The organism is Sphingopyxis sp. PET50 (assembly GCF_025244705.1).
GTDB lineage: Bacteria > Pseudomonadota > Alphaproteobacteria > Sphingomonadales > Sphingomonadaceae > Sphingopyxis.
Genome location: NZ_CP104207.1, coordinates 564,901 through 620,813, shown reverse-complemented (window position 1 = coordinate 620,813; position 55,913 = coordinate 564,901). Strand labels below are relative to the sequence as shown.

Annotated in this window: 50 protein-coding genes and 13 pseudogenes (2 of these 63 only partly in view); 21 read left to right on the top strand and 42 right to left on the bottom strand. The window is 67.7% G+C overall.

Translation table 11 applies throughout. The features are described from left to right. The 19 genes and pseudogenes from murC to N0A20_RS03145 form a co-directional block, all read right to left on the bottom strand. A pseudogene (gene murC, locus N0A20_RS03235) lies at nt 1-58 on the bottom strand (UDP-N-acetylmuramate--L-alanine ligase) (its annotated part extends 1,363 nt beyond the left edge of the window); the annotation flags it as partial. Beyond that, entirely contained in the window at nt 58-1,239 is a 1,182-nt protein-coding gene (murG, locus tag N0A20_RS03230) for an undecaprenyldiphospho-muramoylpentapeptide beta-N-acetylglucosaminyltransferase (RefSeq protein WP_260582586.1), read from the bottom strand. The pseudogene murC and the gene murG, both read right to left, overlap by 1 nt. After that, nucleotides 1,236-2,474, bottom strand: coding sequence for an FtsW/RodA/SpoVE family cell cycle protein (locus N0A20_RS03225; protein WP_260582585.1), 1,239 nt, complete (start codon nt 2,472-2,474; stop codon nt 1,236-1,238). The genes murG and N0A20_RS03225 overlap by 4 nt, the downstream gene beginning before the upstream one ends. Beyond that, nucleotides 2,471-3,776 (bottom strand): annotated as a pseudogene (murD, locus tag N0A20_RS03220) (UDP-N-acetylmuramoyl-L-alanine--D-glutamate ligase). Before murD ends, N0A20_RS03225 begins: the two are co-directional and overlap by 4 nt. Next, nucleotides 3,773-4,843, bottom strand: coding sequence for a phospho-N-acetylmuramoyl-pentapeptide-transferase (mraY, locus tag N0A20_RS03215; protein ID WP_260582584.1), 1,071 nt, complete (start codon nt 4,841-4,843; stop codon nt 3,773-3,775). Before mraY ends, murD begins: the two are co-directional and overlap by 4 nt. Then, nucleotides 4,843-6,220, bottom strand: a pseudogene (gene murF / locus N0A20_RS03210) (UDP-N-acetylmuramoyl-tripeptide--D-alanyl-D-alanine ligase). The gene mraY and the pseudogene murF overlap by 1 nt, the downstream one beginning before the upstream one ends. Beyond that, nucleotides 6,217-7,659 carry a UDP-N-acetylmuramoyl-L-alanyl-D-glutamate--2,6-diaminopimelate ligase gene (locus tag N0A20_RS03205; protein WP_260582583.1) on the bottom strand — a complete coding sequence of 481 codons (1,443 nt, stop codon included), beginning with the start codon at nt 7,657-7,659 and terminating at the stop codon, nt 6,217-6,219. The pseudogene murF and the gene N0A20_RS03205 overlap by 4 nt, the downstream one beginning before the upstream one ends. Then, entirely contained in the window at nt 7,659-9,350 is a 1,692-nt protein-coding gene (locus N0A20_RS03200) for a peptidoglycan D,D-transpeptidase FtsI family protein (protein WP_260582581.1), read from the bottom strand. Before N0A20_RS03200 ends, N0A20_RS03205 begins: the two co-directional genes overlap by 1 nt. Then, entirely contained in the window at nt 9,347-9,988 is a 642-nt protein-coding gene (locus N0A20_RS03195; RefSeq protein ID WP_260582580.1) for a hypothetical protein, read from the bottom strand. The genes N0A20_RS03200 and N0A20_RS03195 overlap by 4 nt, the downstream gene beginning before the upstream one ends. Next, nucleotides 9,982-10,962 (bottom strand): annotated as a pseudogene (gene rsmH / locus N0A20_RS03190) (16S rRNA (cytosine(1402)-N(4))-methyltransferase RsmH). Before rsmH ends, N0A20_RS03195 begins: the two are co-directional and overlap by 7 nt. Nucleotides 10,963-11,073: 111 nt before the next feature. Continuing rightward, nucleotides 11,074-11,496 (bottom strand): MraZ N-terminal domain-containing protein, encoded by a 423-nt coding sequence (locus tag N0A20_RS03185; RefSeq protein ID WP_260582579.1) that lies wholly within the window; start codon nt 11,494-11,496, stop codon nt 11,074-11,076. A 279-nt stretch (nt 11,497-11,775) separates the two neighbouring features. Continuing rightward, on the bottom strand, nt 11,776-12,573 hold the full coding sequence (locus tag N0A20_RS03180) for a hypothetical protein (protein ID WP_260582578.1): 798 nt from the start codon (nt 12,571-12,573) through the stop codon (nt 11,776-11,778). Further along, nucleotides 12,549-12,947 carry a hypothetical protein gene (locus N0A20_RS03175; protein WP_260582577.1) on the bottom strand — a complete coding sequence of 133 codons (399 nt, stop codon included), beginning with the start codon at nt 12,945-12,947 and terminating at the stop codon, nt 12,549-12,551. Before N0A20_RS03175 ends, N0A20_RS03180 begins: the two co-directional genes overlap by 25 nt. Then, complete coding sequence (locus tag N0A20_RS03170) at nt 12,944-13,279, bottom strand: hypothetical protein (RefSeq protein WP_260582572.1); 336 nt, start codon at nt 13,277-13,279, stop codon at nt 12,944-12,946. Before N0A20_RS03170 ends, N0A20_RS03175 begins: the two co-directional genes overlap by 4 nt. 51 nt (nt 13,280-13,330) lie before the next feature. Continuing rightward, nucleotides 13,331-14,302 carry a cysteine synthase A gene (locus N0A20_RS03165; RefSeq protein ID WP_260582571.1) on the bottom strand — a complete coding sequence of 324 codons (972 nt, stop codon included), beginning with the start codon at nt 14,300-14,302 and terminating at the stop codon, nt 13,331-13,333. Between the two features lie 314 nt (nt 14,303-14,616). Continuing rightward, a pseudogene (fabG, locus tag N0A20_RS03160) lies at nt 14,617-15,361 on the bottom strand (3-oxoacyl-[acyl-carrier-protein] reductase). A gap of 5 nt (nt 15,362-15,366) precedes the next feature. Then, nucleotides 15,367-15,831 carry a GxxExxY protein gene (locus N0A20_RS03155; RefSeq protein WP_260582570.1) on the bottom strand — a complete coding sequence of 155 codons (465 nt, stop codon included), beginning with the start codon at nt 15,829-15,831 and terminating at the stop codon, nt 15,367-15,369. Between the two features lie 36 nt (nt 15,832-15,867). Continuing rightward, a pseudogene (gene fabD, locus N0A20_RS03150) lies at nt 15,868-16,807 on the bottom strand (ACP S-malonyltransferase). A gap of 124 nt (nt 16,808-16,931) precedes the next feature. Then, a complete protein-coding gene (locus tag N0A20_RS03145; protein WP_260582569.1) occupies nt 16,932-17,759 on the bottom strand; it encodes an LD-carboxypeptidase in 828 nt (275 codons plus the stop codon). Between the two features lie 154 nt (nt 17,760-17,913). Between N0A20_RS03145 and N0A20_RS03140 the strand changes: the two genes are divergently transcribed. From N0A20_RS03140 to rplI, 4 genes are all read left to right on the top strand, one after another. Further along, on the top strand, nt 17,914-19,293 hold the full coding sequence (locus tag N0A20_RS03140) for a Mur ligase family protein (RefSeq protein WP_260582568.1): 1,380 nt from the start codon (nt 17,914-17,916) through the stop codon (nt 19,291-19,293). Between the two features lie 347 nt (nt 19,294-19,640). After that, complete coding sequence (gene rpsF / locus N0A20_RS03135) at nt 19,641-20,006, top strand: 30S ribosomal protein S6 (protein ID WP_260582566.1); 366 nt, start codon at nt 19,641-19,643, stop codon at nt 20,004-20,006. A gap of 11 nt (nt 20,007-20,017) precedes the next feature. Continuing rightward, on the top strand, nt 20,018-20,242 hold the full coding sequence (gene rpsR / locus N0A20_RS03130; protein ID WP_037554562.1) for a 30S ribosomal protein S18: 225 nt from the start codon (nt 20,018-20,020) through the stop codon (nt 20,240-20,242). Nucleotides 20,243-20,255: 13 nt separating this feature from the next. Beyond that, nucleotides 20,256-20,885, top strand: a complete 630-nt coding sequence (rplI, locus tag N0A20_RS03125) for a 50S ribosomal protein L9 (protein ID WP_260582565.1) — start codon at nt 20,256-20,258, stop codon at nt 20,883-20,885. Between the two features lie 112 nt (nt 20,886-20,997). On the opposite strand, the gene N0A20_RS03120 is transcribed toward rplI, so the two are convergent. Further along, on the bottom strand, nt 20,998-21,465 hold the full coding sequence (locus N0A20_RS03120; RefSeq protein ID WP_260582563.1) for a DUF1465 family protein: 468 nt from the start codon (nt 21,463-21,465) through the stop codon (nt 20,998-21,000). A 120-nt stretch (nt 21,466-21,585) separates the two neighbouring features. Continuing rightward, nucleotides 21,586-21,783, bottom strand: coding sequence for a YdcH family protein (locus N0A20_RS03115; protein WP_260582562.1), 198 nt, complete (start codon nt 21,781-21,783; stop codon nt 21,586-21,588). Between the two features lie 138 nt (nt 21,784-21,921). Between N0A20_RS03115 and N0A20_RS03110 the strand changes: the two genes are divergently transcribed. Then, entirely contained in the window at nt 21,922-22,080 is a 159-nt protein-coding gene (locus N0A20_RS03110; RefSeq protein ID WP_260582561.1) for a DUF465 domain-containing protein, read from the top strand. A 79-nt stretch (nt 22,081-22,159) separates the two neighbouring features. On the opposite strand, the gene N0A20_RS03105 is transcribed toward N0A20_RS03110, so the two are convergent. The 4 genes from N0A20_RS03105 to N0A20_RS03090 form a co-directional block, all read right to left on the bottom strand. Then, entirely contained in the window at nt 22,160-22,543 is a 384-nt protein-coding gene (locus N0A20_RS03105; RefSeq protein ID WP_260582560.1) for a PilZ domain-containing protein, read from the bottom strand. Nucleotides 22,544-22,668: 125 nt separating this feature from the next. After that, nucleotides 22,669-23,130, bottom strand: a complete 462-nt coding sequence (dksA, locus tag N0A20_RS03100) for an RNA polymerase-binding protein DksA (protein ID WP_260582558.1) — start codon at nt 23,128-23,130, stop codon at nt 22,669-22,671. Nucleotides 23,131-23,487: 357 nt separating this feature from the next. Further along, nucleotides 23,488-23,814, bottom strand: coding sequence for a hypothetical protein (locus tag N0A20_RS03095; RefSeq protein WP_260582556.1), 327 nt, complete (start codon nt 23,812-23,814; stop codon nt 23,488-23,490). A gap of 27 nt (nt 23,815-23,841) precedes the next feature. Further along, nucleotides 23,842-24,870, bottom strand: a complete 1,029-nt coding sequence (locus N0A20_RS03090) for a hypothetical protein (RefSeq protein WP_260582555.1) — start codon at nt 24,868-24,870, stop codon at nt 23,842-23,844. 350 nt (nt 24,871-25,220) lie between these two features. Here N0A20_RS03090 and serS point away from each other — a divergent pair, with 350 nt between their 5' ends. The 3 genes and pseudogenes from serS to surE all read left to right on the top strand — a co-directional run bounded on the left by serS (nt 25,221) and on the right by surE (nt 27,366). Next, on the top strand, nt 25,221-26,495 hold the full coding sequence (serS, locus tag N0A20_RS03085; RefSeq protein WP_260582554.1) for a serine--tRNA ligase: 1,275 nt from the start codon (nt 25,221-25,223) through the stop codon (nt 26,493-26,495). Between the two features lie 107 nt (nt 26,496-26,602). Further along, nucleotides 26,603-26,731: a 5'/3'-nucleotidase SurE gene (locus N0A20_RS20485; RefSeq protein ID WP_409574720.1), complete on the top strand. Its 129-nt coding sequence runs from the start codon at nt 26,603-26,605 to the stop codon at nt 26,729-26,731. A 25-nt stretch (nt 26,732-26,756) separates the two neighbouring features. Continuing rightward, nucleotides 26,757-27,366, top strand: a pseudogene (surE, locus tag N0A20_RS03080) (5'/3'-nucleotidase SurE). A 76-nt stretch (nt 27,367-27,442) separates the two neighbouring features. Here the strand turns inward: surE and N0A20_RS03075 are convergent. The 3 genes from N0A20_RS03075 to N0A20_RS03065 form a co-directional block, all read right to left on the bottom strand. After that, nucleotides 27,443-27,625 (bottom strand): DUF3008 family protein, encoded by a 183-nt coding sequence (locus N0A20_RS03075; protein ID WP_260582552.1) that lies wholly within the window; start codon nt 27,623-27,625, stop codon nt 27,443-27,445. Between the two features lie 26 nt (nt 27,626-27,651). Further along, on the bottom strand, nt 27,652-28,479 hold the full coding sequence (locus N0A20_RS03070; RefSeq protein ID WP_260583808.1) for an SDR family oxidoreductase: 828 nt from the start codon (nt 28,477-28,479) through the stop codon (nt 27,652-27,654). Nucleotides 28,480-28,598: 119 nt separating this feature from the next. Next, on the bottom strand, nt 28,599-29,435 hold the full coding sequence (locus N0A20_RS03065) for a DUF3298 and DUF4163 domain-containing protein (protein WP_260582551.1): 837 nt from the start codon (nt 29,433-29,435) through the stop codon (nt 28,599-28,601). A gap of 54 nt (nt 29,436-29,489) precedes the next feature. On the opposite strand from N0A20_RS03065, the pseudogene N0A20_RS03060 reads away from it, so the two are divergent. From N0A20_RS03060 to argC, 3 genes and pseudogenes are all read left to right on the top strand, one after another. Next, nucleotides 29,490-30,903, top strand: a pseudogene (locus N0A20_RS03060) (leucyl aminopeptidase family protein). Nucleotides 30,904-30,978: 75 nt separating this feature from the next. Then, nucleotides 30,979-31,920: a C40 family peptidase gene (locus N0A20_RS03055; RefSeq protein WP_260582550.1), complete on the top strand. Its 942-nt coding sequence runs from the start codon at nt 30,979-30,981 to the stop codon at nt 31,918-31,920. Nucleotides 31,921-31,924: 4 nt separating this feature from the next. Beyond that, nucleotides 31,925-32,845, top strand: a complete 921-nt coding sequence (gene argC, locus N0A20_RS03050) for an N-acetyl-gamma-glutamyl-phosphate reductase (protein WP_260582549.1) — start codon at nt 31,925-31,927, stop codon at nt 32,843-32,845. 4 nt (nt 32,846-32,849) lie between these two features. On the opposite strand, the gene N0A20_RS03045 is transcribed toward argC, so the two are convergent. Further along, nucleotides 32,850-33,065 carry a hypothetical protein gene (locus N0A20_RS03045; RefSeq protein ID WP_260582548.1) on the bottom strand — a complete coding sequence of 72 codons (216 nt, stop codon included), beginning with the start codon at nt 33,063-33,065 and terminating at the stop codon, nt 32,850-32,852. A gap of 169 nt (nt 33,066-33,234) precedes the next feature. Here N0A20_RS03045 and N0A20_RS03040 point away from each other — a divergent pair. After that, nucleotides 33,235-34,576, top strand: a pseudogene (locus N0A20_RS03040) (PQQ-dependent sugar dehydrogenase). 108 nt (nt 34,577-34,684) lie between these two features. On the opposite strand, the gene dnaN reads toward N0A20_RS03040, so the two are convergent. Further along, a complete protein-coding gene (gene dnaN, locus N0A20_RS03035; protein ID WP_260582547.1) occupies nt 34,685-35,800 on the bottom strand; it encodes a DNA polymerase III subunit beta in 1,116 nt (371 codons plus the stop codon). 172 nt (nt 35,801-35,972) lie between these two features. Between dnaN and N0A20_RS03030 the strand changes: the two genes are divergently transcribed. Further along, nucleotides 35,973-36,470 carry a hypothetical protein gene (locus N0A20_RS03030; RefSeq protein WP_260582545.1) on the top strand — a complete coding sequence of 166 codons (498 nt, stop codon included), beginning with the start codon at nt 35,973-35,975 and terminating at the stop codon, nt 36,468-36,470. 384 nt (nt 36,471-36,854) lie between these two features. Here the strand turns inward: N0A20_RS03030 and N0A20_RS03025 are convergent, their stop codons facing one another. Next, a complete protein-coding gene (locus N0A20_RS03025; RefSeq protein WP_260582544.1) occupies nt 36,855-37,802 on the bottom strand; it encodes a LysR family transcriptional regulator in 948 nt (315 codons plus the stop codon). An 88-nt stretch (nt 37,803-37,890) separates the two neighbouring features. Here N0A20_RS03025 and N0A20_RS03020 point away from each other — a divergent pair, with 88 nt between their 5' ends. Continuing rightward, nucleotides 37,891-38,250, top strand: a complete 360-nt coding sequence (locus N0A20_RS03020) for a UrcA family protein (protein ID WP_260582542.1) — start codon at nt 37,891-37,893, stop codon at nt 38,248-38,250. 148 nt (nt 38,251-38,398) lie between these two features. Here the strand turns inward: N0A20_RS03020 and N0A20_RS03015 are convergent, their stop codons facing one another. Further along, nucleotides 38,399-38,803: a winged helix-turn-helix transcriptional regulator gene (locus N0A20_RS03015; protein ID WP_260582541.1), complete on the bottom strand. Its 405-nt coding sequence runs from the start codon at nt 38,801-38,803 to the stop codon at nt 38,399-38,401. 114 nt (nt 38,804-38,917) lie between these two features. On the opposite strand from N0A20_RS03015, the gene N0A20_RS03010 reads away from it, so the two are divergent. From N0A20_RS03010 to rlmN, 3 genes are all read left to right on the top strand, one after another. Next, nucleotides 38,918-39,661 (top strand): SDR family oxidoreductase, encoded by a 744-nt coding sequence (locus tag N0A20_RS03010; protein WP_260582539.1) that lies wholly within the window; start codon nt 38,918-38,920, stop codon nt 39,659-39,661. Between the two features lie 293 nt (nt 39,662-39,954). Continuing rightward, on the top strand, nt 39,955-40,359 hold the full coding sequence (locus N0A20_RS03005) for a hypothetical protein (protein ID WP_260582538.1): 405 nt from the start codon (nt 39,955-39,957) through the stop codon (nt 40,357-40,359). Between the two features lie 114 nt (nt 40,360-40,473). Beyond that, nucleotides 40,474-41,724: a 23S rRNA (adenine(2503)-C(2))-methyltransferase RlmN gene (gene rlmN / locus N0A20_RS03000; protein WP_260582537.1), complete on the top strand. Its 1,251-nt coding sequence runs from the start codon at nt 40,474-40,476 to the stop codon at nt 41,722-41,724. A 3-nt stretch (nt 41,725-41,727) separates the two neighbouring features. On the opposite strand, the gene N0A20_RS02995 is transcribed toward rlmN, so the two are convergent. The 3 genes and pseudogenes from N0A20_RS02995 to N0A20_RS02990 form a co-directional block, all read right to left on the bottom strand. Beyond that, nucleotides 41,728-43,053, bottom strand: a complete 1,326-nt coding sequence (locus N0A20_RS02995) for a tetratricopeptide repeat protein (RefSeq protein WP_260582536.1) — start codon at nt 43,051-43,053, stop codon at nt 41,728-41,730. Between the two features lie 142 nt (nt 43,054-43,195). After that, a pseudogene (locus N0A20_RS20480) lies at nt 43,196-43,579 on the bottom strand (caspase family protein); the annotation flags it as partial. Between the two features lie 6 nt (nt 43,580-43,585). Beyond that, nucleotides 43,586-43,969 (bottom strand): hypothetical protein, encoded by a 384-nt coding sequence (locus N0A20_RS02990; protein WP_260582535.1) that lies wholly within the window; start codon nt 43,967-43,969, stop codon nt 43,586-43,588. A gap of 211 nt (nt 43,970-44,180) precedes the next feature. On the opposite strand from N0A20_RS02990, the gene N0A20_RS02985 reads away from it, so the two are divergent. After that, on the top strand, nt 44,181-44,639 hold the full coding sequence (locus N0A20_RS02985; RefSeq protein ID WP_260582534.1) for an outer membrane protein: 459 nt from the start codon (nt 44,181-44,183) through the stop codon (nt 44,637-44,639). 372 nt (nt 44,640-45,011) lie between these two features. Here N0A20_RS02985 and trxB read toward each other — a convergent pair whose 3' ends face one another. Then, nucleotides 45,012-45,977 (bottom strand): thioredoxin-disulfide reductase, encoded by a 966-nt coding sequence (gene trxB / locus N0A20_RS02980; protein ID WP_260582533.1) that lies wholly within the window; start codon nt 45,975-45,977, stop codon nt 45,012-45,014. A gap of 216 nt (nt 45,978-46,193) precedes the next feature. Between trxB and N0A20_RS02975 the strand changes: the two genes are divergently transcribed. Further along, nucleotides 46,194-46,817: a class I SAM-dependent methyltransferase gene (locus N0A20_RS02975; RefSeq protein ID WP_260582532.1), complete on the top strand. Its 624-nt coding sequence runs from the start codon at nt 46,194-46,196 to the stop codon at nt 46,815-46,817. Between the two features lie 315 nt (nt 46,818-47,132). Here the strand turns inward: N0A20_RS02975 and N0A20_RS02970 are convergent. The 5 genes and pseudogenes from N0A20_RS02970 to N0A20_RS02950 form a co-directional block, all read right to left on the bottom strand. Beyond that, nucleotides 47,133-47,837, bottom strand: a pseudogene (locus tag N0A20_RS02970) (rhodanese-related sulfurtransferase); the annotation flags it as partial. Nucleotides 47,838-48,077: 240 nt separating this feature from the next. Beyond that, nucleotides 48,078-48,941 (bottom strand): GMC oxidoreductase, encoded by an 864-nt coding sequence (locus tag N0A20_RS02965; protein ID WP_260583806.1) that lies wholly within the window; start codon nt 48,939-48,941, stop codon nt 48,078-48,080. Next, entirely contained in the window at nt 48,857-50,101 is a 1,245-nt protein-coding gene (locus tag N0A20_RS02960) for a GMC family oxidoreductase N-terminal domain-containing protein (RefSeq protein WP_260582531.1), read from the bottom strand. Before N0A20_RS02960 ends, N0A20_RS02965 begins: the two co-directional genes overlap by 85 nt. 281 nt (nt 50,102-50,382) lie before the next feature. Beyond that, on the bottom strand, nt 50,383-52,476 hold the full coding sequence (locus tag N0A20_RS02955) for a malate synthase G (protein ID WP_260582530.1): 2,094 nt from the start codon (nt 52,474-52,476) through the stop codon (nt 50,383-50,385). A gap of 138 nt (nt 52,477-52,614) precedes the next feature. Continuing rightward, a pseudogene (locus N0A20_RS02950) lies at nt 52,615-53,665 on the bottom strand (NAD(P)-dependent alcohol dehydrogenase). A gap of 155 nt (nt 53,666-53,820) precedes the next feature. Between N0A20_RS02950 and N0A20_RS02945 the strand changes: the two are divergent. Both N0A20_RS02945 and N0A20_RS02940 read left to right on the top strand, forming a co-directional pair. Further along, entirely contained in the window at nt 53,821-54,762 is a 942-nt protein-coding gene (locus N0A20_RS02945) for a LysR family transcriptional regulator (protein ID WP_260582529.1), read from the top strand. Next, nucleotides 54,759-55,432 (top strand): annotated as a pseudogene (locus N0A20_RS02940) (spermidine synthase). Before N0A20_RS02945 ends, N0A20_RS02940 begins: the two are co-directional and overlap by 4 nt. A 138-nt stretch (nt 55,433-55,570) precedes the next feature. Here the strand turns inward: N0A20_RS02940 and N0A20_RS02935 are convergent. Then, a protein-coding gene (locus N0A20_RS02935; protein ID WP_312846594.1) for an efflux transporter outer membrane subunit crosses the window boundary here: on the bottom strand, nt 55,571-55,913 show its 3' portion. 629 nt of this gene lie beyond the right edge of the window; 343 of the gene's 972 nt are visible here — the last part of the coding sequence; the start codon falls outside the window, past its right edge; the stop codon is at nt 55,571-55,573.

The window sequence follows — 55,913 nt, the reverse complement described above, 5'->3', positions numbered from 1 at the left end:
CGATGCCGCCGATGCCGATGAAGTGGATGATGCCGATATCGGTCGCGACGCCGCGCATCATTTGTCTCCCGAACGGGTGGCGGCGACGCTGCCCGCGACGGCGGCACGCGACGGGGCGCCGACGCGGATGACGTCCATCATCGGCGGCGCGGCGAGCGATTCGACGAGGTCGGCGAGGTCGCGGGTCGCGTTCGGCAGGCCGCAACCGGCGGCATGCTCCGCCGCTTCCTCCAGCGCGCCGGGTTCGAGCGCCATGCGCTGGATCTGCTTGGCGAGCGCCGCGGGGGTGAAGTCGGGCTGCGCGAAGGCGATGGCGCCGCGCGCCTCGACGAGGTCGGCGACATTATAGGTCTGGTGATTGTCCATCGCGTGCGGATAGGGGATGAAGATCGCCGGACGCCCGGCGCAGGCGAGTTCGGCGACGGTCGAGGCGCCCGCGCGCGCGATCACCAGATGCGCCCAGCGCATCCGGTCGGGAATGTCGGCAAAGTAAGGCGCGCATTCGGCGGCGACGCCGAGTTCGGCATATTTGGCGCGCACGGCCTCGATATCGGCCTCGCGCGCCTGCTGGACGATCTGCAGCCGGTCGAGCAACGCGCGCGGCAGCATCGCGATCGCGGCGGGGACGACTTCGCTGAGCACCGTGGCGCCAAGACTGCCCCCGACCACCAGCAGGCGGAGGATGCCGTCCTCGGGCAGCGGCGGATAGCCTTCCTCGCGGATGGCGATCACCTCCTCGCGCACCGGGTTGCCGGTGAGGTGGCGCCTGTCGGCGAGCGCGGGCGGGAAGCGGTGGATGTTGCGATAGGCGACCGCGATCGCATTGACCCGCTCCGCCATCAGCCGGTTGGTGCGGCCGAGCACCGCATTCTGCTCGTGGATCACGCTCGGGCGCTTGGTCGCCCTGGCGGCGAGCAGGCTGGGGAGCGAGGGATAGCCGCCGAAACCGACGACGACCGCGGGGTCGAATTCGCCGATCAGGTCGATCGCCATCCGCCGCCCCTTGCGGATCGCCAGCGCCGCCTTGATCCAGCCGATCGGGCCGCCCGCGACGCGCCCGGCGGGCAGGACATGCGCGTCGAGCTCGGCGGGCTTGCCGGGGATGTTGAGCCCGCGGTCGTCGCTGACCAGCGCGACGCGGTGGCCGCGCGCGATCAGCTCGCCCGCGAGGGCATAGGCGGGCAGCATATGTCCCCCCGTCCCACCGGCGGCGAGAAGGAAGTGGCGCGTTGCTGTCATTTCTTGTTCCAGTTGCGGGTCATCGACACGCGCGCGGCATAGGGGTTCCGCCGGGTCAGCGACAAGAGCAAACCCATGCCGATCGACAGCGCGATCATCGACGAGCCGCCATAGCTGATGAAGGGCAGGGTCATCCCCTTCGACGGGAAAAGCTGGGTGTTCACCGCCATGTTGATGACGGCCTGCCCGCCGAATTGCGCGATCAGGCCCGCGACCGCGAGGATCAGGAAGCTGTCTTCCTCGTCGAGCAGGCGGACGAGGACGCGGACGATGATGGCGAGATAGAGGGTCGCGATCGCCATGCAGGCGATCATGCCGAACTCCTCGCCGATCACCGAGAAGATATAGTCGGTGTGCGCTTCGGGCAGCTGGAATTTGGCGAGCCCGGCGCCGGGGCCGGTGCCGATGAGGCCGCCCGCGGTGAGCGTGGCATGCGCCTTGTCGACCTGAAAGCTGTCGCCCTTGTCGAACAGCCAGATGTTGATGCGCTGCTGCGCGACGGGGTAGAAGAAATAGGCGAGAATGATGCCCGCGATGCCGGTCCCCGCCAGCATGCCCATCACCCGCATCGACAGCCCCGCGACGAGCACCAGCACGAGCCAGGTGGCGATGAAGATGATCGTCTGCCCCAGGTCGGGCTGTCCCATCAGCAGCAGCGCGATGATGCCGGTAAGCACGAAGCTCAGCGGCACGACGGGCAGGCTCTGGTCGTGAAGGCGCAGCGAGATGATCCACGCCAGCGACACCGCGAAGAAGGGCTTCAGAAATTCCGACGGCTGGAGGCGGAAGGCGCCGCTGCCGAGCCAGCGCTGGGCGCCGTTCACCTCGGTCCCGATCAGGGGCACGAGGAACAACAGGAAGAGAAAGGTGATCGTGCCGTAGATGGCGAAGCGCCGCGCCTGCGTCTTGGGCAGCATCGACACGCCGAGCATGACCGGCACGCCGAGCATCACCCACATCAGCTGGCGATAGAAATAATAGAGCGGGTCGAGGCTGGCGGTCGAGGTCGAAAGCTTCTGCGCCGCGACCGGCGAGGCGGCGGTGACGGCGACGAGGCCGACCGCGATCAGCATCGACACGAGCAGCAGCAGCACCCGGTCGATTTCCCAGAACCACAGGCCGAGCGGCGTGCGGTCGGCGCGGCTGAGCCGCGGCCCGCGCCTTTTGCTGCTGCGCGCGGTGGCGATCACCGGCCGTTCGTTCGTCGCGTCCATCGTGTCGAAACCCCCGCTCATGCCCCGAATGCCTTGACGATGCTGCGAAACCGGTCGCCGCGTTCCTCATAATCCCTGAACTGGTCGAAAGACGCGCAGGCCGGCGACAGCAACACCACGTCGCCGGGCTCCGCGACCGCCGCCGCATGCGCGACCGCGGTGGCGAGGTCGCCCGCGCGGTCGACCGGAATCGCATCGCCGATCTCGGCTGCGAACGGCTCCGCCGCCTCGCCGATCAGATAGGCGCGCTTCACATGGCCGAACCACGGGCGGCAGGCGGCGAGGCCGTCGCCCTTCGCCTGCCCGCCAGCGATCCAGTGGAGACGCTGGTCCGGCGCCGGCAGGAAACGCCGCCAGCGCCGGTGCAGCGGAAGCCGCGTTGGTCGCCTTGCTGTCGTTGTACCAGCGGACACCCGCGACTTCGCCGACCCATTCCATGCGATGCGGCAGCGCCTTGTAGGTGGCGAGGCCGCGCTCGATCTGTTCGTCGTTCAGCCCGAGTACGCGGCACACGGCGATGGCGCAGACGGCGTTCTGGGCATTGTGCGGGCCCTGCAGCGCGGGCCAGCGCGTCTGGTCGGCGGGGTCGATGTCCTTCGCCGAGACGCGGTGGAGACGGTGGTTGATGCGCCCCGCGATCATCCGCGACGGGTCGTCGTCGACCGCGACGATCGCGACCTGGTCGCGGTGCTGGAGCGAGAAGAGCCGCGCCTTCGACGCGGCATAGCCGGCGAAACCATCGTAGCGGTCGAGATGGTCGGGTGTGATGTTGGTGAGCACCGCGATATCGCAGGCGAGGCCGTGCGACAGGTCGATCTGGTAGCTCGACAATTCGAGCACATAGACACCGCCTTCGGGCAGCGGATCGCGGCTGAGGATCGGCAGGCCGATATTGCCGCCCATCAGCGCCGGCACCCCGGCGCTTTCGAGCATGTGCGTGACAAGCGCGGTGACGGTCGACTTGCCGTTGGTGCCGGTGATGCCGACGATCTTGTGCGGCGGCAGGTCGGCGGCGGCCTCGGCGAAGAGTTCGATGTCGCCGATCACCGGCACATGCGCCTCGCGCGCGTGCGCGGCGATCGGGTGGCGGTTGAGCGGCACGCCGGGCGACACGACGACGCCCGCGAAACCGACAAGCTCGATCTCCAGCGGATTCCCGATATCGGCGCCAAGAGCCATCGCCTCGTCGCGCGCTTCCTCGCGGTTGTCCCACGCGGTGACGCCCGCGCCGCTGGCGACCAGCGCCTCGACGGCGGCAAGGCCCGAGCGCGCCAGCCCCAGCACCGCATAGCGGCGGTCGGCAAAGGCGCGCGAGGTGATCACCGCAGCTTCAGCGTCGCGAGCCCCGCGAGCGCGAGGACGATCGACACGATCCAGAAGCGGATCACGACGGTCGATTCGGGCCAGCCGAGCTGCTCGAAATGATGGTGAATGGGCGCCATGCGGAAGACGCGCCTGCCGGTACGCTTGTACCAGAAGACCTGGATGATCACCGACAGCGCCTCGACCACGAACAGCCCGCCGACGAGGACCAGCACCAGCTCATGCTGCGCGGTGACCGCCATGGTCGCGAGCGCGCCGCCGAGCGCGAGGCTGCCGGTATCGCCCATGAACACCGCCGCGGGCGGCGCGTTGAACCACAGGAAGGCGAGGCAGGCGCCGATGATCGCGGCGGCGAAGATCGCCAGCTCGCCCGCGCCGGGGACGTGCGGAATGCCGAGATATTCGGCGAATTTCACATTGCCCGAGAGATAGACGATGACGAGGAAGGTCAGCGCGGCGATCATCACCGGGAAGGTCGCGAGCCCGTCGAGTCCGTCGGTGAGGTTCACCGCATTGCCGAAGCCGACGATCATCACCATCGCGAAGAGATAATAGAAAGGCCCGAGTTCGAGCACGATGCCGCTGAGGAAGGGCAGATAGAGGTCGGTGCCGGTCCGCGAGACGATCAAGGTCACCGCGACGCCCGCGATGATGAATTCGATCAGCAGCCGGATGCGGCCCGGAATGCCGCGGTGGCTGGCCTTGGTCACCTTGTCGAGGTCGTCGAGGAAACCGACGGCGGCGAAACCGCCGGTCACGAACAGGCAGGCCCAGACGAAGCGGTTGGACAGGTCCATCCACAGGAGCGCTGAAATCATCAGCGAAATCAGGATCATCAGCCCGCCCATCGTCGGCGTGCCCTTTTTCGCGAGGTGGCTTTGCGGGCCATCGTCGCGGATCGGCTGGCCCTTGCCCTGCCGCATGCGCAGCATCAGGATGAAACGCGGGCCGATCCACAGCCCGATGATCAGCGCGGTCGCGACCGCGGCGCCCGAGCGGAAGCTCAGATAGCGGATGAGATTGAGAACCCCCGGAAAGCCAAGCCATTCCGCCAGCCAATATAACATCAGTAATCCCCGTTGGTCAGCGCCGTCACCAGATGCGACAGGCCAACGCTGTTCGACCCCTTGACCAGCACGGCATCGCCGGCGCGGATCAAGTCTTTCAGCCGCTCTCTGGCGGCCTGATGGTCGGGCACATGCGCGAAATCGATACGCCCCTCAAGCGCTTTGGCGAGCGGCGCCATTTCTTCGCCGACGAGCAAGGCGAACCGCACGTCCGCCGCGACGAGCGGAGCCGCGAGGTCGGCGTGATAAGCCTCGCCGCCCGGCCCCAGCTCCTTCATCGCGCCAAGAATCGCGACCTTGCGGTCGCCGGATTCGCTGGCGAGCTGGCCGATGGTGGCGGCCATCGACGCGGGGTTGGCGTTGTAGCTTTCGTCGATCAACAGGATATGGCCGCCCGGCACCGCCAGCCGATGCCGCGCCCCGCGCCCGGCGATCCCTGCCATTTCGGCGAAGGCGAGGCCCGCGGCGGGCAGGTCGCCGCCGACAGCCTTGACCGCCGCGAGCACCGCGAGCGCATTCGACACCCAATGCGCGCCCGCCTGCGCGATGGTGAAGCAGAGCAGCGCGTCCTGCACCTGCGCGGTGACGAGCGAACCGCCCTGTCCGTCGGGCAGCCAGTCGACCGCGCGGACATCGGCGCTCGGCGCCGAGGCCGAAGCTGACGACATGCGCCGCGTGTTTTTCGGCCTTGGCACGCAGACGTTCATAATGCGGGCTGTCGAAGGGGATGATCGCGGTGCCGCCGGGTTCGAGCCCCTCGAAAATCTCGCCCTTGGCGTCGGCGATCGCCTCTTCGCTGCCGAAGAATTCCATATGCGCGGGGGCGATGGTGGTGACGATCGCGACGTGCGGGCGGACCATGCGGGTCAGCGCGGCAAGCTCGCCGGCGTGGTTCATGCCCATTTCGAACACGCCGTAATCCGCGGTCGAGGGCATGCGCGCGAGGCTGAGCGGCACGCCGACATGGTTGTTGTAGCTCTTGACCGAGCGGTGCGCCTTGCCGGGGCGGAAGCGGTCGAGCGCGGCGAACAGCGCTTCCTTGGTGCCGGTCTTGCCCGCCGAACCGGTGACCCCGATGATGCGGCCGCGACTGCGCGCGCGCGACGCGGTGCCGAGCGCGTTCAGCGCGGCGGCGCTGTCGGCGACCCGGACGTGCGGATGGTCGATCGCGGTTTCGCAGACGATGCCGGCGGCGCCCGCCGCGATCGCCTTGTCGATGAACCGGTGGCCGTCGGTCGCCTCGCCCTTCATCGCGATGAACAGATCGCCCTTCCCCACTTCGCGCGAGTCGAAGGCGACGCCCTGCACGGTGAAGTCAGCGCTGGCGGTTCCGCCGGTGGCCGATGCGATGGCGCGGGCGGTCCACAGCGGGTTCATGCCGCCTCCTCGCGCGCGACGGTGACATCGTCGAAGGGGATCACGCGCACCGCATCGCCGCTGCCGACGATCTGGCCCTGTTCGTGGCCCTTGCCGGCGATGCAGACGATATCCTCGGCGCGCGCCTCGGCGATGGCGGCAGCAATGGCGGCGCGGCGGTCGCCGATGATTTGCGCGTCGGGTGCCCCTTCGGCGATCGCGGCCCGAATCGTGGCGGGATCCTCGCCGCGCGGATTGTCGTCGGTGATGATCGCCACATCGGCCTTGGCGGCGGCGACCCGCCCCATTTCGGGGCGCTTGTCCCTGTCGCGGTCGCCGTCGGCGCCGAAAACGAGGATCAGCCGGCCCGCGGCGTGCGGGCGCAGCGCGTCGAGCGCGGCCTCGATGGCGTCGGGGGTATGGGCATAATCGACATAGACCGGCGCGCCCGCCTTGGTGATCGCGGCGCGCTCGAGACGGCCGCGGACGGGCTGGAGACGCGCGAGATTGGCGAGCGTCTGGCCGATATCGCCGCCGGTCGCGATGACCAGCCCCGCGGCGACGAGCGCGTTCGCAACCTGATAGGCGCCGATCAGCGGCAGCGTGACCTTTTGCGCGAGCGGGCCGGCGGCGATGAGCAGCGACTGGCCGAGTTGCGTCGGCTCGTGGCTGACCAGGCGCAGGAATTCGCCATGCTTGCCGACGGTCAGGATGCGCAGGCCGCGCTGCTCCGCCTCATATTCGGCGGCGGGCGCCCACACGACATCGTCGCTCCAGATCACGACGGTGCCGTCGGGATCGACGACCTCGCGGAACAGCCGCATCTTGGCGGCCATATAGTCGTACATGTCGCCATGATAATCGAGATGATCGTGGCTGAGGTTGGTGAAGGCGGCGGCCTTCACCGGCAGGCCTTCGGTGCGATACTGGTCGAGGCCGTGGCTCGACGCCTCGAACGCCGCGTGGGCCACGCCCTCGGCGGCGAGTCCCGCCATGTTCGACAGAAAGGTGACGATGTCGGGCGTCGTCAGCCCGGTGACGACGCGGTCGTCGCCGGTGGTGACGCCGAGCGTGCCGATCGACGCGGCGTGGAAGCCGGCCATGCGCCACAGCTGGCGCGTCATTTCGACGGTCGAGGTCTTGCCGTTGGTGCCGGTGACCGCGACGCAGGTCGCGGGGAATTTGTGAAAGAAGCGCGCGGCGATATGCGCGAAGGCACGGCGCGGGTTGACATCGGCGATATGCACCGCGCCCTCGACCTTCGCCTCGGGACGCGCGACGACGGCGATGGCGCCGGCCGCGATCGCGGCGGGGATGAAATCCTCGCCATTGAATTTCTCGCCGACGAAGGCGCCGAAGATCGTCCCCGGCGCGACCTTGCGATGGTCGATCGCGAGGCCGGTGACGACGCGGTCGGCGCCCTGCAGGTCCTGATTTTCGAGCAGCGCCGCCAGACGCATTATTCGCTTTCCCCGTTTCTCCACAGCAGCGGGGTCAGTTCGGACACGTCGACGTCGCGGCTTTCGTCGGGGAAGACACCGAGCATCGGCCCCGCGCGCATCACCACCTTCTGCACCACCGGCGCGGCGGTCCACGCCGCGGTCCGCTGCCCCGAGCTATAGGCGTTGCCCTTGGGCTCGTCGACCATGACGAGGATGACGTAGCGCGGATTGTCCATCGGGAAGGCGGCGGCGAAGGTCGCGACGACCGAGCTGCGCCTGTAACCGCCGACGCCGGGCTTTTCGGCGCTGCCGGTCTTCCCGCCGACGCGGAAACCCGGGGCTTCGGCCTTTTTGCCGGTGCCGTCCGAAACGATCAGGCGAAGCAGCTGGCGCATCCGCGCGCTGGTCGAGGCCTTGAACACGCGGTGGCCCTGCGGCGGCGCCTTGTCGCCGAGCTTGAGCATCGTCGCAGGGCGATAGATGCCGCCGTTGACGAGCGCCGCATAGGCATTGGCGAGGTGCAGCGGGGTGACCGCGATGCCATGACCATAGGCGGTCGTCATCGTCGTCAGCTGGCCCCAATCCCTGGGCCACAGCGGGAAGGCGCGTTCCTTCATCTCGATGTCGGGGCGACGGTCGAAATGCAGCTCGCGATAGAGATGTTCGAGCTTTTCCCTTCCCAGTTCGTCGGCGATGCGCGCGGTGACGATGTTCGAGCTGTGGATCAGCGTCTCGGGCACATTGTACCAGCGCCCCGCGGAATGGCTGTCGCGGATGCGGAAGCCCGCGATGGCGAGCGGCGTGGTCGCGTCATAGCGCTTCGCCATGCTGGTGACGGTGCCATTGTCGATCGCGGCGGCGATCGAAAGCGGCTTGAAGGTCGAGCCGAGCTCATAGAGGTTATAGGTCACCGCATTGCGGCGCGTCATCGGATCGCTGCCGGTCAGCTTGTTCGGATTGAAGGTCGGCAGCGACGTCATCGCCAATACTTCGCCGGTATGGACGTCGAGAATAACCCCCGCGCCGCCGATCGCTTCCAGGTTCGTAACGGCATTGCCGAGTTCGCTCTCCAGCACACCCTGCACGCGCGCGTCGATCGACAGCGCGAGCGGCTGGCCGCGGGTCGCGGCGTCGGTCAGGCGCTTGTCGAAGGCGCCCTCCATGCCGGTGACCCCCTGCCCCTCGGCATTGAGAAAGCCGAGCGTATGCGCCGCGAGGCTGAGCTGCGGGTAAAGCCGCTCCTTTTCGCGCGGGAAGTCGAAGCCGATTTCGCCGATCGCGTTGACCGCCGCAACCTGGTCGGGCAGCGCGCGGCGGCGGATATAGGTGGCGCGCGGACCGTTCAGCTTGGCGAGAAATTCCTCGCGCGGCGTGTCGGGGAAGATCTTGACCAGTTCGTCGGCGAGATAGGAGCGGTTGTTGAGCAGTTTCGACGGGACGACGCGGATCGAATAGCCGTCGATGGTGCGCGCGAGCGGCACGCCGTTGCGGTCGACGATATCGGCGCGCGCGGGGATGAAGGCCGCCGCGCCGCCGCGCTGCGGCGTGGTATCGAAAGCGGCGAAATAGAGCAGCCGCATCGACACCAGGAAAATCGCCGCCATGAACAGCAGCATCAGGATCATCAGCCGCTGCTGCGCGGTGAGCAGCAACTGCTGGCGCACCCCGGCGGTGCGGACGCGTGTCGGACGGACGACGACGGTGTTCATCGGCCCCTGGTTTCCCCCGCTTCGATCGCGGCCGCGCGCTTGATTTCGGCGAGCGTCGATTCGGCTAGGAGCTGGTCCTCGATCATCCGGAGCTGTTCGCGGCGGCGGGTCGGCGCCATGCGCGGCACCGTGTCGGCCTGGACCGCGGCGAGCCTGAGCGGCGCGGGCTTCGCGGGCTCGGCGGCGCTCGCCGCCTTGCTTGACCCTGCGGGTTTGTCGGCGCTCGCAGGCTTGGCGGCGCCCGCAGGCTTGGCGGCGGGCGTGGGCTTTTCGGGCAGCGCGACGGGGGACACCATCGCCATCAGCACCGGCGCGACCTCGTTCGCGCCGCGCGCCCGCGGCAGGCGGTCGATCGACGCGAGTTGGCGCTCGTTCGCGAGATACTGGCTCGCCGACGGCGCCGAATAGCCGAAGGTTTCGGCATTCCACTGCTCGAGCTGGCGCATCGACGCGCGCACCGCGAGTTCGGATTCGAGGTAGCGGATATTGTCGCGCGTGCGGCTGATCTGCTGGTTGATCTGCGCCAGTTCGCTGCGCGTCGCCGCGACCTTCAGCGACACCGGATAGAGCATCATCGCGAAGACGAGCACGAGCAACACCAGCCCGATGCCCTGTAATTTGCGCGCCGCCATCAGCATGAGATCGCCTCCTTTGTCGTCGTACCCGCTGACCATGCGGCCGCATCGGTGCGCACCGCGCTGCGCAGCGTCGCCGAGCGCGCGCGCGGGTTGCGGGCCTCTTCGTCCTTGCCGGGGCGGACCTTGCGCGCCGCGGCGGCAGGAAGTTGCGGCCCGCGCCGGGGGTTGGCGCGGGCCGGTGGCGCGACGCGCGGACATCGCCACCGCTGCGTTCGCGCAGGAAATTCTTCACGATCCGGTCCTCGATGCTGTGGAAGCTGACCACCGCGAGCCGGCCGCCGGGACGCAGCAGCCGTTCGGCGGCGTCGAGCCCGGCCCTGAGTTCGTCGAGCTCGCCGTTGATGTGGATGCGGATCGCCTGAAAACTGCGGGTCGCCGGATCCTTCGGCGCGCCGGGCGGGTGGCGCAGCGCCTTGCGGATCACCGCCGCCAGTTCGCCGGTACGCGACAGCGGCCGCGCCGCGACGATCGCGCGCGCGACACGCCGCGACTGGCGCTCGTCGCCATAATGAAAGAGCACGTCGGCAATCTCGGCTTCGTCGGCGCGATTGAGCCAGTTGGCGGCGGTCTCGCCATCCTGCGCCATGGTCATGTTCAGCGGCCCGTCGTTCTGGAACGAAAAGCCGCGTTCGGCGCGGTCGAGCTGCATCGACGAGACGCCGATATCGAAGACGATACCGTCGACCGCGTCGATGCCGCGCTCGGCGAGCAGGCGGTCGATCTCGCCGAAGCGGCCGTGGACCAGCGTCAGCCGGCCATCGGCCTCGGCGACGAGCGACCGGCCTTCGGCGATCGCATCGGGATCGCGGTCGCAGGCCACGACCTCGGCACCCGCCGCGAGCAGCGCGCGCGTATAGCCGCTCGGCGCCGAAGGTCGCATCGACGTGGCGCTCGCCGGGGGCAATGGCGAGCGCGGCGACGATTTCGTCGCGGAGCACGGGGTCGTGACGCAGATCGCGGGAAAGGCCGGTCATTTGCGCCCCCTCCCCTTCTCCGCATCCCAGGCCGCGGCGACGCGGCGCAGGCGCGGGTTGGCCTCTTCGCACACCGCGAGCAGCGGCAGCCACCAGATCTCGAAACAATGGCTAAGCCCCGACGAACGCACAGGCGCCGCCGTTGAACGCCATCAGGCCAAGGTCGGTGTAGCAATCGTCCGCAGGCACGTCGCGATGCGAGAAATGCGGCAGAAAACGACCGCTTTCGTCGAGCGTATAGGCATAGGCGAAATCATAGCTGGACTTGAACTGGTCGGCCCGGGCCGCGCCGGGATCGCGCTGGCGCATCGCGAGGCGATCGGCCTCGACCTCCGCATTCAGGCGGTCGTGCTGATCATGGCCATAAGCGATCAGGCACGGGAGCTCTTCATGATAATTGCACCAGAGGACGCGCTGGCCTTCCGCATTGAGGGGCACATTGTTGCGGAACTGCGAGGGGACGGCGATGCGTCCCTTGCCGTCGATGGGTGCGAAATCGGTGCCGGTATAGCGGCCGGGCGTCACAATCGCCATCGATTTGCCCCCTGTCCAGCACCCTGGGCAAAACTTTCCCGGCTTCGGAATCGCGAAAAACCGAATCAAAAGGCACAGGCGGAGAATGCCCCTCTCCGACCTCTGCCTAACAAGAATGGCCTAGGGTGGAAAGGGGTAAATTAGGGCGTAACCGGGTTAATTCACCACCAAACTAGGGCGGATCGGGGCAAGGCAGGCGAAAACCGGCGCGAAACGGCCGAGCGGGCCGCAGATCGCGACGCCGTGGATAAGTAGGAAAGGACGGAAATCCGGGCGAATTCATGGGCGCAACCATATAGGATCGAACAGCGGTGCGCCAGCGCCCCGCAGAATATCCCCCAGCCAGGCCAGATTGTCCGACCGGCGGAGCCAGGGCGCGCGGGGGACCGGCGACCGCCAAAGGCTTTCGTGCAGCAGATCGGCATCGCCGACCAGCCAGACGGTCGCCCTGCCGATGACGCAGCGCGCGATGCGGCGGTCGCCGTAACTCTGGCAGTTCGCGGGCAGGCGGGTGAAGCGTCCCGCCGAATGCAGGCGCAGCTTTTGCCCGGCGAGCCCCGGAAATACATCGACGTCCCCTTCCCACCCCGACGCGTCCCGGCCGGGCGCGGCGAGCGCGATGCCCCAATGGTCGAACAACGGGGTCAGCAGGCTGGTCACCGGCGGGTTGCGCGGATCGCCGAGCGGATGGGGCGGCTCCCAGCTCGACAGCGCGTCGGCGAGGACGACGATGGTGCGCGGACGAACGGTGAGCCCGTCGAGCCGGACCATCTCGGCGGGCGGCAGCGCGCGCGGGTGCGCGACGAGCAATGGCTCGTCATCCTCGACCTGCATCAGGCTGTCGATCAGGCGAAGGTCGAAGCGGTGTGCGAGTTCGGTCACGGCGGGCGCGTCGGCGGGACCGCTCGCCAGCATCGCCGCGACATCGCCGCCGCCCCAGCGCAGCGGCAGGCCGGTCAGTACGGCGAGGCGGGGGAAGGTTTGTCCGGCTTGCGGGGCATAGGCGTAGGCGAGCAGGAGTTGACCGGCGCCGTACCACAGCATCGCCACCATCAATATCGCGGGCCAGCGCAGCACGGCGCGCCATGGCCGCATGCCGCGAACCGCGACAGCCGGCGACCGCGGAGCAGACCGCGCTCGGCCAGCAGGACCGTCGCCACCTGCGCGGCGCCCGGCCGATGGCCGAGCCCATAATGCAGTGCCAATTGAGCCGCCGCGAGGCCCAGCAAGCCTGTCGCGACGGCGCGGATGCGGACCGGCCGGGGATCGCCCCGAACGCGCCAGGCGAGCAACAGGGCGCCCGGCATGAGCAAGGGGATCGCCAGTGCGGCGTCGATCCGCCCGAGCGCCATCTGCCCACCGGCGAACCAGGCGAGCAGCAGCGCGGGGGCGACATAGAGGCCCGCGGGAAGAAGCAGCCGCGCGAGCGCAGCCGGAGCGGCGCGGGTCACTGCCCCGATTTGTTCCGCGCGCGTTGCAGGGCGGGATCGGGTTCGAGGTCGGGGACCTTCGCGGTCGTCGGCGGCAAGGGCGCGGTCTTGACGGCGGCCGGCGCCGCGGCGGCGGGCTGCCCGGCGGTCGGCGTAACCGGCTGGACGCCCAGTTCCTCGAGCGGCGCACCGCTGCCCTTTTCGGTTTCGCCGGTCGCTGCGGGATTCGCCGCGACGGCGTCGCCGGCCGCCTGTTCGCGGGCGCGGTCGCCGATCAATCCGGCGAGCCCGACGAGCAGCAGCACCGCCATCACCCCGGCGATGCCGATCTGCAGCCGAGCGCATCGAATCATTGGGTCCCAGCGGCTGCGACGACTCCGGCGCGGACGCGGGCTTTTTCATGTTCATGCCGCCAGTCCTTTGCTCGCCAGCCATTCGGGATTGTAGAGCGTCGAGAGATAGCGGAACCCGCTGTCGCACAGGATGGTGGCGATGCGTTTTCCGGGCCCGAGCTGCCGCGCCAGCGCCATCGCGCCCGCGACGTTGATCCCCGACGACAGGCCGAGGCACAGCCCCTCCTCGTCGAGCAGCTGGCGCACGACCGCGAGCCCTTCGGCATCGGAGATGCGGAACTGGGTGTCGATCGGCGCGCCTTCGAGATTGGCGGTGATGCGGTTCTGGCCGATGCCTTCGGCGACGCTCGACCCTTCGGCCTTGAGCTCGCCGCACCGGTAATAATTATAGAGTCCGGCGCCGTGCGGGTCGGTCAGCGCGATGGTGATGCCCTCATCCTTCGCCTTCAGACCAAGGCCCGTCCCCGCGATCGTCCCGCCGGTGCCCGCGGCGCAGGTGAAGCCGTCGATGCGCCCGTCCATCTGCGCCCAGATTTCCTCGGCGGTGCCAAAGATATGCGCCTTGCGGTTGGCGATATTGTCGAACTGGTTCGCCCAGATCGCATTGCCGGTTTCCTCGGCGATGCGGCGCGAGGTGTGGACGAAATGGCCGGGATTGGCGAAGGGCGCGGGCGGCACGAGCACCAACTCGGCGCCTAGCGCGCGGATCGTCGCCATCTTCTCGGCGCTCTGATTATCAGGCATGACGATGATCGTCTTGTATCCCAGCGCATTGGCGACGAGCGCAAGGCCGATGCCGGTGTTGCCGGCGGTCCCCTCGACGATCGTGCCGCCGGGCTTCAGGCTGCCGTTCGCTTCGGCATCGCGGACGATATAGAGGGCGGCGCGATCCTTCACCGATCCGCCGGGGTTGGCATATTCGCACTTGCCCCAGATTTCGCAGCCGGTGGCGGCGCTGGGACCCTTGAGCAGGACGAGCGGGGTGTTGCCGATCAGCTCGAGGCTGGTTTGCGCAATGGTCATGGCGATTGATCTAGGGCGCCGCCCGGCGCCCCGCAAGACAGCTTCTATTGTTCGGGCGAAGGCCGGGCTTCGGACAGGCCCTGCGGTTTCCCGCGCCGGCGTGCGGACGCGGGCTTTGGGATGGAGAGCAGACGTTGCAGGCATATGCAGATGTCCCCTCCCGCAAGCGGGAGGGGCAGTGAGACTTACGAACTTGTTCGTTAGTCGCAGCGGGGTGGGCCATGGCGACGTTGCCGCCCACCCCCGACCCCTCCCGCAAGCGGGAGGGGAGAATAAACGTCCGCTCCCGCCCGAAACCGGCCGCACCGGTCAGACTAGGACAGCATCGCCATGCCGCCGTTCACATGCAGCGTCTGGCCGGTGACATAGCCCGCTTCCTTCGACGCGAGATAGACGACCGCGGCGGCGATATCCCCGCCCTCGCCCATGCGGCCCGCGGGGATGCGCTGGTTCAGCGCGTCCTTCTGCGCGTCAGGCAGGTCGGCGGTCATCGCGGTGGCGATGAAGCCCGGCGCGACGCAGTTCACGGTGATGCCGCGGCTCGCCAGTTCCTGCGCCAGAGCCTTGCTCATGCCGGTAACAGCCGGCCTTGGACGCGGCATAGTTGGCCTGCCCCGGATTGCCCGTCGCGCCGACGACGCTGGTGATCGAGATGATCCGCCCGAAGCGCGCCTTCATCATCGGCTTGGCCGCGGCACGCGCGAGGCGGAAATTGGCCTCCAGGTTGATACGGATGACGTCGGACCATTCGTCGTCCTTCATCCGCAGGACCAGATTGTCGCGCGTGACGCCGGCATTGTTGACGAGGATGTCGAGCTTGCCGCCCAGCGCCTCGACCGCGGCGGGCACGAGCGCATCGACCGCAGAGGCGTCGCCGAGATCGCACGGCAGCGCGGCATGATCGCCGCCGAGCGTATCGCGAAAGGCCTTCAGCTTGTCCGCATTGGATCCCGACACAGCCAGCCGCGCGCCTTGGTCGGCGAGCGCCTGCGCGATGGCCGAGCCGATGCCGCCCGAGGCGCCGGTGACGAGGGCGGTCATGCCGGTGAGATCGAACATAGTGCTCATTCCTTCATATCTGGCCCGGATAGCCGGACGGTGGTTTCTTGTGAGTTTCGCGCAGAGGACGCAGAGATCGCAGAGTCTTTGTGGTCGACGACAAGACGGCGAATCCCCTGTTTCAACGTCATTTCACCAAAATTGATCAATAGCCCAACGGGCGCACCCAATAATCGCAGATAGGTCAAAACCTGCTTTGCGTGGACCGGGTGCAATTTCTCGACCGATTTGATTTCGACGACGAGACGGTCCTCAATCAGCAAATCGACGCGCGCGACTTCGCCAAATTCGATACCATCAAAAACGATGCTGATCGGCCTTTGCCGTTCAACTTTATATCCCATCATCGACAATCGGCCCGCAAGCAGCGTTTCGTAGACGCTTTCCAAAAGGCCGGGACCGATCTCGCTGTGCAAGCGCATGGCAACGCCAATCAGATCATGAGAGATTTGATCAATATGTGGAGCCATCTTCTCTGCGATCTCTGCGTCCTCTGCGCGAATCTTTCAAAGAAGCTTCAGCAGCGCTTCGATGTCGTCCATCGACATCACACTCGCCACCTCGACCTCGCCGCTCGCGCTGCGCTTGACCATCGGGCCGAGCACCTTGCCGCCGAATTCGACGAAGTGCGTGACGCCGATGCCTTCCATCGCGTCGATGCTCTCGCGCCAGCGGACGCGGCCGGTGACCTGCTCGACGAGCAGGCCGCGGATCGTGTCGGCGTCGCTCACCGGGCTGGCGGTGACGTTCGCGACGACGGGAACCAGCGGCGGGGCGGGCGGGTTGGCGCCGAGGGCTTCGGCCATGGCGTCGGCGGCCGAGCTGCATCAGCGGGCAGTGGAAGGGCGCCGAGACGGGCAGCAACACGCCGCGCTTGATGCCGAAGTCCTTGACCAGCGCCACCGCGCGCTCGACCGCGCCCTTGTGGCCCGAGATCACGACCTGCGACGGGTCATTGTCGTTGGCCACGGTGCAGACCTCACCCTCGGCGGCGGCATCGGCGAGCTTTTGCGCGGTGTCGATATCGGCGCCGAGCAGCGCCGCCATCGCGCCGACGCCGACGGGCACCGCCGCCTGCATCGCCTGCCCGCGCGTCTTCAAAAGCCGTGCGGTCGTCGCGAGGTCGAAGGCGCCTGCGGCGCAGAGCGCGCTATATTCGCCGAGGCTGTGGCCCGCGACATAATCAGCCTTGCCCGATAGCGTCACGCCGCCTTCCTTTTCGAGCACGCGCAGGGTCGCGATCGCATTCGCCATGATCGCGGGCTGGGCGTTTTCGGTGAGGGTGAGCTGATCCTCGGGGCCCTCGGTCATCAGTTGGAACAGCTTCTGCCCCAGTGCGTCATCGACCTCCTGAAACACCTCGCGCGCGACCGGCGAGGCGTCGGCGAGCTCCCTGCCCATGCCGACCGACTGGCTGCCCTGACCCGGAAAGATGAATGCGCGCATGACCCTGCCCTTTTATCGTCGCCCCCGCGAAGGCGGGGCCGCTGTCGTTTTGCCCTGCGCCGCCGGAACAGGCCGACGGCGGCCCCCGCCTTCGCGGGGGCGACGAAGTGCGCCGCCTATTCCTTCACCCCGCGCGATGCAAGCCGAAGGGCACGACCTTGTTCGCCGCGTCATGCCCAATGTCGGCCCGGCCGAGCCAGGGAATGCCGGTACGCGCGCACCATTCGCGGGCGATGTCTTCGGCCTCCAGCCCGAACGGGCGATCGTTTTCGGGAATGTCGCTGACCCGGCCGAGCCGCAGCCCGGCCAGCCCGCGCGGGCCGAGATAGTTCGCGACGTGGAACAAGGCCCGGTCGAAGGCGTAGAGATATTCGCTGACCTCCTCGACGATCAGCACATGGCCCGCAAGGTCGGGTTCGAGCGGGGTGCCGAGCAGCATCGACAGCGTCATCAGGTTGAACGCGGCATGGCGCGCGCCATGCTCCAGCCCCGGCTCGCACGCCGCCGGATCGCGCGCGACAAGCCAGTCGAGCGCGCGCAGTACCGCCGCGTCGCCGCCGTCGCGCCGGATGTCGGCGACCATCGGCCCGTGCGCGACATGGTCGAAACCGTCGCGATAGAGCGCGGCGAGCAGATTGCCCTGGTCCGAATAGCCGAGGAAGGCCTTGCCGCGCGCGGCATCGGTCATCGCGGCGACCGCTTCCTCGGCGATGCGGCAGGCGCCATAGCCGCCGCGCGCGAACCAGACCGCGTCCACGTCGGGGCGGTTCGCCATCTCGACCAGCGCCGCGAAGCGATGGCCGTCCTCGCCAGCGAAATGGCCATGGACCGCAAAACATTGCGGGTCGAAGACGAGTTCGACATCCGGATAACCCAGGCTGGCAAGCACGCGCACCGCCTCGGCGTCGTCGGGGAGGATGGGGGTACTGGGGGCGACGATTCCGATGCGCATGACCCGCCTGTAAATTCCGTTCGTGTCGAGCGAAGTCGAGACACCCCGAGGGCAAGCGCCAAGCCGAGGGGCATCTCGACTTCGCTCGATGCGAACGGGAAAGGGAATGTCGCCCTGTGTTGCAAACCCTTCGCCAAGGCCATAACGCCGCGCGATGGCGGAAAACAAATCCTATTTCTTTTGCGGCATCGGCGGGTCGGGCATGTTGCCGCTGGCGATGATCGTCGCGGCGCGCGGGGCAGCGGTTTCGGGCTCGGATCGCAGCCGCGACCAGGGCCGCAGTGCCGACAAATTCGCCTGGATCGAAAACCAGGGCATCGCCCTGTTCCCGCAGGACGGCAGCGGCGTGGCGGCGGGCCAGACGGTGGTGGCGTCCGCTGCAGTCGAGGACAGCGTGCCCGACATTGCCGCCGCCAACGCGCTCGGCCTCCCCCGCATGACGCGCGCCGAACTCAACGCCGCGCTGTTCAACGACGCCGCGCAGGCGGTCGGCGTCGGCGGCACCAGCGGCAAATCGACCGTCACCGGCATGATCGGCTGGATCCTCGCGCGTGTCGGGCGCCGACCCACGGTGATGAACGGCGCGGTAATGCGCAATTTCGCGGGGCCCGACACGCCCTTTGCCAGCGCGCTCGTCGGCGAGGCCGCGACCTATGTCAGCGAGGTCGACGAGAGCGACGGGTCGATCACGCTGTATCGCCCCGATGTCGCGGTGATCACCAACATCAGCCTCGACCACAAGAGCCTCGACGAACTGCACGCGCTGTTCGGCGATTTCGCCGCCAAGGCGCGCGTCGCGGTGGTCAACGCCGACGATCCCGAATCGCGTCCGCTGCTCGGCGGCGAGAATGTCATGCGCTTCGGCTTCAGCCCGCTTGCCGGCATGCGCGGCGGCGATTTCGAGGCGCTCCCCGACGGGTGCCGCTTCACGGTCCATTTCAATGCGACACAGTGCGAAGTGCGGCTGCGCATGCCCGGACGCCATAACGCCTCCAACGCGCTGGCCGCGATGGCGGCGGCGCGCGCGCTGGGCATTTCGATCAAGGATTCGGCGGCGGCGCTCGCCGATTTCGCGGGCCTCGCGCGCCGCTACGAAGTGCTGGGCCAGGCCGGGGGCGTCACGGTGATCGACGATTTCGCGCACAACCCGGACAAGGTCGCGGCGACCCTCGCCGCGGTCGCCGAACTGCCGGGCCGCGCGCTGCTCTTCCTCCAGCCGCACGGCTATGGCCCGCTGCGCCAAATGGGCAAGGAACTGGCGGCGAGCTTTGCCAAGGGAATGCGCGGCGGCGACAAGCTCTACGTCTGCGACCCCGTCTATTTCGGCGGCACCGTCGATCGCAGCACCGGCAGCGAGGCACTGGTCGCCGCCATCGTCGCGGGCGGCGGCGATGCGATGCACATCGCGAGCCGCGAAGATTGCGGCGCGGCGATGCTCGATGCCGCGAAAACCGGCGACCGCATCCTGATCCTCGGCGCGCGCGACGATACGCTGACCGACTTCGGGCGGGAATTGTTGGGGAAGCTTGGCTGAAAATATTGCGCGCAGAGGACGCAGAGGACGCAGAGAATTGAGTTCACGCAGAGACGCGGAGAGGAAATGCGAATAGCGGCTTCCCCGCCCTTGATCTCCCTTCCTCTGCGATCTCTGCGATCTCTGCGCGAATCTTCTCATTGCCTTTCCTTACGCGCCTCCGCGCGAAGCTTTTCCGCACCAACCCTTGCTTTCCGCCAGCGAATCTGTATAGGCGCGCTCCATTGGGGCGAGGCTCTGTGCCGTCGCCCCATTTGCTTTGCACCAATTCAGCATCGCAAGACGACAGCCGGAGGGGCCTGCGATTGGCGCAGGTCAGCGATCGGCCAAATCGAAGGAAGCGCACCATGCCGTTTTACGAGCATGTCTTTATCGCGCGTCAGGACCTGAGCCAGGCTCAGGTCGATGCGCTGGCGGAAAGTGTCACCAACGTCATCGGCGAATATAAGGGCACGGTTCACAAGACCGAGACCTGGGGCCTGAAGCAGCTCGCCTACAAGATCCAGAAGAACCGCAAGGGTCATTATGTGATGCTGTCGGCCGAAGCGCCGGGCGAAGCCGTCGCCGAGATCGAGCGTCAGGCGGCGATCAACGAAGATATCATCCGCTGGATGACCATCAAGGTCGACGAACTCGAAAAGGGTCCGTCGGTGATGATGCGCAAGCAGGAACGTCGGGGCGGCCGCGGCCGTGACCGCGACGGCGAAGAATAAGGAACACGACCATGGCACGACCCTTTTTCCGTCGCCGCAAGACTTGCCCCTTCAGCGCGAAGGACGCACCGGTCATCGATTACAAGGACGTCCGCCTGCTCCAGGGTTATCTGTCGGAGCGCGGCAAGATCGTCCCGTCGCGGATCACCGCGGTGTCCACCAAGAAGCAGCGCGAGCTGGCGAAGGCGATCAAGCGTTCGCGGCACATCGGCCTGCTCCCCTACATTGTGAAGTAAGGAAGGCGGCGTCATGGAAATCATCCTGCTCGAACGTATCGAGAAGCTTGGCGGTATCGGCGACGTCGTCACCGTCAAGAACGGCTTTGCCCGCAACTATCTGCTGCCCAACAACAAGGCGCTGCGCGCGAACGAAGCCAACCGCAAGCTGTTCGAAGCCAACCGCGCCAAGATCGAGGCCGATAACGCCGAGCGCCGCACCGACGCCGAAGGCCGCGCCAAGGACATCGACGGCAAGCAGGTCGTCCTGATCCGCCAGGCGTCGAACACCGGCCAGCTTTACGGCTCGGTCTCGGTGCGCGACATCGTCGAGGCGCTGGTCGAGGACGGCGCCGCCGGCGTCACCAAGGCGATGGTCGAGCTCGAACGCCCGATCAAGTCGCTCGGCCTCTTCGAAGTCAAGGTCAAGCTGCACCCCGAGGTCGCCGTGACCGTCGGCGTCAACGTCGCGCGCTCGCCCGACGAAGCCGAGATGCAGAGCCAGGGCATCGACGTCATCGCCGCGATGTTCGAGGAAGAACAGGCCGAAGCCGCCGCCGCGGCGCTGGAACCCGACAGCGAGGACGAGTTCGAAGAGGCTACGCCGCCTTCGGAAGCCGCTCCCGCCGCCGAGGCCGCCGCGGACGACGCCGAGGAAGCCTGACCGCTTCCGGCATGAACCTTTTGAGAGGGCCGCGTTTCCGGAAGGAAGCGCGGCCCTTTCCGCTTTCGGCGACGACAGGTCTGGAACCAACCGGGCGGTCACCCCGCGGCCGTCACATCACAGCCGCGCCTCGATCCGCGCCAGCATCGCCTGCACCGGCGGAGGGGCGATCCCCGCCTCCCAGCCCGCTTCCAGCGCCGCGATGCGCTCGAACAGCCGCTCGCTCGCGGCGACGATCCGGCGGACCGACGAGATCGAATTGCGCACACAAGGTCCAGTCGGCCGCGACCGGCTCGCCGATCCGCGCCGCGCTGTCGTCCGGCCCAGCACCGGGGTCGCCCGCGATCATCGCGCGGCGGTGGAGCAGCCAGGCGATGATGTGCATCAGCCGCGTCGTCGTCTTGAGCGATTCGCACGCCAGCCCGATCTGGAGCAGGCCGTCGCGGCTACCGGCGCTTCCCACCGCGCCCAGGTCGCGCGCGGCGGCGAAGGCGGTGTGCGCCTCGTCGGCCAGCACCATCGCCTCGACATAGAGATTTTCGACCTGCGCCCGCTGCACCGGCTTAGCCGATCGCCGCAAAATCCGAAAGCCCCCTGTTCATGAAAAAAGGATGCCACGACCGGGCCCATGGTAGCAACGCCGCTAACCAATATTTCGGCGGCCCCCGCCGTCCCATTTTGAATCGCCGCGGCGGCGCACTCAGGCGATGATGTCGGGGATCAGCTGGTCCTCGCACCAGGCGATCTCGTCGCGCAGGCGGAGCTTTTTCTTTTTCAATCGAGCCAGTTGCAGCTGGTCGGGAACCGGCGCCGCGCCGAGGGCGATGATCGCCGCGTCAAGGTCGCGATGTTCGACGCGGAGCAGTTCGAGGCGCTGGCTGATATCTTCCGGGTTCACGACCCGCCTCCTGCCAGAATCACGATTGGTCCGCAACGGGCACCGGCTGGGCGAATCGGCGTGTTAACCGCTCCACAATCCCCGCGTTCCATGTTTTACTCGCTTCGCCAACCGAGTCGAAAAGAAGGAGACTGGCCGATGAACATGTCGCACCTTTCCGCCCTGAAGTCCCGCCATGCGGACCTCGATGCGAAAATTGCGAATGAAGAACGGCGCCCGTGCCCCGATGTGGCCGTGCTGGCACAACTCAAGAAACAGAAATTGAAGATCAAGGAAGAACTGGTCGCGATCGGCTGAGGATCGCAAGGGGGCCTTCTCGAAGGCCCCGCAAGTCAGGCCGCCGGTTGCCGGCTGCTCCTTCCACCAGTGGAACGGGTCAGCGCGGACGGATCGGCGGCCAGCCCTTGTTGAGACGGAGGTCGGCGAGCGTCGGCGGCACCTCCTCCTTCTGCGGCGCGACATCGCGGCGCACCGCCTGCGGATTGATCGCGCGGTCGAAGGCGATGCCGAATTTCTTCTCGCCGGTCCACACGACGCGCCCGGACACCGGACCGATGTTGCGCAGTTCGACCTCGACCGTCGCGCCCTGCACGACCGCGACCGGGCTTTCGGCGAGCATGCCGCCCGCCGACAGGTTGCGCACGCGAACGGTCGCCAGCCCCGGCTTGCCGTCGATCGTGACATTCGCCTGCATGAACAGGCTGTCCCGGTCGGCGCCGCGCGACAGCGCCGCCACTTCTTCGTCCACCGATGTCGGCACGCGCGATTCCATTGCGACCTGTTCCCCGCGTTAAAGTTCAGGCCCGCGAATCTAGGACGCAGCCGTTGCGGAAACGTAAATGTCGCCAAGCCGTCCCGATCCGGGGCAGAGCTTGCAGGTTTTCGTCAGTCTTCGCGCGAAATACGCTCGTTGCGCTCGTGGCGCTCCTGCGCCTCCAGCGTCATCGTCGCGATCGGGCGCGCCTGCAGCCGGGCGAGCGAAATCGGCTCGCCGGTCACCGCGCAATAGCCGTATTCGCCCTCGTCGAGGCGGCGGATCGCCGAATCGATCTTGGCGATCAGCTTGCGCTGGCGGTCGCGGGTGCGCAGTTCGATCGCCCAGTCGGTTTCGCTCGACGCGCGGTCGGCGAGGTCGGGCTCGCGCAGCGGCCCATCCTGCAACTGCGCCAGCGTCGATTCGGATTCGGTCAGGATCGACTTCTTCCAGGCGAGCAGCAGGCCGCGGAAATATTCCTGCTGCCGCTCGTTCATAAACTCTTCGTCGTCGCTGGGGACATAGTCCGAATCGAGGTTGGACTTGGCTTCGCGGAGCGCGTCGGCACCGATATCGGCGGTCTGGGTGGGCATGACGGGCTCTAACGTCCTTTCGTCTCGCGATCCGCCGGACGTGGCGGGCCGGGGGAGTGGCGCGCCTATAACCAGCCGGGGGATGCGTTACAAGCGTCGAAGCGGCGGATAGGGTCTGCGGGGTGAAGCGGGGCTGAACCGCAAGGGCGCGCGGGCGCGATTCCATCTGCCGCGGCAAGTCGTCCGGCAGACGTCCTCATCCGCAGGTTAACCAAATATGGAGAATCGCGGCAACTTCCGTTCCGTTTTGGGACAATGGTCCCCAAGGGTGTTGATTCCGTCCCCCTTTTCCCGCTGTCGGACAGTCAAACGCGGTTAACGCAATTGCGGCATTCACAAAGCTTTGGCCTTTTGGTCCTAGCAAGAGGTGCAAGCGGGTGCCGGGGTGTGGCGCCTTCCCACCAAGCAACGGGAAAAGAGAGAGAAACCTATGTCTGTCCGAATGGCCCTCGCCAAGCTTTGCGCCTGCACCTGCGGTGGTGCGATCATCGGCACCGGCGCGATGAAGATCAGCGACGTGCCGGCGGCTGCCCAGGTCCGGAAGGTGAGCAGTTGCACGCCCTGCGCCAAGAAGCCCGTCGTGCGCAAGCGGCACGCGGCGAAGAAGCCGGTCAAGCGCATCCGCCGCGTCGTGACCACCAGAAAGGTCATTCGCACCGCGACCCCGCAGACCCAGGTCGTCACCCAGACCATCCCCCTGCCCCCGATCCCCTATGCGCCCGTCCCGCAGCGCGGCGGCTGGGAAGGCGGCGGTGGCGGCGGCGGTGTCACCGTGGTCGGCGGCGGCTTTGGCGGCGGTTTCGGCGGCGGCTTCTTCGGTGGTTTCTTCGGGGGTTCGTCGGGCGGCGGCAGCAGCGGCAGCATCGTCGTGACCTCCACCACCACAGGTGGCGTCAGCACCTCGTCGAGCACCTCCAGCGGCGTGTCGACCTCGACCGGCGGCGTCAGCACCTCGACCTCAACGGGTGGCGTCTCGACTTCGACGGGCGGGGTCAGCACCTCGACCTCGACCGGCGGCGTCTCGACCTCGACCGGCAGCGTGTCGACGTCGAGCGGCGTGTCGACCTCGACGGGCAGCGTGTCGACCTCGACCGGGGGCGTCAGCACCTCGACGGGCGGGGTCTCGACCTCCACCGGCGGCGTCAGCACTTCGTCGGGCAACGTCTCCACATCCTCGGGCAATGTCTCGACCTCGTCGGGCAACGTCAGCACCTCCTCGTCGAGCAGCAGTTCCTCGTCGAGTTCGTCCTCCTCCTCTTCCTCCTCGTCGTCGAGTTCCTCGTCGTCGGGCGGTGGCAGTTCGTCGAAGGGCGGCAGCTCGCATGGCGGCTCGTCCCACGGCGGTTCCTCGCATGGCAACTCGTCGAAGGGCGGTTCGTCGCACGGCAGCTCCGGCTGGGGCGGTTCGTCGAAGGGCGGCTCGTCGCACGGCAGCTCGAGCTGGGGCGGTTCGTCGCACGGCAGCTCGGGCGGGTCGAACGGCAGCTCGGGAAGCTCGGGCGGCAGCAGCTCGTCGTCGGGCGGAAGCAGTTCCTCCTCGTCGTCGAGTTCCTCCTCTTCTTCGTCGTCGAGCAGCACCTCGTCGGGCGCCACCTCGTCGGGCGCGACCGGCGGCAGCAGCAGCTTCGGTTCGACCGGCAGCACCGGTTCGTCATCCTCCTCTTCGTCGAGCAGCAGCAGTTCGTCGAGTTCGTCCTCCTCGTCGAGTTCGGGCGGCACCAGCAGCGGTTCGTCGGGCACCCCGACCCCGGTTCCGGCGCCGCCGATGCTGCTGCTCTTCGGCGCCGCCGCCGCCGCGCTCGTCGCGCGCCGCCGCGCCGCGAACAGCGACAGCCAGGACCGCGACGCGGCCTGAAGCCATCCACTGGCGGTCGGGGGCGACCCCGGCCACCCCTTCAAAGGGCCGCTCGCACGGGCGGCCCTTTTTCCATGGCGACGACGCCGATCGGGAAGGCGCCGGGCAGCGACGGCTTCGGGGCGGTCAGCGGATGGCGCCGCGCCCGTCCGAGCCCGGCTCGCCGCGCCGCTGGAGCGCAACTGACGACAAGCTCGGGGTTGCGCGGACCGATGGGCGACGCCATAGCGCGCCCATGCACGATATCCGCCTGATCCGCGAAAACCCGCAAGCCTTCGACGCCGGCCTCGCGCGCCGCGGCTTCGCGCCCCTGTCGGCCGAAATCCTCGCGATGGACGCATCGCTGCGCGCGCTGCAGACCGACATGCAGGCCGCGCTCGCGCGCCGCAACGAGGCGTCGAAGGCGATCGGCCAGGCGATGGCACAGGGCGACCGGGACAGGGCCGAGGCGCTCAAGGCCGAAGTCGCGACGCTCAAGACCGCGCTCCCCGAACAGGAAACCGCCGAACGCGCACGGCTTGCGGCGTTGCAGGACCGGCTCGCCGCGCTCCCCAACCTCCCCGCCGCCGACGTTCCCGACGGTGAGGACGAGGAGGGCAATGTCGAGATCGCGCGCTGGGGCACACCGCGCGGCTTCGACTTCGCCCCGCAGGAACATGCCGATTTCGCCCCCGCATTGGGCCTCGACTTCGAGACCGCGGCGAAGATGTCGGGTGCCCGCTTCGCTTTCCTCAAGGGCCAGATGGCGCGGCTCGAACGCGCGCTCGGCCAATATATGCTCGACCGCCAGACGATCGAGCAGGGCTATACCGAGTGCGCGACGCCGCTGATGGTGCGCGACGAGGCGGCCTTCGGCACCACCCAGCTCCCCAAGTTCCGCGAGGACCTGTTCCAGACCACCGACGGCCGCTGGCTGATCTCGACCGCCGAGATGAGCCTGACCAACGCGGTGCGCGAGGATATCCTGTCCGAAGAGCAGCTCCCGATGCGCATGACCGCGCTCACCCCCTGCTTCCGTTCGGAGGCCGGGTCGGCCGGGCGCGACACGCGGGGCTATATCCGCCAGCACCAGTTCTGGAAGGTCGAGCTCGTTTCGATCGTGCGGCCCGAGGACAGCGACGCCGAACTCGAACGCAAGACGCGCGCCGCCGAGCTGATCCTCGAAGGGCTCGGCCTGCCCTATCGCAAGATGCTGCTCTGCGCGGGCGACATGGGTTTCGCGGCGCGCAAGACCTATGACCTCGAAGTGTGGCTGCCCGGGCAGAACGCCTACCGCGAGATTTCGAGCTGCTCCAACTGCGGCGATTTCCAGGCGCGGCGCATGAACACGCGCTTCCGCCGCGAGGGCGTGAAGGGCAATGAGTTCGTGCACACATTGAACGGCTCGGGCCTTGCCGTCGGACGGACGCTCGTGGCGATTCTGGAGAATTATCAGCAGGCCGACGGCAGCGTCACGATTCCGGAGGCGCTGCTGCCGTACATGGGCGGAATTACAGAACTTACCCCCTGAACCGTTCGTGCTGAGCTTGTCGAAGCACCGTCCTTCTCCTTGACGCCGTGCAAAGAAAGAACGGCCCTTCGACAAGCTCAGGGCGAACGGAGAAAGAAAGACAAAAATTGCGCATCCTCCTTACCAATGACGACGGCTATCACGCCCCCGGCTTCGCGGTCCTCGAAGCGATCGCGCGCCAGCTTTCCGACGATATCTGGGCCTGCGCCCCCGCCGAGGAACAGTCGGGCGCCTAGCCACTCGCTCACCCTCTCGCGCCCGGTGCGCATCCGCCAGCACGCCGAGCGCCGCTGGTCGTGCACCGGCACGCCGACCGATTCGGTGATGATGGCAATCGGCCGAGCTGATGCCCGAGCCGCCCGACCTGATCCTGTCGGGAGTCAACCGCGGCGCCAATCTCGGCGACGACATCACCTATTCGGGCACCGTGTCGGCGGCGATCGAGGGCGCGCTCGCGGGCATCCGCGCGGTCGCCTTGAGCCAGGTCTATGCGCGCGAGGGCATGGGCGACACCGTCCCCTTCGGCGCCGCCGAGGCCTGGGGCGCGAAAGTGCTGCGCCCGCTCCTGGGCATGGACATGCCGCCGCGCACCCTGATCAACGTCAACTTCCCCGCGCTCCCCGCCGACGCGGTGAAGGGCGTCCGCGTCACCCGCCAGGGCTTCCACGACTATGGCCGCGGCTCGATCGTCGAGGGCACCGATCCGCGCGGCTACCCCTATTACTGGTTCGGCCTTCACGGCATCGAGCACAGCCTGGGCCACGACAGCGACCTGGAGGCGATCGACGACGGCTATGTCTCGGTCACCCCGCTCCAGCTCGACCTGACCCACGACGCGTCGCTGGCGGCACTGCGGAGCGCCTATAGCTGACCGCCGCATCGGGGTGGGGAGCGCCTCGCTTGCGCCGGGGACCGGCAACTACCGCCCCAAAGCGGCGATGCAGCCGTCAACCGGCATGCTCGGGCTTGCCCTTGGTCGATCCGCTGGCGAAATCCTCAAGCTGTTTTTCGGTCATGCTGTCGAGCATTTCCTTCGATGCGCCCTTCAGCTTCGATTTCGGCGTCTCGCCGCGCTTGGCGCTGAGCGCGGCACCGGCTGCTTTCTGCTGGGCTTTGGATCTGGCTGGCATGGTTCGTCTCCTGATGCCCCGCCCTCTCACCCGTTAACGATCGTCCCGCCGTTGGGATGCAACACCTGACCCGACATATAGCTGCTATCGTCGCAGGCGAGGAACAGGAAGCAGGGCGCAACCTCGTTGGGTTCGCCGGGGCGCTTCATCGGGGTGCTTTCGCCGAACGTCGCGACCTTGTCGGCCGGCGCGCCGCCGCGCGGGTTGAGCGGCGTCCAGATCGGGCCCGGCGCGACGCCGTTCACGCGGATTCCCCTTTCGACCAGATTTTCGCTGAGCGAGCGCGTGAAAGCGGTGATCGCGCCCTTGGTCGCGCTGTAATCGAGCAGCCCGGCCGATCCCTGATACATGGTGACGCTGGTGCAGTTGACGATCGCCGCGCCCTTCCCGAGGTGCGGCAGCGCCGCCTGGACCAGATAGAACATGCCGAAAATGTTGGTCGCGAAGGTGCGCTGCAACTGTTCGGGGCTTATGTCGCCGATGTCCTCGGCGGGATGCTGCTCGCCGGCATTGTTGACGAGGATATCGAGGCGGCCGAGCCGCGCCACCGTCTTGTCGACGATCTTCGCACCCGCGCCCGGCTTGCCGACGTCGGCCTTGATCACGATCGCGCGGCGCCCCTCGGCTTGGACAATCGCGGCCGTGTCGTCGGCGTCGTCGCGGTTGCTGCGATAGACGATCGCGATATCGGCGCCCTCGCGCGCGAAGAGCGCGCAGACCGCGCGGCCGATCCCGCTGTCGCCGCCGGTGACGATCGCGACCTTGTCCGCGAGACGGCCCGATCCCGGATAGCGCGGCTGCCATTGGGGCGCGCGGTCGAGATCGGCCTCGCGGTCGCGCGGTGGCCGCGGAATCGTCTTGCCCGCGCCGACCTCGCGCTCGAGTTTCGCCGCGGCGCGCTTCTTGCCTTTTTTCTCGGCGGCGGTTTCGCCGATCTTGCCGAGCCCTGGACAGCTTCGCCATCGTCCTGCTCCTATCGGCTCGCGCGGATGTCGCGGGCGAACTCCGGCTTCACCGCCCGAACCAGCGCCGCCGTCACGGGCAGGTCGATCCGGTAATCGCCCTCGGCATAGGAGCCGATCTCATAGGGGGCGATCGCGACCGTCAGCCGGTCGAGAAAACGCCCGTCGGACGAGCCCAGCCACACGGTCTGGGCGGAGGCGGGCGGGCAATCGGCGAAAACGGAATCGGGCTCGCCGGCCGGCTCGATGCCCTTGGCCGCCTTTGCCCGCCCGATCGCGGCGCAGAAATCGTCGCGGATCGCCGCGTCGAACGCCGCACCGCTGGTAAACAGGTCGAGCGGCGCGCGCCTTTCTCCCGTGTTGCGGTCCCAGAGCAGCGTATCGAAGGCCGTCATGCCGTGGGCGCCGCCGGTGTAGGTCGCAATCTCGCTCGACAGGCTGAGGAAGCGCGGCGTGTCGGTGATCCGTTTCCACGATTGCAGATGGCTGTGCGGACGATAGGGGAAGCCCTCCTTTTCCGCCGCCGCCCGATCGCGGCGCGCCTCCGCGATCAGCGCATCACGCTTCGTGGCGCGGTCGGCGTCGAGCCATTCGGCAAGTTTCGGGATTTTCGCCGCCTCGACCGGATAGCTGTAGGCGAATTCGATCAGGTCGCTGTTTTCCCTGACGTCCGACGCCGTCGCATGGGCCGTCTTCACATCGTCGACCGCGCCCGGCGGCGCCCCGGGGACCGAGGCGGCGGCGGTTTTTTCGGCGGTCGTCGGCGCCTGCTCGCCCGAGCAGGCGGCAAGGAGGAGGATTGCCGGCGCAAGCGCGGCGGCGAAGCGGCGCGGAAGAATGACAGTCATGGGCGAACAACGCCGGGCATCGACAAAGTTTCCACGGACGCTTAGCAATTCGGGATGACCGACTATTCCGACCTGATCCAGCCCGACAAGGGGCAGGACGCACGCCCGATCCACCTTGTCGACAAGAAGAGCTATGACGGCTGGCTGAAGGGCCGCAGCGCGCGCGAACGCGCGCACCTCGCCGCGGTCGGATTCAAGCCCGACGCCTTCGTCCACGCGATCCTGCCCGGCGACGATCCCGAGAAATGGGGCGTGGTGACCAGCGTTGCCAATGTCGACAGCCTGTCGGCCTGGTGTCTCGCCAAGCTGGGGCAGATCCTGCCCGGTGGCCGTTACCGGGTCGAAGGGCAGCAGCCGGGCAAGGCGATGTTCGGGTGGATGAGCGCGCAATATCGCTTCGACCTTTATCGCCCCAAGGCCGAGCCGCGACCGCCGCGCGTGCTGCTGACCAGCGACGTCGGCGCGATCGCGCCGATGGTCGCCGAAATGCGAGCGACCGCGCTGGTGCGCGACATGGTCAACACCCCCGCCGCCGACATGGGACCCGCGGCGATCGAGAAGCAGGCCGAGCGCATCGCCAAGGCGCATGGCGGCAAGCTGACGGTGACCAAGGGCGAGGCGCTCGAACAGGGCTATCCGATGATCCACGCGGTCGGGCGCGCCGCGGCGAAACATCATGCGCCGCGGCTGATCGAGATCGTCTGGGGCAAGGACAACCATCCCAAGATCGCGCTCGTCGGCAAGGGCATCAGCTTCGACAGCGGCGGCCTCGACATCAAGCCCGCATCGGGAATGCGGCTGATGAAGAAGGATATGGGCGGCGCGGCGCATGTGCTGGCGCTCGCCGAACTGGTGATGGCGAGCGGATTGCCGGTGCGGCTGCACTGCCTGGTCGCGGCGGCGGAGAATGCGATTTCGGCCGATGCCTTCCGCCCCGGCGACGTGCTGACCAGCCGACTGGGGCTGACGGTGGAGATCGGCAATACCGACGCCGAGGGACGGCTGGTGCTCGGCGACGCGCTGGCGAAGGCGAGCGAGGACAAGCCCGAACTGATCGTCGATTTCGCGACGCTGACCGGCGCCGCGCGCGTCGCGCTCGGCCCCGACCTGCCGCCGCTGTTCGCCAATGACGATGCGCTGGCCGACATGATGCTGGCCTAGCGGCATCGAGCGCGACGATCCCTTGTGGCGCATGCCGCTGTGGGATGGCTATGCCGACCTGCTTGAAACCGACATCGCCGACCTCGGCAACGCGGGCTCCTCGCCCTTTGCCGGAACGATCACCGCGGCGCTGTTCCTGAAGCGCTTCGTCGGCGAAGGCATCGCCTGGGCGCATGTCGATACCTTTGCCTGGCGACCATCGGCGAAGCATGGGCGGCCCAAGGGCGGCGCGGCGCTCGGCATGCGCGCGGCCTGGGCGATGTTGCAGGCCCGCTACGACCGCCGCCGCAAAAGCGATCCGGCTTGATCGCGGCCCCAGCGCGGTCTAATGCGCCGCGATTGAGCGCCGGACGGCGGTTTTAAGACATTATCGGGACAAGACGTGACAGCAGAGGGCGAACATCTGGCGGCAAACCGTATCCGCATGGGGCGCCCCGGCGCCGCCGGCGCGGGACGCGACCATTTCGGGCTGTCCGGCACGTCGCAAGCCTATGATCCGCGCGTCGTCGCGATCCGCCCCGACCTCGCCGACATCGCGGTCGCCGACCAGTATTTCGCACCGCACTATGCCGCGCCGATGATGAGCGGCTGCGTGCTGCCCTCGGCCGTCCTGCGCGGCGCGCCGTCGCTCGACGCCGACCAGACGAGCGAATTGCTCTATGGCGAAGGCTTTGCGCTGCTCGACCTGACCGGCGGCTGGGCGTGGGGCTATTGCCTCGCCGACCATTATGTCGGCTATCTCGCCGCCGACGCGCTCGGCGCGCCGATCGCCCCGACCCACCGGGTGCGCGCGAGCGAAGCCTTGCTCCACAGCGCCCCCGATGCCGCGAGCGGCGGATCGGCGGTGCTGCCGCGCGGCGCGCTGGTGATGGGCGAAGCCGAAGGCGAGTGGCTGGTCACCGCGCATGGCTATCTGCCGCTGGCGGCGCTGACCGAGGTTGGCACCGACGAGCCCGACGCCGCGGCGATCGCCGAGGAACTGGCCGGTGCCCCCTATCTGTGGGGCGGACGCACCGCCGCGGGGATCGACTGTTCGGGGCTGGTGCAACTGGCATGGAGCGCCGCCGGCATCCAGTTGCCGCGCGACAGCGACCTGCAGCTCGCCGCGCTGGGCAGCGACAAGGATATCGACCCGGCCCGGCTGCAGCGCGGCGACCTGGTCTTTTTCCCCGGCCATGTCGGCATCATGGCCGACGCCGCCCACATCATCCACGCGAGCCGACGATGGATGGCGGTGAAGGTGGAGCCGCTGGCCGACGTCGTCGCACGCTCGGCCGCCAAGGGGCATGAGCCGCCGGTGAGCGGCACTAAAAGACTGAAATAACATCATGACACAGAGGGTTTTCATCGACGGCGCGGCGGGAACGACGGGCCTGGAAATCGCCGAGCGGCTGGCCGGACGGAGCGAGTTCGCGCTGGTGACGCTCGACGAGGCGCGGCGGAAGGACGCGGGCGCAAGGGCCGAGGCGCTGAACGACGCCGATTTCGTCATCCTCTGCCTGCCCGATGCGGCGGCGATCGAGGCCGTCGCGATGATCGCGAACGACCGCACGCGGGTGATCGACGCCTCCACCGCGCATCGCGTCGCGCCGGGCTGGGCCTATGGCTTTCCCGAACTCCGGGCCGGGCAGCGCGAGGCGATCGCCGCGGCGGCGCGGGTGAGCAATCCCGGCTGCTATCCGACCGGCTTCCTCGCGCTGGTCGCGCCGCTGGTCGCGGCGGGCATCGTCGCGAAGGACGCGCGGCTCGGCGTCAATGCGGTGTCGGGCTATTCGGGCGGCGGCAGGGAGCTGATCGCGCGCTTCGAGAGCGAGACCGGCATCGGCTTTCGCAGCTATGGTCTGTCGCTGGATCACAAGCATGTGCCCGAAATGCAGGCGGGAGCCGGTCTCGACCATCCGCCGCTCTTCGCGCCCGCCGTGGTGCCCGTGTATCGTGGGATGCTCGTCGAGGTGCCGCTGGCATTCGACGCACCGACCGCCGATACGGCCCATGACGCGCTCGCGGCGCATTATGCGGGATCGCCGCTGGTGAGCGTCCGCCGCGCGGGCGACGAGAGCGAACTGCTGCTGCGCAAGGACGATGCCGCGACCGACGCGATGGAACTGATGGTCTATGCCAGCGCCGACGGCACCCAGCTGCGGCTGGTCGCGCGGCTCGACAATCTCGGCAAGGGCGCGAGCGGCGCCTGCGTGCAGAATCTGAACATCATGGCGGGGCTGCCGGAGACCGCGGGGCTTCGGCTTTAGAACCTCAATGCACCGTGCCGAGCACGTCGTCGATCGACAGATAGGTGATCAGCCGTTCGATCTGGCGCCAGCGGGCGAAGTGGATATGGTTGCCGAGTACGCGATATTGCTCGGCGCGCGCCGCCGCGGCATAGCCCGCCTCGTCGCCGTGGCGAGCGATCAGCGCATGCGCTTCGTCGACCGCGACGCGGTCGGAGAGAAAAGGTGCTGGCAGGTGCATGCGATCCCCGATCATGGCGGAGGACGGTTTACGCGCCCCGTCTCACCGCGCCGTTCCCAATAGTGCTGAACGGGTGGGTAAGGTTAATCGACGGCCCGTTCGGGTTAACCATGCCGTATCCGCGTTTCGCCTCTTTGCCGCCGCCGATGGCGCGTGTAGACAGGACGCCATGCGCAAGATCCTGAAATATGCCCTCCTCGCCCTGCTGCTGATCCTGATCGCCGGCGGTGTCACGCTCTACATCATGTCGCGGCCCGATGTGGCGCGCTTCTCGACCGCCGAGACGAGCGGCCGGGTGCCGGTGATGGCGCCGCAGGACGCGCAGACGATCCCGACGATGAACGTGCCCGAGGCGACGAAGTGGCCCGCGGGCGAGGCGCCCCGCGCCGCCGCCGGGCTCCGCGTCGCGCGCTTCGCCGAGGGGCTGGCGCATCCGCGCACCATCTTCGTGCTGCCCAACGGCGACGTGCTGGTCGCCGAGAGCGAAAGCCCGCCGCGCGACACATCGGGGATCGAGGGCGCGGTGATGGGACGGATGATGAGCAAGGCGGGCGCCGAGCGGCAAGTCGGCGAACCGCATCAGCCTGCTCCGCGACGCCGACGGCGACGGCAAGGCGGAGGTCAGGACCGCCTATATCACCGGTCTCAACTCGCCCTATGGCATGGCGCTGGTCGGCAAGACGCTGTACGTCGCCAACACCGACGCGCTGCTCGCCTTTCCCTATGTCGAGGGCGAGACCACAATGAGCGGCAAGCCCGTCAAGATCGCCGACCTGCCCGCCAAGGGGACCAACCGCCACTGGACCAAGAGCCTCGTCGCGGCGCCCAACGGCTGGCTCTACATCGGGGTCGGCGCCGACAGCAATATCGGCGAAAAGGGCCAGGCCAACGAGACGCGCCGCGCCAGCATCCTCGAGGTGCGGCCCGAGAACAAATATATGCGCACCTTTGCCGCGGGCATCCGCAACCCCGTCGGCCTCGCCTTCTATCCCGGCAGCGACCAACTCTGGGCCGTCGCCAACGAGCGCGACATGCTGGGCAGCGACACGGTGCCGGACTATCTGACCGACATCGACGAAGGCGATTTCTACGGCTGGCCCTGGTATTATTGGGGCGGCTTCGTCGATCCCCGCGTGCCCCCGGAGGCTGAGGACCGCCGCCAATATGTCAAGCGCCCCGACTATGGGCTGGGCGCCCACACCGCGCCGCTCGGCATGACCTTCACCCAGGGCCTCGACCTCGGCGATCGCTTCGCGAACGGCGCGCTGATCGCCCGCCACGGGTCGTGGAACCGCGAGCCCGTTGCGGGCTATGACGTGGTGTTCGTCAAGTTCGGCGCGGGCGGCAAACCCGCCGAGGCGCTGCCGATCACGCTGCTCGACCAGTTCCTCGCCAAGGACGGCAAGACCACCCGCGGCCGCCCGGCCGACGTCAAGGTCGCGAAGGACGGCAGCGCATTGGTCGCCGACGACACCGGCGGGGTGATCTGGCGGGTGACGAAGGCGGGGTGATTTCCGAAACGGCGTCGCCCCCGCGAAGGCGGAGGCCGCTGCCGGCCTGTTCCTGCGCCGCCGCGTAAACCGATGGCGGCCCCCGCCTTCGCGGGGGCGACGCGCCGATCACACCCGCATCGGCATCAGCACGTAGAGCGCCGGGCTCTTCTCGCTTTCGCGGATCAGCGTCGGGGCGTTGGCGTCGGCCAGATGCAGCTCGACATTGTCGCCGTCGACCTGCCCCAATATGTCGCTGAGGTAGCGGGCGTTGAAGCCGATCTCCATCGCCTCGCTGTCATAGGCCGCAGCGAGTTCTTCCGCCGCCGTGCCGTTCTCCGGGCTCGTGACGCTGAGCGTGATGCGGTCCTTGTCGAGGCCGACCTTGACCGCGCGGGTCTTTTCGCTGGCGATCGTCGAGACGCGGTCGACGCCCTGGAACAGGCTCTTCGGATCGACCTTCAGCAGCTTGTCGTTCGCGGTCGGGATGACGCGGCTGTAATCGGGGAAGGTGCCGTCGATCAGCTTCGAGGTCAGCACGGCGTTGCCGAGTTGGAAGCGGATCTTGGTCGCCGACAGGCTGATCTCGACATTGCCCTCGGCCTCGTCGAGCAATTTGCGGATCTCGCCGACGCATTTGCGCGGCACGATGACGTCGGGCATCCCCGTCGCGCCGTCGGGGCGGGTGACGGTGTAGCGCGCGAGGCGGTGGCCGTCGGTCGCCGCGGCCTTGAGCACCGGGCCGCTCGCATCCTCGGCGACGTGCAGGAAGATGCCGTTGAGATAGTAGCGCGTTTCCTCGGTCGAGATGGCGAAGCGCGTCTTGTCGATGATCTGGATCAGTTCGGCGACCGGCAGTTCGAAACTGGTCGGCAGCTCGCCCTCGGCGATCACCGGGAAATCGTCGCGCGGCAGCGTCGGCAGGTTGAAGTTCGAACGGCCCGCCTTGACCTGCATCTTCCCTTCCGCGGCAGCGAGGCTGACCTCGGCGCCCTCGGGCAGCTTGCGCGCGATTTCGAACAAAGTGTGCGCCGACACGGTGGTGGTGCCCGGCGTTTCGACCTTCGCCGCGATCGTTTCGACGACCTGCAGGTCGAGGTCGGTCGCCATCAGCTTGAGCTGGCCGGAGGCGTCGGCTTCGATGAGCACGTTCGACAGGATCGGGATGGTGTTGCGCCGTTCGACCACCGACTGGACATGGCCGAGGCTCTTCAGAAGTACCGCGCGTTCGATCGTCGCTTTCATTTTTATTCCGCCATCCTGTATGCTCGTGCGGGAGAAGTCCCCTGGGCGCGGATATCGCGAACACATGGGCGCCCCGATTCCCTGCCCCGAAAATGTCCACCTTCCTTAACGTGCGCGCGGCGGCGCGCAAGCCATGCTTGCAATGGCGGAGCTTTCGCGCAAACGAGGCGCGATGCGCCGCGCCCCCTCCTTGCTGCTCCTGTTCGCGGCGCTGCCCGCCGTGGCGGCCGCGGCGCCGCGCACGGCGCTGGGCGTGTTCGACGGCTGGGGCGCGTTCCGCGACCCCGCGACGCCGCGCTGCTACGCGATCGCCGCCCCCGCCGCGACGATCGGCACGCCGCAGGTCAAAGCCTATGCCAGCGTCGGTTACTGGCCGAAATCGCGCATCCGCGGCCAATTCTATGTCCGCCTGTCGAAGGCGCGGCGCGCGGGCGGCGAATTGCGGCTGACGATCGGCAGCCGCCGCTTCATCCTGACCGGCAACGGCGCGCACGGCTGGGCGAGCGACGCGCGCATGGACGCCGCGATCATCGCCGCGATGCGGTCGGCGCCGAGCATGAGCGTCGAGAGCGTCAGCGCGACCGGCGGGTCGATAGCGGATACTTATCGCCTGCGCGGCGCAGCGACGGCGATCGACGCGGCGGCGCTGGGGTGCGCAAGCCTGGGGTGAAACCGCACCGGAAATTGGCGCAATTCTGCCGAACTTCATTCGTGATCGACATTGGTGACCCGCGCCCCCCGGCGAAAGCCGGGGCCCCGCGGCAACAAGTTGGCGCGGGTCCCCGCCCTCGCCGGGAAACGGATTGGCCGATGCGAGAAAAAGTCCCGGAAAACGGCCGAACTTCACTCTGAAATCGAATGCCGAGCGCGCTCGCGGAGCCGCTTGAAGCGACAAAGTATACCGTCATATGCGGCGAAACTGTCTCCTTTGTCGCTTTAAGCGGCGACGCGGCCACGCCATGGCGCTCGGTCATCGAGCTGCATGCGGGAGGTGCTTGCGGGTCCATCCACCAGCTTGAAACACGGCAATGTATTTTAGGACAGCGTTTTTTGGCTATCCGCGCGCCGGCTTCGTCAGTTCCTTCGCCAGAAAGTCGAGCACGATCCGCACCCGCGGCACGTGGCGCAGCCGTTCGTGGGTCAGCAGCCATAGCCCCGTCGTATCCTCGCTCCTGGGCGGGATGCAGCGGATGAGGTCGGGTTCGCGGTCGGCGAGGAAGGCGGGCAGGATGGTGAGGCCCATGCCCGCGCGCGCGCCGGCGAGCAGGCCGGCGCCGCTATCATATCGGATCGCGACCGAATCCTCGAGCCGGTGCTGGCGCAGCCACGCCTGATAGGGTTCCCAAACGCCGCCCCCGCCGCCGATGAAGGGGTGCCCCGCCAGTTCCTCGCGCGTGCGCGGAATGCCGTGGCGGTCGGCATAGTCGCGGCTGCAATAGACGGTCCACGGATTGTCGGCGATGCGCCGCCCGACGAGCCCGGCGCCAGTCGGCTGCTTGCTGCTGCGGATCGCGATGTCGGCGGCGCCCGCGGCGAGATCGCGCGTCTCGTCCGACGTGTCGAGATGGATGTGGATGCCCGGATGCGCCGCGCGCAGGTCGCGCAGGATCGGCGGCAGCACGGTGACCGCGAAGATTTCCATCACCGTCAGGCTGACCGTACCGCCCGTATCGCGCGAGCGGGCGCCCGCCGCGGCCTCGAAACGATCGGCGGCATCCCTGACGGCAAGCGCGCTCGCCAGCATCGCCTCGCCCACCGGGGTCAGCGCATAGCCCGCCTGCCGCCGCTCGAACAGGTTGAGCCCGGTCGCCCCCTCCAGCGCGGCGACGCGGCGCGCGACGGTGGTCTGGCTGACGCGCAGCGCCTGCGCCGCGGCCAGCGTGCTGCCGGTTTCCGCGACCGCGAGAAAGGATTTGAGGTCGTTCCAGTCGAACATGATGCCGTTGTGCGCCATAGCCGCGCGGCGGACATTCTGCAATTTTGCAGAATAGCCCGCCAACATCGTTGCTCCCGCCGCGATGAACGGAGGATTATGTGGTTCTCCACCGGCTTCCTCCCCTCCCCTTCAGCTAAGCCGATGGAGACACGAGATGACAAAGCTTCTGATCCTCGCCGCCCTGGCCGCCGCCCCGCTCGGCCAACCCGCCCTGGCCGCCGCCCCGCTCGGCCAACCCGCCCTTGCCCAGCCCGCGCCCGCCGAGCGGACCGCGGTCGTCCAGCACCGCGACCTCGACCTGCGCACCGACCGCGGCACGAAGACGCTCGACCGCCGCATCTGGCGCGCCGTCGTCGAGGTGTGCGGCACGGCGTCCGATTTCGACATCGCCGGCAGGAACCATGTGCACGCGTGCCGCCGCGACACCAGGGCTCTCGCCTCGGTGCAGGCCGATGCCGTGATCGCCAGCGCGGTGCGCGGCGAACCGATCCGGGTGACGTCGATCGCGAAGTGACCACTGAAGCCTGAGGCACTCCAGGCTATCTGCGTTTCCCCGCGAAGGCGGGGATCCATCTCCCGCCAGCGCCATGGGGCACCGACCGGAGATGGGCCCCTGCCGGCGCAGGGGCGCGCAGCCTTTTATTCCGCTCGTTCAACCGCCATCAGACGCGCGCGTCGAACGCCGACCGCGCGCCTTCGACCTTTTCCAGATTGGCTTCGGCCCATTGCCACACGCCGCAAAAGGCCTCGCCCAGTCCCTGCCCCAATCCGGTCAGGCGATATTCGACCTTGGGCGGGATGACGGGGTGAACCTTGCGGTCGACGAGGCCGTCGCGTTCCATCGCGCGCAGCGTCTGGGTCAGCATCTTCTGGCTGATGCCCGGCACCAGCCGCGCGAGTTCGGTGAAACGAAGGACCTTGTGATCCTCCAGCTCCTCCAGAACGAGCAAGGTCCATTTGTCGGCGACTCGGCCGATCAGGTCGGTGACCAGTGCCTCGACGCGCGGATCGGGCGGCGCGGCGGGGGCGAGCGGCGCGGCGAGGGCAGTTTTTTCGGATGCGGGCATGGCGGAAAATCCAAAACTCTCTTTTCAGTAACTATAGCACTTTCGGGTGCCTTCTTTCATTTGGAGAGTATAGGGATATTTCGGGCTTCTCACCACCGCCAAAGGAGAAGACCGATGAAGACCACAGGCAACAGCATCCTCGTTTCGGGCGGCGGCTCGGGTATCGGGCTGGCGCTGGCGCAGCGCTGGCACGACGCGGGCAACGTCGTGATCGTGACCGGCCGCAACGCGGCGAAGCTGGAGAGCGCGACCCAGGGACGCCCCGACATGCATGCGATGACGCTCGACGTCACCGACCCCGCCGCGATCGAGGCGTTCGCGGCCGAGGTGACCGCGCGATTCCCGGCGCTCAACATCCTCGTCAACAATGCCGGCATCATGGGGTATGAGGACGCGACCGCGGCGCGCGACCTGACACTTGCCGAGGACACGGTCGTCACCAATATCCTCGGGCCGATCCGCCTGACCGACGCGCTGGTCGATCATCTGGCGGCGCGGGCCGATGCGGCGATCGTCAATGTGACGTCGGGGCTGGCCTTCGTGCCCTTGCCCAAGGCGCCGACCTATTCGGCAACCAAGGCGGCGATGCACAGCTATACCGTCGCGCTGCGCGCCCAGCTGGAGGGCCGGGTCGAGGTGATCGAGCTGGCGCCGCCCGCGGTGCGCACCGACCTGACCCCCGGCCAGTCGACGCGCGAGGGCTATATGCCGCTGGACGATTTCGCCGACGAGGTGATGGCGCTATTCGCCGCCGAGCCGACCCCGGAGGAAATATTGGTGCAGAATGTGCTGCCGCTGCGCCGTGCCGAGGCGAACGGGAGCTTCGCGCAGGCGCTGGCGATGCTGAAGTCGCTCTGATGATTTTCCCCTCCCGTTGGCGGGAGGGGGTCAAGGGGGTGGGCGCGAGCGTAGCGAGCACCGGCCGCTACGATGCCCACCCCGCTGCGACTAGCGGACAAGTCCGCAAGTCTCGCCGCCCCTCCCGCCTGCGGGAGGGGATATTGCGTATTCCTCCCCCGATGTGACACTTAGTTACATATATCCGCTTGCTCCCTCCCCTTCATTGGCGCATGATCGCTTTCGAACGACACGGAAAGACGCCCTGAAGGCGCGCCGTTCGGTCGAGGCGGCAACGGAGAGGAGATGCCGGAATGACTGTACCCAGCCGCTGTGACGCGGAAGCCCGCGAGCGGCACCGGACGCTGGATTTCATCGGCCTGCGTGCGCATGCGACGACCGTCGGGCTGATCCAGCTGTGCGAGGAACTGCTCAACGCGGGCATATTGACCCCCGAGGGGCTCGAGCGGATCAAGGGCGCGATCCGCTCCGAACTCACCGTGTGCAACGCGCGCATATCGAACCAGCCGACCTTCGACGACACGCTGAAGCGCCGGCTCGACGCGATCTTTCCGAAATGCGCTCGGCGTCGGCCCCGAGGAAGCGGTCGGCTGTGCCGAACCCTTTGCCGAGGCGCTGGGGGACGCGCGGGCGCATTGACCTTTTCTCCCCCTCCCGCAGGCGGGAGGGGTTGGGGGTGGGCAGCAACGCCGCAATAGCCCACCCCGCTGCGACTAACGAACAAGTTCGCAAGTCTCGCTGCCCCTCCCGCCTGCGGGAGGGGAGAGCATAGATTGCGCAAATCCCGCTTCCCTACTATATGGCCGCGCATCATGCAGATCCCCGGCCATATCGACCCCGTCACGACGGGCACCGTCCCCTTGCGCGGGGGCAACCGCATCGACCTCGTCGGGCTGACCCGCGACGCGATCGGCGGGGTGCTGGTCGAAGCCGGGCTCGACGCCAAGGCGGCGAAGCTGCGCGCGAAGCAGATCTGGCACTGGATCTATCACCGCGGGGTTACCGATTTCGAGGCGATGACCGACATCGCCAAGGCGATGCGCCCGTGGCTGACCGACCGCTTCATCATCGGCCGCCCGACGGTGCGCGAGGCGCAGGTGTCGAGCGACGGCACGCGCAAATGGCTGCTCGCCGCCGCCGACGGGCAGGAATATGAGATGGTGTTCATCCCCGACGCCGACCGGGGAACGCTGTGCGTGTCGAGCCAGGTCGGCTGCACGCTCAATTGCCGTTTCTGTCACACGGGGACGATGCGCCTCGTGCGCAATCTGGGCGCGGGCGAGATCGTCGGGCAGGTGCTGCTCGCGCGCGATGCGCTCGGCGAATGGCCCAAGGGGACAATGGCAGGTTTCGGCGCCGACCCCGAGGATGAGGATGCCGACGAGGACGCGGCGGGCCATTACACCGCCGACGGCCGGATGCTCACCAACATCGTGATGATGGGCATGGGCGAGCCGCTGTATAATTTCGAAGAGGTCAAGGGCGCGCTGAAGATCGTGATGGACGGCGACGGGCTGGCGCTGTCGAAGCGCCGCATCACCCTGTCGACGAGCGGCGTGGTGCCGATGATGGCGCGCGCGGGCGAGGAGATCGGGGTGAACCTCGCGGTCTCGTTGCACGCCGTATCGAAGGAAATCCGCGACGAAATCGTGCCGCTCAACCGCAAGTACGGCATCGAGCAATTGCTGCAGGCGTGCGCCGACTATCCCGGCGCGAACAATGCGCGGCGCATCACCTTCGAATATGTGATGCTCAAGGACAAGAACGACAGCAACGACGACGCGCGCGAACTGGTGCGGCTGATCAAGCAGTACAACCTCCCCGCGAAGGTGAACCTCATCCCCTTCAACCCCTGGCCCGGCGCGCCCTATGAATGTTCGTCGCCCGAGCGGGTGCGCGCGTTCAGCAACCTGATCTTCAAGGCGGGCATATCGGCGCCGGTTCGCACCCCGCGCGGGCGCGACATCATGGCGGCGTGCGGGCAGCTCAAGAGCGCCGCGACCAAGCCGACCCGCGCCGAACTCGACCGCATCGCCGAGGAAAAGCAGGCCGCGCTCGGCTGAGCGCTACATGGCGCCCGGCGACAGGCGGTCGCGGCTGGTGCAGGCGGTGGCGATGCCGAGCGTACACGCCTTCGAATAGGCGGCAAGCGCCGCGCCCGTGTCCGGCGCAATGCGGTTTTCATGGAGCCAGCCGAGCTTTTCGCACCCGATGCCGTCGCCCCCGTTGCACGCGGCGTTGAGATAGGTCTGCGCACGGTCCCAGTTCGGCGTGACGCTGCCGGTGGTGTCGGTCAGCCGCGTGCCGGCATTGGCGCAGCCGACGACCGAGCCATAGAAACAGGCCTTTTCATAGAGGATCGTCGCGACGACATAGTCGGGGGCGGCACCGCCGTCGCCCTTTTCGATCATCACGCCAAGGTCGTTGCACGCGTCGGCGGTCGCCCGGTTGTTGCCGGTGTTGCACTGGCTGGCGAGGGCCGAATTGGCGGCGCTGGTCGCCTGGTAAGCGGAATAGCCGCTGGCACCGGTGCCGAGCGCCGAAGCGTCGGAGGGGGCCACCGCGTCCGCGCCGGCGGCGTCGGTTCCCGTCACGGTGTCGGTCGCCATTATGTCCTCGGTCGGCGGGTCGGTGGTCGTGTCCGGGCCGCCGTCGCCGGGATTGAGCAGCACGACGATCATCGCCAGCAGCAGCACGACGAAAAGGCCGATGAAGACCTTCGCCACGGTGTCGAGCCCGGGCTTGGGGGGCGCCGGGCCGCCGGTGCCGGTGGCACCGGTCGCATCCGTCTCGTCGCTCACGCGGTCACCGGCCGGCGGCCGCATCAACAACGCGGCGCGCATCGCCGCATTCGCGTCGGCATCGGCGGCCGACAACCGGTCGCCGGATGGCGTCTCGCGAGCCGGCATTTCGGCCGCGGCGGCCACAGGAATGGGCGCCGGCCGCTCCTCCGCTTCGGCTTCGGCCGTCTCTCCCATCTGCGCCAGTTCGCTCGCCGCACGGCGCTTGACCCTGTCGTCGGGATCGGAGGCCAGCGCGCGCAGCGCGGCAAGCGCCGATGCCTTGTCGTCGCCGCCGCGCAGGATGATCTCGCCGAGCGCGATGCACGCCGAAGCCCGCGATTCCCAGTTCCTGCTGCCGACGCGGCGGAGCAGGGCGGCGGGCAGCGGCGCGGCGCGGCGCACCGGGTTGCGCGCGATCACCATGTCGCCGTCGATCGCGTTGAGCCGCTTCGGTTCCTGCCCCGGCCCTTCGCGGCGCAGCGCCGCGCGGACATAGTCGAACAAATCGTCGAGCGTGATCGCGCCGGTGCCGTTGACATCGGCGCCGCCGGTCTCGATGCCCTCGATCAGGTGGCGGGTGAAGCGCGACTGCATGCGCCCGCTCGGCATCGGCCTCGCTCGCGAGCTGGGTGCTCGACGCCGCGGTGATGATCGCGGTGCCGCGCCCGCTATTCTCGCCGAAATCCTCGGCGCTGATCGCCGCCGCCCCCGATTTGAACACATGGCCCTTGGCAAAGGCGCCGCTGTAGCAGGTGTCGATCAGCAGCACCTTTTGTTTCGCCCGGCTGCGCGCCGCCTGGCGCGACACGAAATGCGCGCCGACCGCGGTCGCCGACAGAAGGTCGCGGTCGGTATCCTGCGCCAGGAAATAGAGGTCGCCGTCGGCATCCTTGTCGCCGTGCCCGGAAATGAACAGCAGCAACGTATCGTCGGCATCGGCGGACTGGAAATAGCGCTCGATCGCGACGCGCTGCTGCACCAGCCCCGCATCGGACAGCATCGTCACCTCATAGGGGCCGACGTCGGCGCGGGTCAGCAGCAGACGCAGCCTTTCGGCGTCGGGGACCGGCGATTTGAGCGGGGTGATCCGGCTGTCGGCATAGGTGCCGGTGGCAAGGATCAGCGCCTTTTTCATCGCGCCCTATTTGGCCTGCTGGAGGAAGGGATTCAGCTTCTTGAACACGTCGTCGGGCGCGGCGCCGGTGACGTTGACCTCGAAATATTCGCCGTCGGCATTCTTGCCCTTCAGCGTCAGCGTCGTCTCGCCTTCCTGGCGTTTCAGCCAATGCTGGATCGCCGGAACCGCCCAGGACGAGGCAAGCGCGCCGAGGCTGATCGCGACTTCGGCGGTCATCGCCCATTCGCCGGCTTTCGACCCCGGCGGCGCCTGGGTGCGGGCAAGCGCCGCAACCCCGGCCTCATGGTCGTTCAGCGCGGCGGCCAGCGAGCGCGCCAGCGTCTCGCGCGCCTCGTCGTCGAGGCCGCGGCTGTCGACATGGATAAGAAGCGATTGCCCGTCTGCCATGACTACCCCCAAGTCCGGTACAATTAACCGCCGCGCCCGGCATTCTGTCAAGTTCTTGCAGCGGCCGATGCACTGTGTTGCAAAAACAACACAGGTAAGAAAATTGTCACATTCTGAACGATCCGTTCATTGAAGCGACAGGCGAAAAGGCCATCTAGGCCCCGGGTCGCGCTCCAAAAGAATGTGTCCCGTCAAGCAAAAGGAAAAGAAAATGAAGAAGTTCGCAGTTGCAGCCGCTCTCCTGTCGGCCATTGTCGCCACCCCGTCGCTCGCTGCCGAAGGCGGCGAAGGCCGCGTCGAAGTGCGCGGCGGCCTGATCACCGGCAACGGGATCGACGAAGGCACCCTCGGCCTCGCAGTCGGCTATGATTTCGACCTTGGCGACACCGCCTTCGTCGGCGCCGAAGTCGCCGGCGACAAGGTGCTCGTCGACGGCGCCGACGTCCAGTTCTCGGCCGGCGGCCGCATCGGCGCCAAGCTCGGCGCGAACGGCAAGCTGTTCGCGACCGGCGGCTACACCTTCAGCGACATCGACGATCCGTACGTCGGTGCCGGTTACCAGCACAAGTTCGGCTCGAACGTCTATGGCAAGGTCGAATATCGCCACCAGTTCATCGGCAACTTCGGCGATTTCGACAGCTTCGTCGCGGGCGTCGGTTTCGCTTTCTGATCCTTCGGACAGATAGAACCAGGAAGAGGCGGCCCGCACGGGCCGCCTCTTTTTTTGGCGGTTTGTCCTTTGCAAGCTCAAGTGGCCTGTCGGGATCGGGGTGGGGAGGGACGGTCGGATACACGCCACGCCCTCCCCTTCAGGGGAGGGCAGCGAGACTTACGAACTTGTTCGTTAGTCGCAGCGGGTGGGGGCCATCGGCCTCGCGCAAGGCCGATGGCCCCCACCCCAACCCCTCCCCTGAAGGGGAGGGGCTTTATGACCGCTACCGCCCGAAACCAGCCATTCCCGTCCCGCGTTTGCAAAGGACATCATCGCCTGTTTTGCGCTGGCGCACGATTCGGGGAACGAGCCTCGCTCCCGCGAAGCCCTTCAGGCCTCCACCAGCGCCTTATATTCCGCCTCGGCCAGGAAGCGTTCGGCGTCGAGCGCCGCCATGCAGCCCATGCCGGCCGCGGTCACCGCCTGGCGATAGACCTTGTCGGTCACGTCGCCCGCCGCGAAGACGCCGGGGATGCTGGTCAGCGACGTACCCGGCGCGACCAGCAGATAGCCGTCCTCGTCGAGCGGCAGCTTGCCCCTGAACAGCTCGGTCGAGGGGCTGTGGCCGATCGCGACGAAGCCGCCATCGGTCGGCTCATGGCTCGCCTCGCCGGTGACGGTGTCGATCAGGTCGACGCCGACGAGCCCCGCCACGCCCTCGCCCGCGACGAAGCGGTCGACGCGCTTGTTCCAGAGCACCTTGATCTTCGGGTTGGCGAACAGCCGGTCCTGCAGGATCTTTTCGGCGCGCAGATGATCGCGCCGGTGGATGAGCGTCACATCGTCGCTGTGGTTGGTGAGGTACAGCGCCTCCTCGACCGCGGTATTGCCGCCGCCGATGACGACGACCTTCTTGCCGCGATAGAAGAAGCCGTCGCACGTCGCGCACGCCGAGACGCCCTTGCCGCCGAGTTCCTGCTCGCCGGGGGCCCCCAGCCATTTCGCCTGCGCGCCGGTCGCGATCACCAGCGTGTCGGCGAGATAGATGTCGCCGCCGTCGCCGGTCAGCCTGAACGGCCGCCGCGACAGGTCGACATCGACGATCGTGTCCCAGATCATGCTCGTGCCGACATGCGTCGCCTGCGCGGTCATCTGTTCCATCAGCCAGGGGCCCTGGATCACCTCGGCGAAACCCGGGTAATTTTCGACGTCGGTGGTGATGGTGAGCTGGCCGCCGGGCTGGAGCCCTTGCACGACGATCGGCTTCATGCCCGCGCGCGCGGCGTAGATGGCGGCGGACAGGCCCGCGGGGCCGGAGCCGAGGATGAGCATCTTGGTTTCGTGGGTGGCGGGCATGGTGATCCTGTTGCTTAATGAATGGCGAGCCTGTTCGCGATCCCCTTATCCGTTCGCATCGAGCGAAGTCGAGATGCCCCGGAGGTCGGTGCCGTGCCGACGGGTGTCTCGACTTCGCTCGACACGAACGGGAAGAGAGGATTCGTGCCCACACAGATGGGTGTTGCCAATCGCGCTAGCAAGGCGCAGCTTCCGCGCCAAGGGGAGACGCACCAAATGGCAAGCTGGTGGGAACGTCATGGAGTGCCGCGGCTGATCAAATGCGCCTGTTCGCAAGGGCAGATCATGAAGGCGCGGAGCAAGGTCGTGCCGCTGGCGTCGGGCGACGTGCTCGAACTGGGCTGCGGCGGCGGCATCAACATGGAATTTTACGTGCCCGGCCGGGTGAGCAGTTTCACCGGGCTCGATCCCTCGCCTGAATTGCTCGCAATGAGCCGCGCGGCGGCGGCGGCGCATGGCATCGACGCCGATATCCAGGGCGGCGTCGGCGAGGCGATGCCCTTCGAAAGCGCGCGCTTCGACACGGTGGTGACGACCTTCACCCTTTGCTCGGTCGCCGAGCAGAAGGCGGTGCTCGCCGAAATCCGGCGCGTCTTGAAACCCGGCGGCACCGCGCTGTTCCTCGAACATGGCGGCGCGCCCGATGCGGGGGTCGCGAAATGGCAGCGGCGGATCGAGCCGGTCTGGAAGCGCATCGGCGGCAATTGCCATCTCACCCGCCCGATTTCGGACGCCTATGCCGCCGCGGGTTTCGCGGTCGAGCGGCAGGGCGCGCACTACATGCCCAAGACCCCGCGCCCCTTCGGCTGGGTCGAATATGGCGCGGCGCGGGCGCACTGATAGCGAGCGGGGCGCTGGTCGGCGAACAACCGGTTTCGGGCGGTCCCTGCCGTTCCCCGGCGCAAGCCGGGGTCCATGGGGAGAAGGCTGCGTTCGCCATCTGGACCCCGGCGTGCGCCGGGGAACGGGAAGGGCTGAAACGAGGCAATCGCGGTCAAGCCGCCCCATGAATCCCGTTCGTGTCGAGCGAAGTCGAGACACCCCGAAGGCGCGCACTCCCGACGGGTGTCTCGACTTCGCTCGACACGAACGGCAATAGAGGAAGGTCCGCCTCCCACCCCCAACCCGCCGCTACTCCTTCTCCCCCACCTCGACCAGGCCGTGCCCGACGCTCACGCGCTCGTCGAAGACGAAGCAGCTGCCGTGCCAGCGGCTCTCGGCCTCGGGCACCTGTTCGAGATAGGCGAGGATGCCGCCCTTCAGATGCACCACATCCTCGACGCCCTCGCTGCGGAGGAAGGCTGTCGACTTCTCGCAGCGGATGCCGCCGGTGCAGAACATCGCGATGCGCTTGCCGGCGAACTCGGCGGCATGGTCGCGCCACCAGCCGGGGAAGTCGCCGAAGCTCTTCGTCCGCGGGTCGATCGCGCCGTCGAAGCTGCCGTAGCCGACCTCGAAGCCGTTGCGCGTGTCGATCACGACGGTGCCGGGGTCGGCGATCACGGCGTTCCAGTCGGCGGGGGCGATATAGCGGCCGACGTCACGCGACGGGTCGATGCCCGGCACCTTCATCGTGACGATTTCCTTCTTCAGCCGCACCTTCAGCCGCTGAAAGGGCATGGCGGCGGCGATGGAATATTTGACGTCGAGCTCGGCGCAGCCGGGAAGCGCGCGGATATGCGCGACGACGGCGGCGATGCCGGCTCCGGGCCCGGCGATGGTGCCGTTGACGCCCTCGCGCGCGAGGAGGAGCGTGCCCTTGACGCCCTGCGCGGCGCAGAGATCGAGCAGCGGCTGGCGCAGCGCGGCGGGGTCGTCGAAGGGCGCGAAGCGGTAGAGGGCGGCGACGGTGAAACTCATGACCTGTCGCCCTTAGCGGCAAAGCTGGAAAGATTCACGCGGAGACGCGGAGGCGCGGAGATAACTCAAAATCCGTTCGCCCTGAGCTTGTCGAAGGGCCGTTCTCTTCTTCGAGGTGGAAGAAGGACTGTGCTTCGACAAGCTCAGCACGAACGGGTTGGAAAATCCTCTTCGCGTCTCCGCGTGAACCCAATTTCTCTCCGGCCTCTGCGCCTCTGCGCGAATCCTTCAAGCCCCAAATCACCGGAACGGATCGCTCCGCCCCGTCGCGTAATGCGCCATCGCCATCGTCGTCCATTGCGCGTTGACGCGGATGCAGCTGGGGAAGACGCTCGCGTCGGTCACCAGCACATTGGTCGTCCCGTGCACGCGGCAGCGCGGATCGACGATGCCATATTGCGGATTTTCGTTGATCGCATTGCCGCCCTGCGGATGGCTGCTCGACAGGGTCAGGTCGTCCTGCTGCCTGATCTCGCGGCGGAAAAATTCGTCGATGTCCATGCCGCGGGTGACCGTCTTGCCGCTGGCGAGCGCGGGATAGCATTCGATCGCGCCCGCCGCGAAATGGACCTTGGTCAGCGTCGCCATCGCGTGGCGCAGCACCGGCAAATCGTCCTCGACGTCGAGGACGAACTTGAGCTTGCCGTCGACCACCTGCCCGCGCCGGTCGGCGGGAAAGAGGATGCCCGCCGAATGGACGCGGCTGAAATTCTTCATCCGCTCGGCGTGGGTGCCGAACCAGCCGGGCATCAGCGACGCCATCGCCATCGGCGGCTGGAAATGGCTTTCGAGCAGATATTGGCCGCAATCGACATAGCTCGTCATCTGGTCCTCGTCCCACGCATTGCCGCCCTTGCCGTCGGGCATCAGCGCGACGACAGGCGAGGCGACGTTGAGCGAGATCTGATAGCCGGTGCCCTCGATGCCGCTGGCGTCGAGCAGCTTCGACGAGGCGATCGTGCCCCCCGCGACGACCACCCCGACGCGCGTGCGGACGATCCGCTTTGACCCGTCGGGCATCACCAGCCGCACCGCCTCGGCCTCCAATTTGCCGTTGGCGGCCTCCTGCCACAAAATCTGCTCGGCCTTGGTTTCGGGGAGGATGCGCGCGCCATGGTCGCGGCACGCCGCGGGCAGATAGGTCTGCGCCATGCCCATCCGCTGCGACCATAGGGGCAGCCCGAATTGCAATAGCCGCAATAGGCGCAGGCGCTGGGGGTGCCCGGCGGGCCGAAATTCTTGTCGAACCAGTCGGTCACCGCGCGCTTCTCGCGCGGGTCGGTCGAGGCGGCGGCATGCGCCTTCCACCCCTCGGTCAGATGCGTGCCGTTGTGGCGCCCGCTGCGCGGTTCGGCGCGCGCGATGCCGAGCCTCGCCTGCACCGCGTCATAGCTGGCGTGAAAGGCGGCGGCGTCGATCGGCGCACCGATGCTCGCCCATTTGGCGAGCACATCGGGCGCGTCGGGGTGCGTCCGGCCGTCCTCGTTGACGCGCAGGCAGATGCCGTTGTTGACCGTCGACGAGCCGCCAACGCAGCGCCCCTGAAAGATCACGAAATCGCTGTTGGTCGTCGTCTGCACCCCGCCATGCTTGTAGAGCGCGGCGATCATTTCGAGTTCGTGGTGGGTGATCCTGTGCGAGGGATAGAAGGGGCCCGCCTCGACGATCAGCACCTTGTAGCCCTGCGCCGCGACATTGTGCGCCGCGACCGCGCCGCCCGCGCCCGAGCCGACGACGACGACGTCATATTCGTCGGCGAGCGTCGCGTCGGTGAGGATATGGCCGGGGTGGATTTCACGCCCCGTCACGTCCTTGATCTCCAGATCGGGCGGGTCGATGCGGTCGCGATATTTGGGGAGGGTGAAGCCGATCTGCCGATGCACCGGGTTCGCCTTGTTGGCGACCTGCCCGGCCTCGCGCGGCAGGTCGCCGCCCTCCCAATAGCCATAATAGCAGGCGTAGATGATGCCGCGCAGCCGCGCCATGTCCTGAAAAGGGTCCCAGCCGCTGTTCTGGAGCCGGTTGCGGACGCGGTTGGCGCGAGTCTCCACGTCGAGTTCGACGAACGCCGGCGCCAGTGCGATCTCGGTCAATTCGAGCGCGGTTCGCAGTTCGTCGAGCTTGGTGCCGCCGACCCTGCCGAACAGGTCGGCGACATTGCCGACGACCTCGTCGGCGCTGATCACCATGTCGACGCCATGAAACAGCGCCTCGGTCAGCGCCTTCAGAAATTCGAGTTGCCCGTCATCGAACGGTGCCGTCATCGCCCCTGCCCCTTGCTGTCCCCGTTTTCAGATGCGGGTTTATAGGAAAGAAAAGCAAGGCGGTATTGTACCGGAACGGCGGGAATGGGGTGGATGGCGGACGTTCGGATAAACGCCACGCCCTCCCCTTCAGGGGAGGGCAGCGAGACTTGGCAGCTTGCTGCCTAGTCGCAGCGGGTGGGGTCCATCGGCCTCGCGCAAGGCCGATGGACCCCACCCCAACCCCTCCCCTGAAGGGGAGGGGCTTTACGACCGCTCCCGCCCGCTTCCGGACGCGCCGCTTACCCAGCCTTCTTCTTCAGGCGATAGGCGTGCAGCAGCGGTTCGGTATAACCCGACGGCTGCGCCATGCCTTCGAAGATCAGCGCCCGCGCCGCCCGATACGCGATGCCGTCAGGCGTCAGCTTCTCGTACAGCGGATCGCCCGCATTCTGCATGTCCACTTTCGCCGCCATGCGCGCCAGCGCCGCATCGACCTGCGCCTCGGTGCAGACGCCGTGGAGCAGCCAGTTGGCGAGCGCCTGCGACGAAATGCGCAACGTCGCGCGGTCCTCCATCAGGCCCACGTCGTCGATGTCGGGCACCTTCGAACAGCCGACGCCCTGATCGATCCAGCGCACGACATAGCCCAATATGCCCTGGCAATTGTTGTCGAGTTCGCGCGTGACCTCGGCCTCGCTCCAGTTGCGCCCGACGGCGACCGGGATGTTCAGCAGGCGGTCGAGCGCGGGCACCGCCTCGCCTGCTATCTCGCGCTGGCGGGCGAAGACATCGACCGCATGATAATGCAGCGCGTGCAGCGTCGCGGCGGTCGGCGACGGGACCCAGGCGGTGTTGGCGCCCGATTTCGGATGGCCGATCTTGGCGTCAAGCATAGCGCGCATCAGGTCGGGCATCGCCCACATGCCCTTGCCGATCTGCGCCTTGCCGGAAAGGCCGCAGGCGAGGCCGATGCGGACGTTGCGGTCCTCGTAGCTCGCGATCCAGTCGCTCGCCTTCATCTCGCCCTTGGGGATCATCGGCCCCGCGCGCATCGAGGTATGGATCTCGTCGCCGGTGCGGTCGAGGAAGCCGGTGTTGATGAAGACGATGCGATCCTTCACCGCTTCGATACAGGCGGCGAGGTTCGCGCTGGTGCGGCGCTCCTCGTCCATCACCCCGACCTTGATCGTGTGGCGCGCGAGGCCGAGCATATCTTCCACGGCGTCGAACAGGCGGTCGGTGAAGCCACACTCGTCGGGCCCGTGCTGCTTGGGCTTGACGATATAGATGCTGCCCGCACGGCTGTTGGTCAGCGTGCCGAGCCCCTTGAGGTCGTGAAGAGCGCAGAGGCTGGTGAATACCGCGTCGCACAGCCCCTCGGGCGCTTCGCTGCCGTCGGCGAGCTTGACCATCGGCGTCGTCATCAGATGGCCGACGTTGCGCACGAACATCACGCTGCGCCCCGGCAGGGTGAAGGGGGTGCCGCCCGGCGCGGTCCACGCGCGGTCGGGCTCCATCGCGCGGGTGACGGTCCGGCCGCCCTTGTCGAATATCTCGGTCAGGTCGCCGCGCATCAGCCCGAGCCAGTTGGAGTAGCCGAGCACCTTGTCCTCGCCGTCGACTGCGGCAACCGAGTCCTCGAGGTCGATGATCGTGGTCAGCGCGGCCTCGAGCAGCACGTCGGCGATGCCCGCGGGGTCGGTCTTGCCGATCGCACTCCCCGGGTCGATCACCAGTTCGATGTGGAGGCCGTTGTGTTTCAGCAGCAGGCCGCCGTCCTTGGTCCCCACGAGCTGCGCGGGGTCGGCAAGGTCGGGCTTGCCGCCGGTCCAGCCGGTCCAGCTTCCCGATGCGAGCGGCACCGCTTCGTCGAGGAAGGCTTTCGCGCGCGCGATCACCGCCGCGCCGCGCTCCGCGTCGTAACCGCCGGGCTTGGCGGGCGGCGCGTCGAGCGCGTCGGTGCCGTAGAAGGCGTCGTAAAGGCTGCCCCAGCGCGCGTTGGCGGCGTTGAGCGCAAAGCGGGCGTTGAGCGCGGGCACGACGAGCTGCGGCCCGGCCATGGTGGCGATTTCGGGATCGACGTTCGCGGTGCCGACTTGAAACGGTGCGGGTTCGGGCACGAGATAACCGATCTCGCGCAGGAACGCCTGATAGGCGGCGGCATCGTGCGGTTGCCCGGCCCGTTCGATGTGCCAAGCGTCGATCCGCGCCTGCAATTCCTCGCGCTTCGCGAGCAGCGCAGCATTTTCGGGGGCGAAGCTGCCGAGCAGCGCCGCGAAATCGGCCCAGAATTTATCGGCGTCGAGCCCCGTACCGGGCAGCGCGCGATCCTGCACGAAATCGACCAGCCGCGCATCGATCGACAGCCCGTGGCGGTCCAGAAATTCGGTCATTGCAGCACCCTTTGGTTCGGCGCGGTCGCGCCAGTGGACCCGGGGAGGAAAGGGCCGCCGCCCTATGCCGCGAAAGGCCTGCGTTGGCAATGGGTGCCCGGCGCGGCGGGGTCCCTGCCCCGCCGCGCCTAGGCAAAATCAGGAGGCCAGCGTCGCCATGTCGATGACGAAGCGATATTTGACGTCATTCTTCGCGAGGTGGTCCCAGGCGGTGTTCACATCCTGGATCGCGACCACTTCCACATCGCTGACGATGCCATGCTCGGCGCAGAAATCGATCATCTCCTGCGTTTCGGCCATGCCGCCGATCGCCGACCCGGCGAGGCTCTTGCGGCCGTGGATGACGTTGATGCCGTTGGGCGCGCGGCGTCAGTTCCTCGAGCGCGCCGACGAGGCACATCGTCCGGTCGCGCTTCAGTAGCAGCAGATACGGATTGACGTCATGCGCCACCGGCACGGTGTTGAGCAGGAAGTCGAAACTGTCCGCCTGCGCCGCCATCGCATCGGCATCGGTCGAGATCAGCACCTCGTCGGCGCCGAGCCGCTCGGCATCCTTGCCCTTTTCGGGCGAGGTGGTGATCATCACGACATGCGCGCCGAGCGCCTTTGCGAACTTGACGCCCATATGGCCGAGCCCGCCGAGTCCGATCACCCCCACCTTCTGGCCCGCGCCGACCGCCCAGTGGCGCAGCGGCGACCAGCTGGTGATGCCCGCGCAGAGCAGCGGCGCGGCGCCCTGCAGGTCGAGCGTGTCGGGGATGTGGACGACGAAGCGTTCCTCGACGACGATCTGGTCCGAATAGCCGCCATAGGTCGGCGTCGTCCCGTCGCGTTCGATATCGTTGTAGGTCAGCGTCGCGCCTTGCTCGCAATATTGCTCGAGGTCGTCGTGGCACGCCGCGCACTGGCGGCAGCTGTCGACCATGCAGCCGACGCCGGCGTAATCGCCGACCTTCAGTTTGGTGACATGCGCGCCGACCGCGACGACGCGGCCGACGATCTCGTGCCCCGGCACCATCGGGAAAATCTTCGCGCCCCAGTCGGCATGCGCCTGATGAAGGTCCGAATGGCAGATTCCCGCATAGAGGATTTCGATCTGCACATCGTGCGGACCCGGCTCGCGCCGTTCGAAGGCGAAGGGGGCGAGCGGCGCATGGGCTTCGAGCGCGGCATAGCCTTTGACCTGGATCATTCGTGTGATTCCTTTCATGAAAGCGCACGCCATGGCGCCGGGGAGAGCCGGATCATTGGCGCATTCATCCGGAGCACGAGTTAATTAGGGCTGGATATCGCCCGCGACAAAAGGCATTTCGTCCATGACTTGTTGAGGATATTTCATCAATCATGGCGCAGCCCAATCTCTCGCACCTTGCCGTCTTCGCCTCGGTCGCCCGGCACCTGAGTTTCCAGCGCGCCGCGACCGACAACGGCATGTCGACCTCCGCCGTCAGCCACGCGATCCGCGGGCTCGAGGAAAGGCTGGGGGTCAGCCTGTTCAACCGCACGACGCGCAGCGTCGCGCTGACCGACGCCGGGCGGCACTTTCTCGACCGGCTGCAACCGGCGCTGCGCAACGTCGACGATGCGGTGGAGGCGATGAATCTTTTCCGCTCGTCGCCGGCGGGGACGGTGCGGATCAACGCGTCGCGGATGGCGGCGCACATGATCGTCGCGCCCGTCATGGCGCGATTCCTCTCCGCCTATCCCGAACTCAGCCTGGAGATTATCAACAACGACGACATGATCGACATCGTCGAACAGGGTTTCGATGCCGGGATTCGCTTCGCCGGAACCATTCCCGAGGATATGGTCGCGGTGCCGCTGGGGCCGGCGACGCGCTTCGTCGTCGTCGCGGCCCCGGGCTGGATCGCCGCCAACGGCGAGCCGCGCACTCCCGACGAACTGCTGGCCCATGACTGCGTCCGCTATCGCTTTCCCAACGGCCGCATCTATCGCTGGGAATTATGGGAAGACAGCCGCGAACGCCACCTCGATGTCCCCGGCCGCCTCGTCGTCGGCGAAACCGATATCGCGCTGCGCGCCGCGCTCGACGGCATCGGTCCCGCCTATGCTTCCGAAGCCGCCGCCCGGCCGCATATCGAAAGCGGCGCGCTGGTCACGCTGATCGACGACTGGTGTCCGTGGCAGCCGAGCTTCCAGCTCTATTATCCGCGCCAGCGTCGCATCTCGTCGGCGCTGCGCGCCTTCATCGACATCGCGCGCGCTGTGCATCGGGCGCCGGGCGAAGGGGTGCCAAGCCCCGCCCCGCCTATGGCCGCGGCATGACCCCGCGCGAACTTCTGGCCACCGCGGCCGTCCCCGGCGGCGATCCGCTGCGCCTGTTCCGGCGCGGCGAGGATTATTTCATCACGCTGGGGCACAGCGAATTGATGACCAGCCGGATGAGCGGTTCGGAGGAGGCGCTGGCCGAGCTCGGCATCGACCGGCTGCGCGGAAACGCCGCCCCTCACCTGCTGATCGGCGGTTACGGCATGGGTTTCACGCTGCGCGCGGCGCTGGCGCGGCTGGGGGCGGAGGCGCGGGTGACGGTCGCGGAACTGGTGCCCGAGATCGTCGACTGGGCGCGCGGGCCGATGGCGGCGCTGACCGCCGGATGCCTCGACGACCCGCGCGTCGATGTCGTGCTGGGCGATGTCGGGGCGGTGATCGGCGGGGCGACGCGGCGCTATGATACGATATTGCTCGATGTCGACAATGGCCCGGACGGGCTGACGCGCGAGGGGAATGACCGCATCTATTCGATGGCGGGACTGGCGCGGGCGCGGGGCGCGCTGCGGCCCGGCGGTATCCTGGCGATCTGGTCGGCGGCGCCCGACGCGCGCTTCACGCGCTGCGGCTGAAGGACGCAGGCTTCGCGGTCGACGAGGTGGCGGTGCGCGCGCGGGCCAGCGGCAAGGGCGGCCGCCACATCATCTGGTTCGCACAGGTGCCCTGAGTCCCGATCATTTGCGAAGGACGCAGCCCGTGCTCCCGCGAAAGCGGGAGCCCATCTCCGATCGGTGCCGTTTCGAGCCGGCGGGAGATGGGTCCCCGCCTTCGCGGGGACACTGGCCTTGTTCAAAACAATCCCTCGTCAGACCGGCGCCCCGCCGCCCAGCGCCTGATAGAGCGCGACATAGGCGGTCAGCCGGTCGGTACGCAGCTGGATGAGCGCGATATCGACCGCGAGCAGCGCGCGCTGCGCGTCGATCTGTTCGAGATAGGGGGAATAGCCCGCGCGGTAGCGGTTGGTCGCGTGGCGCAGGGTTTCGGCGACCGCCGCGCGCTGGGCGGTCAGCGCCTGTTGCTGCACGCCCAGCCGGTCGATCGTCGCAAGCTGGTCCTCGACCTCGCGAAAGGCGGTGAGCACGGCGCGGCGATAGGCGAAGGCGGCCTGGTCGCGCTGCGCGGTCGCGGCGTCGAACTGGCCCTGCAGC

Bases quoted from the DNA above. Each gene is read 5' to 3' on its own strand.
- murG (WP_260582586.1), bottom strand. From the start codon at position 1,239: ATGACAGCAACGCGCCACTTCCTTCTCGCCGCCGGTGGGACGGGGGGA.
- N0A20_RS03225 (WP_260582585.1), bottom strand. From the start codon at position 2,474: ATGAGCGGGGGTTTCGACACGATGGACGCGACGAACGAACGGCCGGTG.
- mraY (WP_260582584.1), bottom strand. From the start codon at position 4,843: ATGTTATATTGGCTGGCGGAATGGCTTGGCTTTCCGGGGGTTCTCAAT.
- N0A20_RS03205 (WP_260582583.1), bottom strand. From the start codon at position 7,659: ATGCGTCTGGCGGCGCTGCTCGAAAATCAGGACCTGCAGGGCGCCGAC.
- N0A20_RS03200 (WP_260582581.1), bottom strand. From the start codon at position 9,350: ATGAACACCGTCGTCGTCCGTCCGACACGCGTCCGCACCGCCGGGGTG.
- N0A20_RS03195 (WP_260582580.1), bottom strand. From the start codon at position 9,988: ATGCTGATGGCGGCGCGCAAATTACAGGGCATCGGGCTGGTGTTGCTC.
- N0A20_RS03185 (WP_260582579.1), bottom strand. From the start codon at position 11,496: ATGGCGATTGTGACGCCCGGCCGCTATACCGGCACCGATTTCGCACCC.
- N0A20_RS03170 (WP_260582572.1), bottom strand. From the start codon at position 13,279: ATGATTCGATGCGCTCGGCTGCAGATCGGCATCGCCGGGGTGATGGCG.
- N0A20_RS03165 (WP_260582571.1), bottom strand. From the start codon at position 14,302: ATGACCATTGCGCAAACCAGCCTCGAGCTGATCGGCAACACCCCGCTC.
- N0A20_RS03155 (WP_260582570.1), bottom strand. From the start codon at position 15,831: ATGGCTCCACATATTGATCAAATCTCTCATGATCTGATTGGCGTTGCC.
- N0A20_RS03145 (WP_260582569.1), bottom strand. From the start codon at position 17,759: ATGCGCATCGGAATCGTCGCCCCCAGTACCCCCATCCTCCCCGACGAC.
- N0A20_RS03140 (WP_260582568.1), top strand. From the start codon at position 17,914: ATGGCGGAAAACAAATCCTATTTCTTTTGCGGCATCGGCGGGTCGGGC.
- rpsF (WP_260582566.1), top strand. From the start codon at position 19,641: ATGCCGTTTTACGAGCATGTCTTTATCGCGCGTCAGGACCTGAGCCAG.
- rpsR (WP_037554562.1), top strand. From the start codon at position 20,018: ATGGCACGACCCTTTTTCCGTCGCCGCAAGACTTGCCCCTTCAGCGCG.
- rplI (WP_260582565.1), top strand. From the start codon at position 20,256: ATGGAAATCATCCTGCTCGAACGTATCGAGAAGCTTGGCGGTATCGGC.
- N0A20_RS03110 (WP_260582561.1), top strand. From the start codon at position 21,922: ATGAACATGTCGCACCTTTCCGCCCTGAAGTCCCGCCATGCGGACCTC.
- dksA (WP_260582558.1), bottom strand. From the start codon at position 23,130: ATGCCCACCCAGACCGCCGATATCGGTGCCGACGCGCTCCGCGAAGCC.
- serS (WP_260582554.1), top strand. From the start codon at position 25,221: ATGCACGATATCCGCCTGATCCGCGAAAACCCGCAAGCCTTCGACGCC.
- N0A20_RS03075 (WP_260582552.1), bottom strand. From the start codon at position 27,625: ATGCCAGCCAGATCCAAAGCCCAGCAGAAAGCAGCCGGTGCCGCGCTC.
- N0A20_RS03065 (WP_260582551.1), bottom strand. From the start codon at position 29,435: ATGACTGTCATTCTTCCGCGCCGCTTCGCCGCCGCGCTTGCGCCGGCA.
- argC (WP_260582549.1), top strand. From the start codon at position 31,925: ATGACACAGAGGGTTTTCATCGACGGCGCGGCGGGAACGACGGGCCTG.
- N0A20_RS03045 (WP_260582548.1), bottom strand. From the start codon at position 33,065: ATGCACCTGCCAGCACCTTTTCTCTCCGACCGCGTCGCGGTCGACGAA.
- dnaN (WP_260582547.1), bottom strand. From the start codon at position 35,800: ATGAAAGCGACGATCGAACGCGCGGTACTTCTGAAGAGCCTCGGCCAT.
- N0A20_RS03030 (WP_260582545.1), top strand. From the start codon at position 35,973: ATGCGCCGCGCCCCCTCCTTGCTGCTCCTGTTCGCGGCGCTGCCCGCC.
- N0A20_RS03025 (WP_260582544.1), bottom strand. From the start codon at position 37,802: ATGTTGGCGGGCTATTCTGCAAAATTGCAGAATGTCCGCCGCGCGGCT.
- N0A20_RS03020 (WP_260582542.1), top strand. From the start codon at position 37,891: ATGACAAAGCTTCTGATCCTCGCCGCCCTGGCCGCCGCCCCGCTCGGC.
- N0A20_RS03015 (WP_260582541.1), bottom strand. From the start codon at position 38,803: ATGCCCGCATCCGAAAAAACTGCCCTCGCCGCGCCGCTCGCCCCCGCC.
- N0A20_RS03010 (WP_260582539.1), top strand. From the start codon at position 38,918: ATGAAGACCACAGGCAACAGCATCCTCGTTTCGGGCGGCGGCTCGGGT.
- N0A20_RS03005 (WP_260582538.1), top strand. From the start codon at position 39,955: ATGACTGTACCCAGCCGCTGTGACGCGGAAGCCCGCGAGCGGCACCGG.
- rlmN (WP_260582537.1), top strand. From the start codon at position 40,474: ATGCAGATCCCCGGCCATATCGACCCCGTCACGACGGGCACCGTCCCC.
- N0A20_RS02995 (WP_260582536.1), bottom strand. From the start codon at position 43,053: ATGCCGAGCGGGCGCATGCAGTCGCGCTTCACCCGCCACCTGATCGAG.
- N0A20_RS02990 (WP_260582535.1), bottom strand. From the start codon at position 43,969: ATGGCAGACGGGCAATCGCTTCTTATCCATGTCGACAGCCGCGGCCTC.
- N0A20_RS02985 (WP_260582534.1), top strand. From the start codon at position 44,181: ATGAAGAAGTTCGCAGTTGCAGCCGCTCTCCTGTCGGCCATTGTCGCC.
- trxB (WP_260582533.1), bottom strand. From the start codon at position 45,977: ATGCCCGCCACCCACGAAACCAAGATGCTCATCCTCGGCTCCGGCCCC.
- N0A20_RS02975 (WP_260582532.1), top strand. From the start codon at position 46,194: ATGGCAAGCTGGTGGGAACGTCATGGAGTGCCGCGGCTGATCAAATGC.
- N0A20_RS02960 (WP_260582531.1), bottom strand. From the start codon at position 50,101: ATGACGGCACCGTTCGATGACGGGCAACTCGAATTTCTGAAGGCGCTG.
- N0A20_RS02955 (WP_260582530.1), bottom strand. From the start codon at position 52,476: ATGACCGAATTTCTGGACCGCCACGGGCTGTCGATCGATGCGCGGCTG.
- N0A20_RS02945 (WP_260582529.1), top strand. From the start codon at position 53,821: ATGGCGCAGCCCAATCTCTCGCACCTTGCCGTCTTCGCCTCGGTCGCC.